Source organism: Brevibacillus sp. MCWH (genome assembly GCF_013096935.1).
GTDB classification, from domain to species: domain Bacteria; phylum Bacillota; class Bacilli; order Brevibacillales; family Brevibacillaceae; genus Brevibacillus; species Brevibacillus aydinogluensis.
Map to the genome: position 1 here is coordinate 288,357 of NZ_SDLF01000001.1, position 57,222 is coordinate 345,578.

The window sequence follows — 57,222 nt, forward strand, 5'->3', positions numbered from 1 at the left end:
TGTTGTAGGTGCTGATAGTAAAGCAAACTACAAAATCACAGATAAAGACGGTAAACTGGTTACTGGCTACAGCATTTCCTACCAAGATAAAGTAGCTACCATTGACTTTACCTCTGCCCTGAAAGAAGGAGCTACTTATAACATCGAGGTAACAGGCATTAAGGACAAGGCGGTTGTGCCGAATGAAATGGATAAATTCACAACCTCCTTTACGGTAGCGGATAAAACTGCTCCTACTGTAAATGAAGAAGGTCTCTATGATAAAGAGGCTCACAAGATCACCATTTTCTTTAGCGAGCCGATGAATGGTACTGATTTGCTTGACAAGAGCAAGTACACTTTGGTAACTGACAAAGTACAAGTAGGGTTGCCGAGCGATGCCGTAGTAGCTGTGGGTCCGAACAATACGTCTGTGAATATTACTCTGCCGTCCGTTGTTGAAGATGACGAGGGCAATGATATTACTAACAACATCAAGAAGGTAATTGTCGGCCAACTGCGTGACCTTGCAGGCAATAAAACGGCAAAAGTATTTACTGAGGTGATCGTTTCTACATCTGCAGGAACCATTGACGGAGTGGTTGCAGACAGCGCGAAGACCATTGATACTCGTACCGTCCAATTCTCCATCAATAAGCCCATGAAGACCATTGTAGCTGATGACTTCACGGTTAATGGTGAAGATGTTGTATTTGCACAGTATGAAAATAAAACACTGAACGATGGTACTTACGGTGCGGTTATTACGCTCCGAGTAGCAAAAGCATGGGCAACGGATGCAAAACCTGTAATCAAAACTAAGAATACAACCATGAAGTCTGTTTCCATGTATGGAGACAAATTTGCTGCGGATAAAACACTTGCTACAGCTGCTGACGGTCTTGCACCTGAACTTGCAGATGTGACCGGGGACGGTAAAGTTGACGGTAAAGACCTGACTTACGCCTACGATGCTAAAGGGAATGTTACGAAAGTAACTGTAAGCTTCACTGAAGCTCTGAAGAAATCTACACTTAGTGTGGATGACTTTGAGGTTCCAGGCTACACAGTAGCTGATCTTGAACTTGTTGGTAACGGAAAACAAGTCGAGATCACTCTTGATCCTGTTGTAGAAAATGGAACAAGCTTCAAAGTTAACTTTGTAGGTAGCGTATCTGATGAAAACGGCAATGTGCTTAATGTAGCTAAAGAAATTACAGTTCTTGCAGATGATTATGCTGTGGGATCTGAAGTTTCTCAAGCAAAAGCTGCAGTAGCTGGACTGTTTGCAGATGAAACTAAAGCTGCTCTTGCTGCGGGTGTTGACCAAGCAGCAATCGATGCAGCAAAAGCAAAAGTGGATGCTTTGGATAATTCCGTAACGGAAAAGGCAGATCTGCTGGATGATATCCAAGCTGCTCAAGACCTGCTCGATACCGCTGATGTAGCAGCAGAAAAAGCAAAGTATGAAACAACTGCAACTATCGAAGCTGCTGTTGCCGTAGGTGATGACGTTACTGCTGATGTAGTAAAGCTGAAAAATGGTGAAACAGCAAATGACGATGTAACTGTAAAAGTAACTGCAGTCTCCGGTCAAAATGATGCAGGTGAGGATCTTTTGGCTGTAGACGCTGATGGTAAAGTTACATTGGCAAAACAGGTTGGAAGCAGTGAGAACAATAATACAGCAACTGTAACTATTACTTTTACTAAAGGTAATATTACAGATACAGTTGAAGTAGATGTAACAATTGAAAAACAACCGTAATTGAATGTTTGCAACAGGTTGTTGAAAGTTGAAACCAGAGGGGCCTACCTTAAGGTAGGCCCTTTCTATTACCATTTTTAAATAGGCTCTTTCAGGCCATTATCCCCCATACCTCTCCAAAAACTCCTCCACCGCCTTATTCACCACATCCTTCACCGTGTAACCGGTACTGTTTACAAACCCTGTTAATCGTTCCGATAGCTGCGCCTGGATTTGCACGGTTTTGGTCACAGCCGGCCCTCTATATCGTTTCATATGTAGCGGTTGCGGTCGATCAGTGACCAAGTTCAGCAGCTTGTCCTTGTTTCGTAGAATCTCCTGTAATTCTCGCACTAGTTCCGGCGCTAAGATAGGACCGGGTGCTGTAGTGGAATTTTGCCCCGACTGATTCGGGAACGCGACGACGTTGATATCGTCATTTTCTTGCAAAGGATTACTGGTTTCTGTAAAGACATTGCCATTATCAAGTTGCTGTTCTTTGCTGATCTGCAAATCATTGCTTGCCGGCAAAGTCTGGCTATCTATTACACTTTTTTGCAAATTGCTTTTAGACGGGTTAAAAAGTAAGGTGGATTCGTCCACATTCTCGGATGGTTCGCGCTTCGCCAAAGGATCAGGGACGTAGTTTTTGATCGTCCAATCCCAGCGGTAGCCATGCCGGCGCATGTAGCCGCTGACACCACCTTTTCCTTTGTATCCGAGCAAATCGGCGATTTCTTCTGCCGAATGGCCTTCCCGAAACAGTTCGATGATCACTTCCACGCGTTCATTGGTCTCCATAGCTGTTCCCTCCTCATCCTACGATAATTTCTCCAATGCTTCCCGGAGATGTTCCGGGGTGGTGTGGGTGTAGATCGAGGTCGCCCGCGGCGAAGCATGGCCGAGCAGCTTCCCGATCCGTAGTAAGTCCACGCCGTGATCTTTGTAAAGGGAAGTCGCAAAGGAATGGCGAAGGACGTGCGGCGTCACGTTCTTGGTAATCCCGGCTTCTGCGGCGATCTTATGAATCGTCAGGCGAATATAGCCGGGAGTCATTTTTGTCCCCGTCTTCTTGGTGACAAAGAAGTAAGGGGAGCTGACCTTCGGCCGCACATTCTCCAGGTAATCTTGAAGAATCGGCGCCAGCTCCGGATGCAGCGGAATGATCCGGTATTTGTCTCCCTTACCATGCCATACGGTGATCGACGCTTCTTCAAAGTTGACATCTTCTATCTTGAGGTTGGTCAGTTCGGAAATGCGCAGGCCGGAATATCTAAGGGTTTGGATGATGGTGTAGATTCGCTTCCCTTTGTCTTTGTTTTGATCAACGACAGACAGTAGCCGTTCGATTTCTTCTTTGGTCAGGTATTTGGGAATGCTCTCCGGCTTCTTGGGTGCCTGGAGGCGGTTGCTCGGGTTTTTCTGAATGTACTCCTCCCGTTCGAGGAAACGGAAGAAGGAGCGAAACGTCGCGATCATCCGAATGATGCTGTTGGTCTTGTAGTTTTTCTCTTCCGACAAGTAGCGAAGAAACGTACGCAAATGATGCGTCTCGATTTCATCGACGAAAGGTTCTACCTTCCATTGGGAAAGGTAGTAGCGATGGTGTCACCGCCGGGATATAATTGACCCAGGTTCGCCGGAAAGAAAATGACCCACCCATAGCGAATATATCCCCTTCGTAATTAACGGCCAAGTTAATCTTCGGAGGGAGACACATGCTAAGGAGTGGGATAGTGATATCGTTACATACCATGAGGGCAGAAGGCAAGAGTATTCGTGAAATTGCCCGTCTAACGGGGCATTCTCGAAATACAGTTCGCCGATATCTCCGGGGTGAATTCTCCCCCGAAAAGGGAACCCGTAAATCTCGTGGTTCCAAGCTTGATCCGTATAAACCGTTCCTGCAGGAACGTCTTCAAGAAGGTATCTATAACTGCGAGGTTTTATTCGATCTTCTACGAGAAAAGGGGTATACCGGGGGACGTACCATCTTGAAAGACTATGTGAAGGACTTCCGTCCTCCCAAACAAGTTCCCGCTGTTCTTCGTTACGAGACGAAACCTGGTGAATATGCACAGGTCGACTGGGGACTGTGTGATTACGTAGATTTGGACGGTACAGTCCGAAAAGTGCCGGTATTTGTCATGGTATTGGGGTACTCTCGTTCCACCTATATAGAGTTCACTAAGCGTTGTGACATTCACAGCTTTCTTCGTTGCTTGATTCATGCTTTTGAATATTTTGGGGGCATCCCAAAGGTAATGCTGACCGACCAGATGAAAACCGTCGTACTGGGCATGGGAGATGATCGAAAACCTCGCTGGCATCCGCTTTTTGCCGACTTTGCTGCAGCGATTGGGCTTGTTCCAAAAGTATGCAAAGTTCGACGCCCCGAAACAAAGGGAAAAGTGGAACGAGGCGTTCAATACGTAAAAAACAACTTTCTTCCTGGCAAACGCTTCGTTGATTTACAGGATCTCAATCAACAAGCCCTACACTGGTGCGAGCGGATTAACCGCCGTATTCATGGAACAACCGGCGAACGTCCCATCGACCGACTCCGTGAGGAAAATCTGTCGCCTATCCCTTCAGCTGAACGATGGGAAAAATACTTGCATGAACCGAGACAGGTCAGCCGAGACGGATTTGTTAGCTACGATGGTGTACGATATGGGGTTCCATGGAGGTACAGTGGACGTGAGGGTACCGTGCGAGAAGTGAATGGGTGGGTGTGTCAAGATCAAAAGAAAGCTCCTCAAAAAAATCAATCGAAAATTCCCCAGTAAGAGTTATTTTATACGCCCCTTAGGGGGCGGAAACAAGGACTACTCCTTTGGGTGTTCTTCATGCCCTTCTGGTCGGAAGAAACCCGCCTTTTTCTTTTCTTTGATGCGGTAACTTTCCCCCTTGATATTGATTGTGGTGGAATGATGCAGCAAACGATCCAGGATGGCTGTGGCCAGTATAGAGTCTCCAAAGATTTCTCCCCATGAACCATACGACTTGTTGGAAGTCAGGATGATAGAGCCGGTCTCGTATCGTTCGGAGATGATTTGGAAGAAGAAATGGGCTGCCGGTTCGTCCATCTTGCGATAGCCGATCTCATCGATGATCAACAGACGCGGCTTGGTGTACATGCGAATTTTTTGTTTGATCGTATGGTTCTGATCGGCCTGCTGAAGCGTTTGCACGAGATCATGGGCGGTTGTAAAATACACCGTATACCGCTGCTTAATCGCCTCCAAAGCCAGTGCAACGGCCAAATGTGTTTTCCCCACACCGGGCGGGCCGAGGAAAATGAGATTCTCCTGGTGCTCGATAAACCGAAGGGTCGCCAGATCCCGGATTCGCCGTTCATCGATGGATGGTTGGAAACGAAAGTCGAATTGATCCAGGGTCTTGTGAAAGGGCAAGTTGGCTAGACGTGTCCGGGTCCGGATATACCGATCCCATTTTGCCGCCAACTCCTCCTGCAGCAGCTTGTCCAGAAATTCCAGATACGATATATTGTGTTTGGAAGCTTCTTCGGCGTGGTGGTGAAGCACCTCGGGAATGCGAGTCCATCCGAATTGGTGGAAGGCATCCTCAAGACGTTCTTGCAGCCCAATCATTGGAGCCTCACCGCCTCGTCGAGGAATTGTTCATACACGGATAAGTTTCGTTCCAGCACTTCAGGGGCTGGTCGGTCAACAAGTTTGGGCATTGGGGCAGGAACTCGATGTTGACCGGTTGGGCGCAGTCCTTCGAAGTGCTTTTTGTTGATGACCAGCTGCCCTTTTTGGACGGCCTTGGGATGTTCAGCGATGAGTGTGTCTCCACTGTAAATCCGGATGCGTCCGTTCTTGTCGTCCTGGACATGCACGATTTGCCCCATAAAACGGAAGGGAACGGAGTAACGGTTGGCCTCAAACGATACCAGGCAGTCGGCTGATACCTTCCGAGCATGACGGTCGACGACCGCAAACGGCGTTGGGTTCATGGGTTTCAGCTTTTCCTCATGCCAGCGGTCAACCGGCCTGACGTGCGTGGTTCCATGAATCCTCACGTTGGCCACTTGATTTAGCCACTCACGAGCTTGACGATTCAGATCGTCTACTCCCTTGAATTCCCGAACTCGCGGCCAAAAGTTCTTGCGAACATAGCCAATTCCGTTTTCGACCTTTCCTTTAGTGCGAGCGCGATAGGGCCGGCAGCTCGTAAGAAGGAAGCCGTGGTGGCTGGCAAATCGGGAAAAACGCTCATTCCAGACGGGATGGCCCTGTTCATCTCTGTCTTTCACAACGGTCTTCATGTTGTCGTACAGCATCACCTCCGTACCCCCTCCAAAATACTCAAAAGCCCGATGGTGACAACTGATGAGCGTATCCAACTTCTCATCTTCAGTGAACTCCAGATACATCATGCGAGAATAGCTGAGGACCATGACAAACGCATAGAGCCGTTTTGGTTTGCCGTGCCAGTCCACCGTAAACCGTCCCCAATCGACTTGGGCTTGGTATCCGGGATCTGTTTCAAATCGGACGGTGGTTTTGCTGATGACGGTGGGCCGGAACGGTTTCATGAAGACTCGCAGAGTGGTAATCCCACCGGTATACCCTTTTGCCTTGATTTCTTCCAGGATAACTCTCGCATTCAGGCAACCTTCCTCCATTCGGCGGCGAACGTAATCCTTGAACGGATCCAGCTTGCCGAGACGAGTGACCTTTCGCTGATAGGATTCAGGTTCCTTCTTGTTTAGCCACTTACGAATGGTTTTTCGATCCCTCCCCATTTCCTGCGCGATCCGAGTAATACTCATGCCACGTTTCCTCATCTCGTGAATCATGTAAAACTCCCCATTCTTTACCATAATTTCTCTCTCCTCCAAGGAGAGAGTCTGCGATGAAAATGGGGAATTTTCAACCGATTCTATTGGGGATTTTATCGCTGATCTTCACAGGTGGAAATCTGGGCCGACGGCACATGTATTGCTCGACACCAAAAGGTCTATCGATCCCGTGCAACTGTTTTTTGTGAAAACCAGTATGCAGGTCTTACGACTGCTCAAGGATATGCCTATCCACGTCCGCAAGCCCGACAGATTTCATCGCAGCAAGTGGAAGTGCGTTCGCTGGATGTCTATGAGCAGCTGACGGGGGTGGGAGCATGATTGAACTGGAACAGGCACGGCTACGTCTTGAGGAACTTGGGCTTCAGCAAGCGGCTCTACTCTTGGATGCCCATTTGGAAGCGGCAAGTCATGGACAGCCCACCTATCTGTCCTTTCTCAACATGCTTCTAGATGCAGAGATAGCGGAACGTCAAAAACGGAATATGGAGGTACGCACCAAACTCGCACACTTGCCTTACCGAAAAACGCTGGAGGAGTTCGATTTTGCTTTCCAACCCAGCATTGACGAACGGTTGATTCGAGAGCTGGCCACGATGACTTTTGTAACCCGACACGAGAATGTCTTGTTCTTAGGGCCTCCCGGAGTAGGAAAAAGTCATCTGGCGGTGGCGTTGGCTGTAGAAGCCATCTCGCAAGGGATATCCGTTTACTTTGTCAGTCTCTCGCAACTCATCGAAGATCTGCGAAAAGCTTACACGGAAAACAGGCTGGATAAACGCCTACGCATCTATATTCGACCAAAGCTCCTGATTATTGACGAAATTGGTTACTTACCGTTTGACAGTTTGGCAGCTAACCTCTTTTTCCAGGTAGTAAGTGCAAGATACGAGAGAGGGAGTATTCTGTTGACCAGCAACAAGAGTTTCGGTGAATGGGGGGAACTGATGGGCGATCCGATACTTGCTACGGCTATCCTGGATCGGCTCTTACACCATTCCCACATCGTCAATATTAGGGGGAATAGTTACCGACTTCGTGAGAAGATGAGGACTGGAGCCTACGGCTCCCCCTCTACCACCTAACCAACAAAAAATCGCCGGGTGGGTCAATTCTAAACCGGCGATGGTGGGTCAAAATAAAGTCGGCGTTGACACCTGGAATCTATGATCACGATATTGCCAAGCAATTCTGAGTTTCGGATGGAAAGCGAATATCGGTTGGAGAAATTACAGGAGTTAAACAGCGCAGTAAAGTTGATAGAGCAAATGAAGTCAAAACTGCTGATGCAAGAAGAATCTCATGAGATTGTGAACTTGTATAAAAAAGCACAAACGCTATTGAACAACTGTAGTGCTGGTCCACTTAAAGTACAATTGGAACAGTTTCTTTCTTCTATTGAGCTAAGTATCGAGGATTTTCCCACAGAAGACCCAACAAATGAGTACACTGCTGAAGATATTGACAATATGGCAATTGAGCTGATGCATCCGCCATATATAGACCTAGAGACAAATACGAGAAAATTGGTTGCTGAAAGACTGTTATCTACAGATATCATACAACTGAATACTGCTGAAGATAAAATTCGTAAGCTTGATGAAATTATTAAAGAAGTACAGGCTGAAATTGAATTGGCCAGGAAATGTGATAACGAACGGCAAATTGGTTCACTTTTGGAAGGAATACTTCCTCAGAAAATGAGGCGTATGTCACCTGATGTAAAGGAAAGGATCGTTAGAACACTCATAAATGCCGACCGGAGCACTTGGGCCAACGTGGGAATAATTGAAAAAACTGTAGACAGACTGATAGAAGATTTTGATCCCCAAAGAAGTAACAAACCCCTAATCATTGATGTTAATAGTCCTGAGATTGAAGAGTTTGACGGGATCATACCATTAAAAGATAGAGGCTGTTGTTTGTCGCCAGCTAGCTTCGTTGATTGAGCCTATCGCAGAAATGTGCTAGGCCTTTTCTTTATCCTTGGCCAAAAACAAAGAGACCATACGGACTCCTCCTCTCCTCTATCACCTTTTTCCATATCTCCCGTCGAGATTATAAATACCTTCCCCCTACTTGGATATGAAATGCTTCGTTTATCTTTCCGCGTTGATGGTAAGCAGCGATGGTCGTCCGAATTCTTTTCTTGCCGCATTCGGTACTGCACTCCCCAGTCCGTAGGTGAAAAAACAATCGGCCACCCCAAAGACTAGGGTAGCCTTCTTGAGCATCTTTATACATGGGCAGGTTCGGGCGTTTGCTGATGAAGTGGGGGAGGAACCAACCATCCCTTTTCCTTGTTAATGCGCAACAGGCGGGCGCCGTATGTGGCTTTCGTCATATGGAATTGACCAAACATCAACGCGATATCTTCACGAATTGCCTGCCCGATAATTTGGCTGCAAGATACCAACCCGGCAGCCAAGTCCAACGATACGCTGGCGGCAATTTCCGGATCGTTGAACCTTGCTCCCACCGGGATGCTTTCCAACGTAGCAGTTGGCCGTTCTGGTGGAGCGGGTGGCAGCCCAATTCCGTTGACCTTGAGCAGCTCTTCAATCTGCTCGATCTCCTGCTTCATATTTTTCGTCAGGTCTTCAAGAAATGTTCGCAAATCCTTGTCGCCCGTATGGTTGATGAACGTTTGATAACCAGCCAACATCCCTTTGGTTACGGTAAGGTAACTCCAAACACCAAAGACTTCCCCGTAATGCATTGGTTCGTTCTTTGGATTTCCGCTTAAAATACCCATAATCGTCCTCCCAGCATTGATTTGCGTTGTAACATTCAAATGGGTTCTCCTGACAGCATAGGTAACCCACTGTTATTGTTACCGGGAGTTTGAGGTTTATCATGGAAATGTTTGGCGGATTTGCCCATCGTGTATGATGTTACGCAGAGGTTGTTCGGCGTCGCACTAGCCAGCCTGTGACAAGCAGCAGCAGGGCGACTACATCATATGAAAGATCGAACAGGAATTGTTGCGCCCCTGGCTTGACGTGGTGAATCTGCAAGAGGTGGTGATTTACGATACCCTCCAGCAAATTAAATGTGCCGGCACCCAGTAAAAAGCTGCCCCAGAATGTACGTGGCGTGTCTTGGGGATTCCCTTTCCATAACAAGATGCCTGCGACAAAGATGATCAAGGTCACGAATAAATGAAAAACGCCGTCGCTGATGATTTGGTGTACGCGATCGGTATGCATGTTTACACTGTGCCACTGCAAAATTTGATGAAAGACAATGCCATCCAGCATTCCGATCATACCGACACCAAACAAAAACGATCCCATTGCTGTCGTCTTCATGTTTTGCTGCCGACCTCCTTTTCCTCCACTAGCATTATGGCCAGTTCAAGTAAAAAAAAGCCCTGCTTTGTCTACAAACTGAAACCACTCGGCAATTCGAGTGGTTTTTTTATGCCTAACTTTACCTATTTGGGTAGAGGAGAGTTGTTCATGCACATCGACTGCCTCACATCTGCATGGTCAGTCTTAATCAAAACATTTCAGAAAGGGAGCAGAGAACATGGGAAGACAAGTGATGAATCTGGTGTTGCTATTTGTTCTGGGTCTTACTGTACTGATTTCACCTGGAGCCACAATGGCCAATTCACCCCCGGCAACTGCCCGTGAAAAACCGCCAGTTATGGGTGAAGAGCAACGAGACATTGTGCGGGCGGCGCCTGACACTCCGTCAGGTAACCAGACGAGTGAGCCGTTCACCTCAGATGGTATCGTGTCTTCTTCTGCAGCTTCTCGAAATTTCACGTACACGTATAATGCCAGAAACCAACTGCAGTACCTGTACGAAAACGGTGTATTGAAAATTGAATTCATCTATGACAACAACGGCAACCTGATCCGGAAAAAAGTATATAAATCCTGATGCATATCAATAAGGAGGTAGCAATGAGTATGAAAAAATGGATGCGCGGGTTTCTCTCTTCTGTTCTTGCCATATCCCTGCTGGTGCCTTCTGTTACATTTGCCCGGGTGGATGAACGTTTATCAGCGACACCCGTATCTGACGACAGCAACGAACAACCAGCAGACACAAAAGCATGGTTGTCTGCATACAAAGAAGTCTTACAGGCTGCGAAAAAGCTGCAACAAAAAAAATCGGACGAAATCCCTTCCTTTACAAAAGATGAAGTGATGGCGATGACATGGGATTCGTTGCCGGCAGATGTCGTCTGGGGCATGTATCAATCGTTTGATCGGAAAACCTTGCAGATTGCTGCCTATTTTTATCCGCTGTTGGACCGCTTCTTGTCCCAGGACGAAAAAGTGAAAAAATACCAGTGGACGGACGAGGCGGTCATGTCCGAAATTGGTCGGCTTGGACAGGAGCAGTACACATTGCTCAAACAGGCGCTGCCAGTCATCGAGCAGCATTACCAGCGCTGGAAGGAAACCAAGGGAAACAAGGCAAAAGCGCCGCTTTCGTCTCTCGCCGATTCAGGTCTCACTTCCAGCCCGCCAGATGAAGAGTACGAACCTGAAGGGCTAACCTACCGGTATAAGCGCAATACCGAGAACCTTGTCGATGAACTGTACCGCACAGCCAATATTAAAGAGACGGATGTGCATCTGGAAGGAAAACACGGGATGGATCTCAAGCTGGAACGGCAGTATTCCTCTCTGGATGCGATGTTAGGGCGGATTTACTACAAGAGCAAGTGGGGTGAAAACATATGGGTAGGGAATGGAGGATACCACGAAAAGTATCACCTGCCTGTGGGATGGAAATGGAATATCCCCATGATTGAGGAGATCGACAGAGAGAACATCCGCTGCACCTACGATGAAGATTTATCCAAGTATTTTTGCAACCGTACTCATGAAAAGGATAGTAAGCGTTATGTGTTTACGCTGGACGACGGCACAGTGCTTGAGTCTAAATCCAAAGAAGGAGACTGGGTAAACTATCCCTATCTCGGCGCCTCTATGGAGTACAAAAGGTGGGAAATCAATGGCGTGGAACACATTGCCTGGTTGAGGTACAACGGCTACTTGTACAATTTTTCCGTAGAAAAGTCATACAATAGTGATGGTGATACGTATGTGGTCACCAAAACCAATGCGTATGGAGATGAAATCGTCTACCGCATTCCGGAAAAGAAGGAGAAACCGATAGAAATCATCGACAGCGTCGGCCGCTGCATCGTTATGGAAAAACGCTTGTACAACGTGGTTAGCGATCTCAAGGTGTATGCCGATGCGTCCAAAAGCCGCTTGTTAAAGCATATAAAGTACGACTGGAATGAGACCCCTAGCAGGGTCATTGAATACGACGTCAATGGCAATGGCAGCAAGATAATCGCGGAGTATACCTATCACGATTCAGGGGTATTCGGCGAGGCAGAGTTTAACCTGAAACCCGTGTATTCCTTTCCGGCGAACATTCCACTGGACTACAACGGTATGGAATCGACGGTCTACACCACCGATGACTTTCAGAGACGCGGCACCACCAAGTACAATTTGCTGCGTGAGGTGTCGTACCCGGTGGAAGGCCTGCAGATTACCTATACGTACAGCCCGTATCAGCCGGACGAACCTGATTTTCTCAGCCGCGGCGTGGTCCGGTTGTACCACGATGACGAAAAGCTGACCTATACGTCGTATCATCCGGTGACAGCAGTTGACATTCGCTTTGCCAAGACGCCCCACCCGGAGCGTCAGAAGCAGGGATGGTACTCGCATACAATTTACTATCCGCTGACGAATAAGGAAATCTGGAAGTCGTCCAAGGATTTGTCTGTCCGGCTGAAAAATCAGACCCTGCGGGAAGGGTCGATCGTCAAAACGCAAATTGTACAGTACGGGAGCCCGAACCAGGAAAAAGTCTTCACACCCAATCCGGACAAAACATTTTTGCCGCAATCAGTCAAGACGTACATCGGCACTGGAGCGGATACAGACACCATTCTTCTTCCTCTGACGTTAACGGAAGGTGAAAAAGAATACCGCTACCATCCCGTCAGCTATGTAAGCTATCTGTACAGCGGCCGAGAGACGAAGCCACGGTACGAGTACCGCTTTTTGGGGCGTCCCGCTTCGTTTACCGACGATGCGGATGTGTACCAATTTTTGTTGGCACCCGACATCAATCGTTTGGACAGTGTTGCAAGCAGGCTGAGCAAGTACGCCCAGGTCACGGCGTACAGCTACAACAGCTACGGTGATTTGACCAAATTGGTGGACCCGCAAGGAAACGAAACGACGTGGACCTACACAGCGACGACCTATTACCTGCGGTTGCTAACGAAGATGAAGCGGACAGCAGCCGGAAATCCCAATCATTTTCACGAGGAATCGTATACCTATAATGCTGACAAATTGCTGGAAACGGAGCACATCGTCGATTCGTATCCGGATGGAACGACGACGAAACGGGAAGAAATTGGCCGCGCGTACCAGTACAACAGCCAGAAGCTGGTTTCCACTATCGTGGAAGCGACGAAAGGATCGGACGAGAAATTTTTTGATAAAAAAATTGAATCTTACGACCGCTATGGCTTGTATCCGACGGTCATCAAAATGAAAGTAGAGACGTCTCCGGAAACGAAGGAGACCCTTACGTACCAGTTTGACTACGACGAATTGGGCAGGGTGGTAAAACGAATCTACCCCGACCAAAGCCAGGCTATGTATCAATACGATTTGCTTGGACGGCTTACCATTGAACTATTTGCGAATGAGGGCCAGTTCCGGACGATTTTCTACGACTATGATGACACACAGCGCAAAGTGACGATGACGTTGCCGGACGGCACGGAGGAATTTACTCATTTCACGCCATTTGGCGAGGTGGAATACAAGGGACAGCGGGGGACCAATGGAGAAGTAAGACCGCTTCTGTACAACACGTACACCTCGGACGGCCGGTTGGAATCCAGTGCTCCGTATGCCGACGACAGCCGGGCAACAAGTTACTTCTATAATGAAGACGGCAGTCTGCTGGGCAAGCAAGATCCCAAAGGGTACACCATGTACTACCGCGCCAATGCCTATCGCGACAAAGACAGCTATTTGCCGGTCGAGACTGTTCGGAGCGTTGAGTCCAATGGCCTCACCGTCACGCACTTTGCCAACCGGCACGGCCAACTGCAAGAGGAAATTCGCGAGACTGGTGACGCGGCACAACGACTGGCGATACGTTACGAGTACAATCCCTTTGATCAAATGACGCGAAAAATGGAACGTGACCAGATGGGCAAGACACGCTCCTGGACCTATCATTACAACATAAACGGCAACCTGGTACGTCTCGTTGATCCGGAACAAAATGTCTACGGATACAGCTATGATGCCTACGGCAACCTGGTATCCGTACAGGAGAATAATACGCTGACGACAGAGTATCACTACAATCCGCTGTCCTGGAAGATCAGCGAAAAAGATGTACCGTCCGGGGCGACAGAATCGTTTCACTACTATCCGAACGGAAAGACGCGCATCTTTACCGATAAGGCAGGAAACCGCCATGAGTATGCGTATACGCCGTTTTATGAGGTGTCCAGCATCACGACAAAAGATGCAGCGGGTGTTGTGAAAAACAAGGAAACCTGGGAGTATTACCCGAATACTTCACTCGTGAAGAAAGAGACCAACAGCAATGGTCCCGACACCCGTCCGACCAGCAGCAATTATCGGGAGGTCCAGTACAGCTACGATCCGTTCCATCGGTTGAATCGCCAGACGGTATTTGACCGTGTCTATCAGATTCGCTATACAGACCATGACGATTTGATGGACCAACTGGTGTATCCGGATAACACGGTGGTATCGTATCGCTACGACGATGCGGAGCGCCTGCTGGAAGTATCCAGCAATGTGACGGGGACAATCCGCTATGCGTATCATACGACAAACACGGGAGAAACGTATACGCTCACGTACCCGAACGGCCTGGAGATGGAGCGGAAGCTGGATTCTTTTGGTCAGGTGAAGGAGCTGACGCACAGGAAGCGTACTACGCCGATCTGGACGGAGACGAATCAGTATTCGTTTGGAAACGTGGTCTCCATCACCCGCAATGGAACGACGTTTGCCTATGAGTATGACAAGATTGACCGTCTGACAAAAGAAACACTGCCGAGTGGCACGAATCGTTATGCGTATGACACCCGTGGGAACAGGAAATCCTTTGAGGGCGTCTTGCCGATCGACACCGACACGGTGACGTACACCTTTGACGAGCGGAACCGCCTGCGCAGCTATGCCAATGAACGGACAGGCAATGCGGGAAGCTACACCTACTACGGGAACGGACTGCGTGCGACAAAGGCAGAGAACGGGAACCAGACAAAGTACGTCTACCTGAACGGAAGGGTCATCGAAGAGCTGGACAACGCCGGAAACGTGAAGGCCCGCAACATCTGGGGGAACGAACTGTTGTTCCGCAAAGATGTGGGGGCGAACAAACAAGGGTACTATCTGTACAACAGCCACGGCGATGTCGTATCGATCACGGACAGCAGCGGTGTGGAGCTAAACCGGTACGACTACGATTCGTGGGGCAACCTTGTTGCGCAAACGGAAACCATGTCCAACCCGTTCAAGTACAGCGGTGAGGTCTTCGACGAGAAAACCGGTTACTACTACCTGCGTGCCCGCTACTACGACCCGAAAATCGGACGGTTTATCTCGGAGGATACGTATAAGGGGCAAGTGGATAATCCGCTAAGCCTCAACCGGTATACGTATGTGCATAATAATCCGTTGAGGTTTGTTGACCCGACTGGGCATTGGTGCGAATCGGCCGATGGTAAATGGGCACATGCAGGTTCATGCAACGACAGAAGTAATATGAGTAGATATGAACCTGATTACAAGCATGATAACGATTTCATTGTGGAAAATGGTGTAATTAAAGGAGTTTATGAGCATGTAGAAGGCGCAAGAGAAGATATAGCATTAGAGGTTAATACTTTCATGTTGTTTGCCCCAATTCCAAAATTCTTATGGGGAGCTAAGGCGGCAGGAGCAGGAAAAACGGCAGTAACTGTCTGGGATACTATAAAGGTTACACAAGCAGCAGTCAAAGGAACAAACATCCCTAAATCATTTGTACTGAGCGGTTTAAAAGCAGGTGGACACGAGATATGGGTACATCCTAATGCTACAAAACATATGATTGATTACATGTTGAAAAATGAGAGAGTAATCAATTTAAGTACGCAGAGTAAACAGATGATTGAACAGGCAATGCTAACCAGTTTTAGGTCTGCAGTTGAGAAAGCCATGCCCAATCTTAAACCGGGTAGGAACTTCATGACTGTAGGACAATGGGAAATAGGGATTAATATAACTGAGGCTGAGGCAGTTATTTACCATGCATTGTTCAGGTAAATTGGAGGAATACATTATGAAATTACTTTGTAAGTCTGCCACTGAAAATTTTATATCGGTTTCACGTAGTATCGAATATATGGGTGATAAATTTGTGCTTGTAACAGTTTCTGTAGATGTACCTGCACCTGCGAAGCCTTACTTATTTCAGGGCGGCGTTCAATGGAGGCTGTATGGTGAAGCAGAACCATTAACGGTATCCTTGGATGTCAGGGATGATATCTCTCCTAACGATGGTATTCTGAGAGAAATAAGATTCTTTATAAGTGAAACAGTTACTCAGGAGTCTAATTCATTTTGCAACCATGAAAAGTTAAGAGGTTTACCTGTATTTAGTTTCGATCGTAAGGAAACTACGGATGGGTTTTACCATGACGTAAAAGGAAAATTCAACTTCCAACTTGTTGACAACACCTTGTATTGTTTATTTGATGGTTTTGAAGTAGCAGCTATGGTGGAAGTAAGTAACCAGTTAAGTTGCTTACTTGACAACCAAAGGATACTTGCAGGTCTGGCTTTACAAGACCTTAGCGATGATGAGATTGATGTACTGAAGGAAGCAAACCTAATGTGATTCAATAGCACACTTACCCCAAACGAGTAATCAATTACTCGTCTGGGGTTTCTTTTTGTTTTTCGGGACTTTCCCCGCTTGTAAGGGACAATGCCAAACGCAACACGCACCGCAAAAATTTATGCTCCTGATGAAGTGATGCTAGGTTTCTGAAAATATGGGAGACGTGGGATACAAGAATTCTTCCCGTTCCCGCCGCAAACAAGCGTGTTAAGGTGCAGTAGAGAGGCAGGTATGACGCTAGTATTGCATAAGGATTTGCAGAATTGCGGTTCACGCTTGCATAGCCGTGATGTGACAAAACCAAGAATGATTTACTGTATGCTCTCAGGATGGTGGTGGGTTTACATATGTGTTAGCTTTTGGCGATAGGATCAAGTCCATATTTGTGTGTAAATTCTCTTCCGTTAGAGAAATGAATTAGCCAATGCGGGACACTTTAGACACCGCCTTCGTTTTCTGAGTTTCTCGCCATTCCAAATAATCTGAGAGCTCGCTGACCTGGAAGTATTGCTGGAGCTGGGTCTGCGGGAAGCTGTTTCGTCTGTATTTGTTTTTGAAAAGATGCAGGTATGTATCTGGTCAAATTATGAGTTGAACATGCCGATGTTCATCGGAAATCCAGAAAGTATGGAGCTGCTTGGAACCATCGTAACAACAGAAGGTTTGTACCTGCGCGATTCGCATGGAGAATCGCGCTGGACTGTCAGCAAATGAACCGGCGTCCGCGGCCGCATGTGGTCCCATACGCCGGTTTTCCTTTTGCGGACATGCTTTTTTCGGCTGAGATGCCGGCTCCGACGAACAGGACGCGTTCAAAGAAATGACAAGGAATGCATGGTGAGATGTGCGCCATATAAGTGGACAATCATGTATAATGATCGTAAAAAATTTCCGTTTTTTGGAGTTTTGTAACTTCGATTCGTGGGTGAGAACAGATGAAAACGTTGACTGACCATCAACTGGAGTACCTTCTGTCTAAAACAGACGAGAAGCTGACACGTGTTGTCAAAGAGCTGGCAGATATCAAATATGCGTTGGACCAATCTTCCATTTTGGCCATTACCGATCATCGCGGCATCATTATGCACGCCAATGATCAGTTTTGTACCATCTCGAAATATACACGGGAAGAACTGATCGGCCAGGATCATCGCATTTTGAATTCGGGGTACCATTCGAAAGAGTTCTTCAAGGAGATGTGGGCGACCATTGGAGCGGGGCAAGTCTGGCGCGGCGAAATACGCAATCGGGCAAAGGACGGTTCCTTTTACTGGGTGGACACCACCATTGTGCCGTTTGGAGACGAACAGGGGAAACCGTATCAGTACGTCTCGATCCGAAATGATATCAGTCTGCGCAAGAAAGCCGAAGAAGAGGCGAGGCAAAGTGAAGAAAAGTATCGCGTGATTGCGGAAAACTGCTCCGATTTAATTGCCATCATTGATTGCGAAGGCACGTTTGTGTACCTTTCTCCATCGCATCAGACCTTTTTCGGCGATGATGCAGGCGAGCTGGGGACAAGTCATTTGCTGCAATGGGTGCATGAAGAAGATCGCGAACTGGTGACGAATTATCTCAAGGAAATCTGTGCAGCGCGAAAAGCGTCATCTCTACTGGAATTTCGTGTCCGCACCAACAGCGGACGGGTCCTCTATCTGGAAACAAAAGGGAACCCGATCCTGGACTCGTGCGGCGATGTAAAGAACCTGGTGCTCGTCATGCGGGACGTAACGGAAAGAAAACAATGGGAACAAACCATTTTCCATTTGGCCTACCATGATACGTTGACGGATCTGCCCAACCGCAGGCTCTTTGTTGATCGCTTGCGAAAAGAAGTGTACCAGGCGAAGCGATTCCAGTCCCAATTGGCGGTCATGTTTCTCGACGTGGACCGGTTTAAGCAAATCAACGATTCGTGGGGACATGAAGTGGGCGATGTCATCCTCGCAGAGATTGCGAAAAGAATCAAGCAGTGCCTCGGGGAAAACGATGTGGTCGCTCGTTTGGGAGGAGACGAGTTTACCATCTTGCTGCCCCACATATCGGGCAGAGACCAGGTGGATCAAATCGCCCGAAGAATTCGCGAGCGGCTGGAAGAACCGCTGGAGGTCAATGGCCGACAGCACAATCTTTCCTGCAGCATGGGCATTGCTGTCTTTCCTGCAGATGGACGAGAGGCCGACGAGCTGCTGAAACGGGCGGATATGGCGCTGTATTTTGTGAAAGAACGCGGAAGGAATGGATTTGAATTTTTCCATCCGTCCATTGAAGAGAAATCGTTGGAACGCATCCTGTTGGAAAATGAACTGCGTAAAGCGATGGAGCACGAGCATTTTCACATTGATTATCAACCCAAATATGAGCTGCTGACCGGAAAGCTGGTGGGAGCGGAGGCGCTTGTCCGCTGGAATCATCCGGAATTGGGAAGAATCCCGCCCAACAAGTTTATTCCGATCGCAGAAGAGACAGGGCTGATCGTCCCGATCGGGGAATGGATTCTGCGCCGTGCTTGCGAGCAAAATCGAGCCTGGCAGGCAGAAGGGTACGCCCCTTTTCGCGTATCGGTCAATCTGTCCGTACGGCAGTTTTTTCAACCCGATCTGGTGGAGAGAGTCAGGGAGATTCTGGAGGATACCGGACTGGAACCGCAGTGGCTGGAGCTTGAGATTACGGAGAGCATCTTCGCGGAAACGGACAATGCGGTCCCGATCCTGCAATCGATTCGCGATCTGGGCGTCCATATTTCGATCGATGACTTTGGAACGGGCTACAGCTCGTTCAGCTACGTCAAACATCTCCCGGTCGACACGATAAAAATTGACGCTTCCTTTATTCGGGATGTGCACATGAACAAGGAAAGTCAGGCGATTGTCCGGGCGATCTTGACCATTGCCCAAACCCTGCACCTGAATGTGATTGCCGAGGGTGTGGAAAGGGAAGAGCAGTTGGCTTTCCTGCATGCAGAAGGCTGCCGCGAAGGACAAGGCTATCTGTTCAGCAAACCAATCCCGCGTCAGGAAATAGAAACCTTGCTGAAAGCGGCTGAGGCGTGACCACACACGTCGAACTCGTCAGGTTTATTTTCCGAACGATCAGGGTATCTGCAGGAGAGAGGTGAAATCATGGAACTGCATATACCCAATTTCAAGGCGCTGCAGAAGGAACGTGCCAAACAATTAATTGAAGAAGTCCTGGCGCTGAACAATTCAGCCGACAGAGTGACTGTGAAACAGTTCATTTTCATCCTGAACGAACTGTTGCGAATAAAGGGGATCGTCTCGCCGGTGTCGGAAGTGATGATTGTCGTTTCACAGAAAAAGCCCGATCTGTATCATGCGGCACGACTGTCGATCTCGCAAGCCAGCCATTTGAAAATGCTGTTTGAAATCAGAGGAGATGCAGCGTTGGCCGAAGAACGGTTGCTGGCATTTTGTTCAGGCATCGCAAAAGCGACATGACAGCAGTCACTCGGAAATCGAGTGGCTGTCAGCGTGTAGACAAAGTCCACGGCGCATGGGAGAGCGGGCCCGCTCGCTCGCTTTGCGCCCAGCAAAGAAGCGAATGATGTCCGCTCCAAAACGAGACGCGGGCAGGGGACAAACATCTGGGTATTTCGAGGAAGTGAGACTTGTGTCCCCTGTTGATTCCCGCGTCTAGCGTTTTTCCGCTGAGTCGGTCGTCAAAGGAGCTCGCTTGGCCCATCCCGCCATGCGATGCCCATTGTCTTCCGCTTTGGTTGATGAATGGGCAGGCCTTTCGGCCTGGAAATCATTTTTTGTGGACGCTAACTCAATGAACCGTTTGTCTTCAGTCTGGCAGTCACTCGGAAATCGAGTAGCTGTTTCTTTTGCAGCGGCCACGTACTCTCAATCACTTATCCACAGTTTGTGAATAACTCTGTTGGTAAATGTGTGAATACTTTTATTTCATGCACAATCAAGTCGTTGGAATCGAGCGGAACGGTTTTCTTGTGCCTGTTGTTGGTCTGTCACTGACCGAAAGCAGTCCAGAGCGTATGTGGTATAAATTGTTGATGGCCAATATAATTGACTGGTGCCATAATACGAGACAGCATGATATCAAAGTCATAGAATCGGGAAAAGAGTCATGAAACGAAGCATTGGTATTGCCGCATTAACGCTGATTCAAATCGCGCTGACAGTCTGGCTGGTCATGCAGGTGCCTGTGAGCGTCGCCTGGCTTGTATTGGTAGCCGCTGCCCTGCTGTACGGTCTGTTCCTGTACTTGTCCCCACTCGGCTCCTTCACCTTGCTGGTCGCCGTCATTTTGCTACACGCCTTTTTTGCTGTGGCACAGGGGTGGAAATTGGGGTGGGACATTGGTACGCAATCCCAATCCATCGTGTATCAGCTTGGGGTGTTGGTGCTGATGGCTGCGACATGGGCGCAGGCGACTGAGCTGCGCAGGTGGGCACGTCAATATGAGGAAGCGCAGCGGCAGATTGCCGCGCTGCGCAAAATGGACGAGGCGGTGTCTGTGCTCAGTGCAAATGAGTTTAAGGAACGCTTGAAAGCGATCATGGTCTCCCTGCGCCGGCGAAACGAACCGGGCATAATTGTGTTTGTGCCCGTTCCTTCATACGTTGACGGGTTTGGCGGTCAGCGCTACACGCCGGAAACGGTGCTGCAGGTGGTGGGAGAGGCGGCGCTTAAGTCCGTGCGCGATCAGTTTGACATTGTGGGACGCATTTCGCCCTCGACGATCGCGATTGTGCTGCAGCGCTGCGACCGGGAAGGGGCTCATCGCATGCTGCGGCGGTTTCACCGGCTGCTGCACCAGCAGCGCAGGATTCGCGCAGACCTGGTCATGTCGTGGGTGCGGCTTGAAGACTTGTTCGTGTTCCAGGACTGGTCTGCGGTGGAGGCCCTGCTGGAAGAATGGAGTGCGGATTATGACGCATCCGTGCAGCGGAGAGGAGTTCCTGAACCGTGTCAGTGATCCTGCCTGTTATTGCGGCCTTGTTTTGGCTGCTGCTTCTCTATTATTCGGTGCTGTGTGTCGCCGGTCTTGCGTTCCGGTCAAAAACGGCTCCATCCCCTCCGCTTGACGAATACCCCAGCGTCGCCATTCTCATCGCCGCCTACAATGAGGAAAAGGTCTTGGCCCAGACGCTGGATGCCATGGCGAGACTAAAGTATGACGGGCCGCTGACGGTGTATGTACTGAACGACAGTTCCTCCGACGCCACCGGGGACATCGCCGACTATTACGCGTCGATGTTTCCCCACATTCGTCATGTCAAAGTCCCCCCGGGAACGCCGAAGGGAAAGGGACGGGTGCTGAACTACGGTCTGACGCTGGCGCGGGAACAATACATCGCCGTGTATGACGCCGACAACCAGCCGGAGCCGGACGCCCTGCGGCTGTTGATCGAGGCGGCCGTGCAGACGCCGGGGGCGGCAGGGGCTGTCGGCTACGTGAAAACCCTGAACGCGGAGAAAAACGGGCTGACGCGAATGATCGCCCTGGAGTTTGCCGTCTTCCAACTGCTGATGCAATGCGGACGGTGGTATTTGTTTGGCTTGGGAACGCTGACCGGAACCAATCTGGTGGTGAAGCGCGAGGCGATTGTCGCCGCTGGCGGCTGGGATTCGTCCGCCCTGGCCGAGGATGCCGACCTGTCGATCTCGCTTGCCGCTTTGGGAGGGAAGCTGCCGATTGTACCGCAGGCGCGCTCATGGGAGCAGGAGCCTCAGACATTTGCCGTGTGGCTGAGACAGCGAACGAGATGGATGCAGGGCAACTTGCAGTTGATCGGTAAAATGTTTGAACAGCCGGCGTGGCGCGAGCGGCACGTTGTTTTGCACGCGGTTCACATTTTGTCCATCTACATCGTGTTTGCGGCTGTCTTGTTCATTTCCGATGCGTGGTTTCTGTTGGGCGTGCTGGGTATCGTCCACACGTCGTATACGGTCCCTCTGCTCCTGCTGTGGTTTGAGGCGTGGCTGATCTACGTGATCCAACTCTTGAGCGCGGAAGTGGCGGACGACATGGCAAGTCCCGTCAATCTGGCCGTCTCCTTTATCATGTATGTTACCTATTCGCAGTTGTGGCTGTTCCTGCTGGTGCGTGCCGCTGTCCTGGAGTACAAGCGTCGGCGCGTGAATGTGGAACCGGTATGGGACAAGACCCTCAGATTTTAGTCAGGCGATATTACTGGCCCTTCGTCGTTTACCGGCGAAGGGTATTTTTTTGAAAACAGTGGTGAGCCGGGCGAGCGCATGACAGGGGGCATTGACCATTACGCGTTCTCGTGGTAGTTTGATACTATCTTCTCTTTGGTATTTTTTCCTATCTGACAAGGTCGTGAGCGAACAGTCTGAGACGCAAGTCCCTATCAATCGGAGGAGTAGAGACATGAGATGGACGATTGGCAGAAAAGTAACCGCCGGATTTTTATCAGTCGTACTTCTTTTGGTAATGGTAAGCGGCCTGTCACTTTACTTCCTCAATAAAGTGGACAGTTCGTTCTCTGAAGTCATGAACCGAAGAGCTGTCATTCTCTTGAACGCGAAGAACATTCAAGTGAACGCGACCCAACTGAACAACAGTTTGCGAGACTATTTGCTGACCCACAATGCAGCATCGCTGCAGCGAGTGGAGGATACAAGCAAGACGTTGTCGGAATTGGTCTCAATCTCCATGGAACTGGCCGATACGCAGGAAACCAAAGTGTATCTCAGCCAGATTGAACAACTGAACAAGCAGTTTCAAAAATCGAAAAGTCTGATCGTTTCAGTAGGGAACGAGCAGGCTCTGGCCTTTGCCACGACCTCATTGTTTCCGATTTCACGGGATATGCAAACCATCGCGGAACAGATCAGTGAACGACAGCAGAAGCTCATGACCCAGGCCACTCAGGAAAACGCCGCGATGGTAAACAGCGTGGAGATAACGGTATGGGTGATCAGCGGGATCGCGGTCATCCTGGCGATTGGCATTGGCTACGTGGTATCCCGACTGATTTCGCGGCCCGTTGTGCGGCTCAAGTCCTCGGTCGAAACGATTGCGTCCGGCGACCTGACGGCAGACGATCTTTCTGTAACCAACAAAGACGAGATCGGGGAACTGGTTCATTCCTTTACGGTCATGAAAAACAATTTGCGCGGCTTGATTCAGCAGGTGCGCATCAGCGCCGAGCAGGTGGCTGCTTCCGCTGAAGAGCTGACAGCCAGTGCGGAGCAAACAAGTAAAGCTACGGAGCAAATCGCCTCCACTGTGCAGGAAGTCGCCTCAGGCTCCGAGCAGCAGGCCGTCAGTGTGGGGCAAAGCGCCCAGATTGTTCAAGAGATGGCGCAGGGAATCCAACAAATTGCGGCAAACGCCCAGCAGGTATCCGCCTCGTCCATACAGGCAGCCCAGGTGGCAGAGGAAGGGAATCGGGCGATCCAAACCGCCGGCGAACAGATGGGATCGATTCACGACAAGGTGAACGATCTGGCAGCAGTCATCAAGGAATTGGGCGAACGTTCCGCAGAAATCGGCCAGATTGTTCAGGTGATCTCCGACATCGCCTCTCAAACCAATCTGTTGGCGCTGAACGCAGCCATCGAAGCGGCAAGAGCGGGTGAGCACGGGCGGGGATTTGCGGTCGTTGCCGATGAAGTGCGCAAACTTGCGGAGCAGTCGGCGGCGTCTGCAAATCAAATCCACGACGTCATTTCGTTGATCCACGGGCAGATGGAGAAGGCGGTCACTTCCATGGATCAGGTAAAAGATGAAGTGAACGAAGGAATGGACGTCGTGACCCAGGCAGGGACGTCTTTCGCGCACATCCAGCGCTCCGTGAATGATGTAGCCGTGCAGATTCAGGAGGTTTCCGCCAGCGCGCAGCAGATGTCGGCGTCTGTGGAAGAAATCGTGCGTTCCATCACCTTGATCCGGGAAGTGGCGAATGAAACAGCCGCTGGAACGCAGAATGTGTCTGCCGCTGCGGAAGAGCAGTTGGCCTCGATGGAAGAAATCTCGTCTTCCGCCCTGGCGCTGGCAAAAATGTCTGAGGACTTGCAGCAACATATTTCGCGTTTTCGGGTATAGAAAAACGTGTTGGAAAAGAACCTCATCGTTATTGATGGGGGTCTTTCTGTTGAGTCTGCCTCTTGACATCTTGAAGCACTCGGACAGCTTCGTGATAAAATTGAGAAAGAGTCGCATTAGCTACCCGCTTTCGAATACTTTCTCGGGAGGGAACGAAGATGAATTACCGTCGTCTCGGAAACTCGGGATTGAAAGTGAGCGAAATCAGCCTGGGAAGCTGGCTGACGTACGGAGGCTATGTCGGCAGGGAGGAGGCGATCTCCACCATCGACAAGGCCTATGAACTGGGAATCAACTTCTTCGACACAGCCAACATTTACATGAAGGGGGAAGCGGAGAAGGTGGTCGGTGAGGCCCTGCGGAAGTATCCCCGCGAGTCGTACGTGTTGGCGACCAAAGTCTGGGGACCGATGGGCGATCGACCCAACGACCGGGGATTGTCCCGCAAGCACATCATGGAACAGTGCGAAGCGAGCCTGAAGCGGCTCGGTCTCGATTACATCGACGTGTACTACTGCCACGCCTTCGACAACGACACCCCCATGGAAGAGACGCTGCGGGCGATGGACGATCTCGTCCGGCAGGGCAAGGTGCTGTATGTCGGTATCAGCAACTGGACAGCGGCGCAAATCGCCGAAGCATTATCGATCATGGACAAATACCTGCTGCACCGGATCGTGGCGAATCAACCGCTGTACAACATGTTTGCAAGAGAGATTGAGAAGGAAATCATTCCGCTGTGCGAGCGAAACGGCATCGGACAGGTCGTCTATTCGCCGCTGGCGCAGGGCGTGCTTGCCGGCAAGTACCGAACGGTGAATGAGGCGCCTGCGGGCAGCCGGGCGGCCGACAAACGCGGCAACCAGACAGTGAAATCGTGGTTGAAAGAAGAGAACCTGCACAAGGTGGAGCGTCTGCGTCCCATCGCCGAAGAACTGGGGCTTTCCTTGGCCCAGCTTGCGTTGGCCTGGACGCTGCGCCAACCGAACGTCTCCAGCGCGATCATCGGAGCGAGCGTGCCCGAGCAGGTGGAACACAACGTGAAAGCCTCCGGGATGACGATTCCGGACGAGACGCTGGCCACTATCGACAAGATTCTGGAACAGGCATGATGCCTTTACCCGGCGCCCCATTTCCGTGGGGCTTGCTGTTTTTTAGCCGGCCCTCTTTCCCCTATCAAGTTCCCGCCGATTTGCCGATATGGTAAACAGAGCACGTATTACTTCTGGTGCAAGCGGGAGGGAAATTTTTGATGAAGAAATGGCTGTCTGCAAGTTTGGTGCTCACCCTGCTGGCCTGTACGCCGCTGGCCGCGGTCCATGCGGAAAAACCGGTAAAAGAAGCCCAAAAAGGGAACGGTGGCGGTCAAGTGGACAAAGACGCCAAGGGAAAGGGCAAGGACAAGGGAAAACCGGATAAGGACAAGCCTTCCGGTTCGACCGCAGGAGGCGTGTCTCCAAAAGAAGCCGTCCAGCAAGCTGTCAAGACCAAGAAGGAACTGATCGAACTGCGTCAGCAGTTGAAGCAAGTCAAAGAGGCAACGGAAGAACTGAAAGCGAAATACGAAGAGCTGACCAGGATGCTGGAGCAGCAGTCCGAACTGAAGCAGGCGCTGGACGTTCAAAAAGAACTGCTCAACCGCTTCTATAAACCAGGCGATCAGAAACTGTTCGACAAGCTGGGCGAACTGTACGAGAAAACGGGCGACACGTCGCTGAAGACGTTTGTCAATGGAAAAGAAGTCGTGATGGACACCGCCCCGTTCGTGGAAAAGGGACGCGCCCTGGTGCCTGTGCGTGCCATCGGCGCTGCGCTGAAGGCCGAGGTGAAGTGGAACGGGGAGACCCGCACCGTCGAAGTGGTGCGCGGCGACAACAAGATCACGCTGTATCTCGATTCCGGCGAAGCGGAAGTGAACGGGGAGAAGATCAAGCTGGAGACCCCGCCGGTGATCAAAAAAGGCCGCCTCTTTTTGCCGCTCCGTTTTATCGGGGAAACGCTGAAGGCAAAAGTCGGTTATCAGGAGAAAGGGGATCTGATCATCATCGAGGATGGCAGCCTGACGGGAACCGACGATATTGACACCACACCGGAGACACCGGCACCAAGCGGAGAAGGGGAAGAACCAGCGCCCTCACCGGCAGCAGACGCGAGCGAAGCGTCAAACACATCGGAATCCGCTGCCTCAGAAACGGCACCAACCGGCGAGGCTTCCGAATCGGCCGGCTCCGGCACACAGACGGTGACGACGCCGTAAAGACAACACTCTGAGTCAAAACGAGAGGGCGAACCATACGCAGGTTTTGCCCTCTCAATTTGTTTTAGAAGGCACCGTGCCCGCATCCAACACGCGTTCCAACGGATACCAAGTTTTCGTTGTTGCATTAAGGGCTCACTGTGCTATAGTTGAGTACGAACAGCATCTCTATAAACCTTTACATATAGATGTAGAGAAAAGTTGGGAGAGACGTTATGTTATCCTTTTTGAAAAACATATTGGGGAAAACGCCGACGCCGGAAGATGTGAAAAAACAGGTGCAGGAGGAGTCGGTATTGCCGGCAGCGGATACCGACGTGTCCGAGAAGGCGCCGGAGCAAAAAGAGACGGAGTCCAAGGCGGCTGGCGTGACTACATCCCTGTCGCTGCACGAGTCGTGGGAAAAGCGGCTGACTACGCAGGAGAAATACGCGTTGTCGTTTATGGCACAGGAACTGCCGCCGCTGCAGGAGGGGAATATTTCCCTGGCCGGCATTTCGCTTGTCCCGCACGATGACGGTGTTCAGGTGACGGCTTTCCTGCGCAACGGCACCAACCGGCCTCTGCGCCTGGGGGAGATGCCGCTGGTCGTGTTGTTTGGGGATCAGCAGTTGTTCACCCGACAGACGTTTGACCTGGGAGAGCTGGGCGAAATTCCGCCGTTCGCGGCCAGACCGTGGACGTTTGTGTTTAAGCGGGAGTACTTCCTGCAGGTAAACGTTTTGCTCACCAACTGGAAGATTGCGTTTGAGCTGGCACAGAAAAAATTGGTGCTGCCTCAGCAGTTGGAACTGGAAGAGTCGTGGATCAAGGCGCTGACGGACGAGCAGAAACAGTCCCTGATTGAACTGGCCAAACGGCTGCCGCCGCTAAAGGAAGGGGAAGTCAACATTCAGAGTGTACAGCTTCGCCGGGCGGAGGATGGTGCACTGCACGCGATGCTTTTGATCCGCAATGGGTCGACGCAATCGCTGTCCATCGAAAAGCTGCCGCTCGCCCTTTACGACGCGGCAGGAGACAAGGTGGCGGAAGGGCTGTTTGAACTGGGGGGGTTGACCGTCAACGCCAATACCAGCAAACCGTGGATGTTTATCTACCCCAAAGAAAGTGTGTTGAAGGATGACGCGGACTTCTCTCGCTGGAAGGTGGGCGTGCCGCAGGGGTAAAGCGGGCGTTTAATCGCTTGCGGCCATTTGACCCCGCCCGCCGAAAAGTCTTATCATAGAGAGAAGCTTCATTTGTGCTGCGGTCAGGAGAGGAGGATGCAGATGTTTTCCTTTTTTAAGAATTGGTTGAACAAGGAGCAGGGAAAAACGCGCTCCATGGAAGAGTTGAAACAAGAGATTCAGGAAGATGCGGCTGTCGATTTTGCCGAACTGAGCGAACAGGAGGCGGAGGTTGAAGCAGGGGAGTCCGTGCCGGCTGCGGAGGCCGGGAACCAGAAAGTGAGGACGGACCTGTCCCTTCACCCGGCCTGGGAGCAGCAGTTGGACAACGAGAAAAAGTACACCCTCCGTTTTCTGCAGGCACAACTGCCGGATGTGCCGGCCGGAAGCATCAGCGTGACCGGATTCAGCCTGATTCCGAATCCGGAGGGCCTTACTGTGGCAATGTTTGTCCGCAATGGTCTGGATCAACCAGTGCGGTTTAAAGACATTACCCTGGCGATCTATCTGGATGACAAGCCGTTTGCTCGTCAGCGGGTTGACCTGAGCGGAATGGGATCGATCCCGCCGCGCAGCAGCCGTCCGTGGGAAGTATTCTTTCCGGAGGGCACGTACCTGCATGAGAATTTCAGATTCTCACGCTGGAAAGTGATGATGAAGGCGCAGGCCAACCCTTACGTCTGGCCCAAACATCTCGACCTTGACCCGCAGATGGAAGCACGCATGACCGAACGGCAAAAAGACCGCCTGGAGCTCTTGAGCCATTCGCTACCGCCGATTGAAGCCGAAACCGTTGAGGCTACCGGCTTTGACATCGGCTGGACGAAAAGGGGAGAGCTGGTGGTGGCTGTACTGTTCCGCAATGGCTTGCCGGTAGACTATCGCCCGGGTAAATTGACGATCACCGTATCCGACACGGAGGGCGATGTGGTCGCAACCGGGATCATCGACGGCAGCAGCATTCGGGTCCGTCCGCGGACAAGTCGACCGTGGCTGTTTGTCTTCCCGGAAAATGCGGTGAAAAAGAAAAACGCCAGCCTGAAACGATGGATGCTGGAGGTTACCTGACCGCCCCTGCATTTGTTACCTGTATCCGCTGGTCGGGAAATGAGGAGGTTTTGACATGAGTTGGTTGCTGGAAAACTGGTTTGGCTCCAAAGAGAGCCTGGAGCAAGTGCGCGAAGATGTGCACAATCACCTGCAAAAGGAGTCTTATCTGGGCGTGTCCGGGATCGACAATCCGGAGCAGTCGTCCAATCGCATCCCGTCCAAGGAAATGGTCTTGAACCTGCACGGCCCCTGGGGCGATAAGCTGGATGAGCAGGAAGCCGAGCTGATGCAGTACATTCACGACGAGCTGCCGCCCGTGGTGCGGGACGAAGTGGGGATCTTCCCGTTCTTTACTCAGGTGACGCAGGAAGGGTACCTGGTGCTTACCTTTATCCGCAATGCCACCAGCCGCAACATGCTGTTTCAACGGCTGCCGCTGAGACTGGTCACTCCGGATGGAAAAGTCGTCGCCCGCAAAACGTTCCATCTGCTGGAGTTTGGGCCGGTCGGCGACAAGTCGAGCCGTCCGTGTGAGTTCCTGTTCCCGTGGAGCGAGTTTGAGGAGCTGCCGGATAAGGAAGTGCCGCTCACACTGGAATACAAGAAACCTGAGAAAACAGCCGAGCACCCGGAAATGCTGGGCGGAGAGCTGACCGAAGAGGAGCAGCAGCAGTACCAGGACAAGGCAGCTGCTCTGCCGGTTGAAGATGACCTGGTGGACCTGCAGGTGCTGGACATTTTGGATGGAACCAACAACGGCCTGAAGGTGGTCGTGCTGTTCCGCAACGGGCTGAACAAGCGTCTGGAATTTACGGAAGTGCCGATTATCGTGCACGACAAGGCTGGAGATGCAGTGGCCCGCGTCCACTACACGCTGGAAAACCTGAAGGTGGAAGCCAAGGGCAGCCGGATGTGGGCGTTTGAAATCCCGGCAACGTCGATCAAGAAAGAAGGCGTGAAAGCCGCTGATTGCACCGCTTTCATCCCCAAAGCCAAGCAGCAGAAAAAAGGACCGGCTGCGCCTAAAACTTCGCAGCCAAATGGCTTATTGCAATAACGAAACGTTTTAGAACCACCCCCTTTTGCCGCAGTGGCAGAAGGGGGTATTGCTGTTTGGGTGGATGACGTTCCAGGTATTGGATCAACAGGGTTGCGTTTCATCTGTTTGTTCCGCTATGCTAGATAGATAGAAATGGTAGAAAGTACAGAGAAGGGCATGTGACCCGCCACTACCTGATTCCCTGTGTTTCGCCGTCATGGGAAAAACAGGGGAGGAAGGACTGTCATTTTCATGAGGAGAGTTATCATTTTGGGGCTTGTGGTCGCCATCGGATTGGCGGCGGTGATCGCGAATGTCAGAACCGTGTCAGCGGCCGGAATCACGTCGGACCGGTACATCAACAACCAGACCCATCTCAAGCAGATCAAGGCAGACCAGGCGTGGAAAACGGTCAACAGCAACAATTCCATCATCATCGCCGTCCTGGATACAGGGGTGGATGCCAACCATCCCGATTTGAAAGGAAATGTACTGCCGGGGATCAATCTGGTGAATCCGGGAAAGTCTGCGCATGACGACAGCGCAAACGGACACGGCACGGCGGTGGCAGGGATTATCGCGGCCAAGGGGAACAACGGCATCGGGGTGTCCGGGGTGTTGTGGAACGCCCACATCCTGCCGATCAAGGTGCTGGACAAATACGGCCAGCAGGACAATATTGACGTCATCGCCAAGGGGATAAACATGGCGCTGGACCGGGGGGCCAAGGTGATCCTCATGTCGGTCAGCAGCATGTCGTACTCCAAAGCCTTGACGGAGGCGGTCCAGCGGGCGGAAGCGAGCGGAGCGGTGCTGGTGGCGGCCAGCGGCAACGAGAGCGACCGGGTCGCCTATCCGGCTGCGTATCCGACCGTGATCGCTGTCGGGGCGGTCAAAAGCAACAACCAACCGCTGAGCGAGTCCAATTCGGGGCCGGAGTTGAATCTGGTGGCTCCCGGCATGAACGTGTACACCACCAAGCCCGGAGGCAAATACGGCACGTTGAGCGGCACGTCGGCCGCTGCTCCCCAGGTAGCGGGGGCCGCAGCGCTGGTGCTGGCCCGCCGTCCCAACATGTCGCCGTTCGATGTGCGACAACTTCTGTACCAGACCGCCACGGATCTGGGCGAGCGCGGCTGGGACCGGCAGACGGGCTACGGCCTGCTCAATGTCGACCGGGCCGTCCGAAGCAACCCTTCGACGGATTTTCACGAGCCGAACAACAGCATGGGACAAGCCAGTCCGTTTCCCATCGAGTCGCAGATTCGCGGACGGCTCAACCAGTCCGACACGATTGACTGGTACAAGATGGATATTCCCTACGATGGCAAAGTGACGCTGAGGGGTTCTATATCCACTTCGATATCGTCCCCCATGGCCGCCACGTTCTATTCGGAAAATCGTACGCCTGTCACGTATTACATGGGCAACGGCGATACCCTGACGGTTCCGGCCAAGGCCGGACGCATGCTGATCAAACTGGAGCGAACCGGCGGGGTCAACGCGTTTACCTACGTGCTGACCAGCTCGTTTTCGATCAACCCGGACCGCTACGAGCGAAACAACAACATGGATACGGCGCGACCCCTGGTCGGGAATCAGATCAGCGTGACCGGCAATTTTCACGAGGAAGGCGATCAGGACTGGTTTTCCTACTACGTGCGTGAGTATGGCCGGCTGAACATTACGGTTACCCCTGACACCAAGCGAATGGATCTGAACATGCGCATCGGCAAACAGGGGCAGGGATGGGAAGAGTACGACACCTGGGACCGGGACAACCCGGTCGAGCGGGCACAAAAAGATGTGTCGCCGGGCAAGTATTACATACGCATCAGCGAATACTGGGGCAATCAGGTAAACGGGGAGTACCGGCTGGATTTGTCCTTCACGCCGGTTCGCAAGGACGTCAATGAACCAAACGATACGTATCGCCAGGCCTCTCAACTGGCCAACGGCACATTGATGACCGGCACCTTGCCGACCCATACCGATTCAGATTGGTTCCAATTTACCGTGGATTCGGAATCCTACGTCAGCGTTCGTGCGCCGTTTGTCCCCGTGTCCAAGGGGATGCGCATCGAGATCTACGGGTCCCATACCTTTAACTATGCGCTGGCTGCTACCGATCAGGTGGCCCAGTTGTCCGATCAAGGCAAGGAAGTCATCGGATTAAAGCTCAAGCCTGGGAAGTACTACATCCGATTGAGCAGTACGGTCCCGTTCAAATACGATGCCTACCGCCTCACACTGCACAAGGAGAAGCTGGTGGACGGCTATCGGGACATTGCCGGTCACTGGGCTCGCGCCGAAATCGCCCGGCTGACTCGAAAAGGGGTCGTCAAGGGTTTTGACAATGCCACGTTTCAGCCGAATCAGCAGGTGACGCGGGCACAATTTGCCACCATGCTGATCCAAGCCATGCGGGCCAAAGGGCTGCCGGTGGGGGCGTATACGGGCCGCAATCCGTTTGGCGACCTGTCCAGCTCCCATTGGGCCTACCAGCCGCTTCTAATGGCGTATAAACTGGGGATTATGCAGGGGTACCCCAACCGGACGATCAAGCCGAACCAGCCCATCTCCCGGGCGGAGATGGCCCAGATGACCGCCCGCGCCCAGAACTTGCTTTTGACCAAGCACTCAAGGTCGTCATACCGTGACGTACCGATCAGCCACTGGGCGTCTCCGGCGATCGAGGCGCTCACCTCCAGAGGTTGGCTGAAGGGCTACGGGAATCTCTTCAAGCCGCAGGGACGCGCGACCCGAGCCGAAGTAGTCGTTCTGTTGGCCAGAGTCTACAAATTGTGATCAACAATTAAAGGAGAGGACATCGAGATGAACAAAGCGACAAAAGGATTGATTGCAGCTGCAGTTGTCGGCACGGCCATTTTTACTTCCCAAGCGATGGCTGACGGCGGAAGCGCCGGCGTGCCGGGTTCTGCAGACGACCCGGTTGTGACGAAAAGCTACGTCGATCAGCAGATTCAGCGAGCGCTGGGCAGCGCAGGCGGCGGGAACAGCGGATTGACCGTGGTGGAGCTGAATCCGGGCCAGACGCTGTACGGCTTTGAAGGGACGGAATTCATCGTCCGCACCGGACAGGTGCAAGCTGTCGCCGGCAACAATGGAGACGGTCTGACCGACATTACGCAGGGGGCGGATCTCCGTGCCGGTGCACCGGTTTCCCACAACCACCTGCTCCTGATCGCCCGCTCCGACAACCGCGGATTGCGGCTGGACCCGAACTACAGCGGCGTGGCCTACATCATGGTGCGCGGCAAATACGAAATCCGCTAAGTGCATATTGACACCGAAGAGAAAAACCAGTATTCTATTATGCGAATGGATACTCTTATCCAGAGTAGGCGGAGGGACTGGCCCTATGAAGCCCGGCAACCGACTTGAGCGGTGCTAACCAGCAGAACGGAAATCTGTTCTGGCCGATAAGAGGTAAGGAACGCATCAAAACAAGCACCTTTTCCTCAAACGGAAAAGGTTTTTTTTTGCATGTGCCTTCGACTGATAAGAACCTGTTTCGGCCACCACACTATTTGTATGAGTCTAAAGGAGGTCGTACACATGGCATTGCAAAAAGGTCGTCGCCTGTTCACTTCTGAATCTGTCACCGAAGGTCATCCGGATAAGATTTGTGACCAAATTTCCGACGCCATTCTGGATGCGATCCTGGCAAAGGATCCGAACGCTCGCGTTGCTTGCGAAACGTCCGTAACCACCGGTCTCGTGCTCGTGGCGGGTGAAATTACCACCAACACCTATGTGGACATTCAAAAGCTGGTGCGCGACACGATCCGCGAAATCGGTTATGATCGCGCCAAATTTGGCTTTGACGCGGACACCTGCGGCGTCATCACCGCAATCGGCGAGCAGTCTGCCGACATCGCCCTGGGTGTGGACCAGGCTCTGGAAGCGCGCGAAGGCAAAATGACCGACGAGGAAATCGAAGCGATTGGCGCTGGCGACCAAGGGTTGATGTTTGGGTTTGCCTGCAACGAAACGCCTGAACTGATGCCGCTGCCGATCAGCATGGCGCACAAGCTGGCCCGTCGTCTGACCGAGGTGCGCAAAAACGGCACGCTCAGCTATCTGCGTCCGGACGGCAAAACCCAGGTGACTGTGGAATACGACGGCGACAAGCCGGTTCGCATCGACACCATTGTCATTTCCACCCAACACGCTCCGGAAGTGACGTTGGAACAAATCAAAAAAGACCTGATGGAACACGTCATTAAGCCAATCGTTCCTGCAGAACTGCTGGATGACGAGACCAAGTATTTCATCAACCCGACCGGCCGTTTCGTGATCGGCGGTCCGCAGGGCGACGCCGGCTTGACCGGACGCAAAATCATCGTGGATACTTACGGCGGCTACGCTCGTCACGGCGGCGGCGCGTTTTCCGGCAAAGACCCGACCAAGGTGGACCGTTCCGGTGCATACGCTGCTCGTTACGTAGCGAAGAACATCGTCGCAGCAGGCCTGGCGGACAAGTGCGAAGTGCAGGTAGCGTACGCCATTGGTGTGGCACAGCCTGTGTCCATCAGCGTGGATACGTTTGGCACCGGCAAGATCGCCGAGGAGGAGCTGGTGAAGCTCATCCGCAAGCACTTTGACCTGCGCCCGGCAGGTATCATCAAACAGCTTGACCTGCGTCGTCCGATCTACAAACAGACTGCGGCATACGGTCACTTTGGGCGTAATGACCTGAATGTGCCGTGGGAGAAGACAGACAAGGCAGAAGCGCTGAAACAGGACGCTGCCGGTCTGTTGAAATAACAACCGAGTAGGGAGAGCCTAGTGCACGCACTAGGCTTTTTTTCTTGGATAGGAATGGTAATCTGGTCATAAAGGAATCCGTTCTCTGGTGTCGAATCACTATGTAGGCTTAAGGAGGGATTTTGTTGCCGAAAAGGTGGCCCTTCTTCCTTTTCATTCTGGTGTCGTTCGGTCTGGTCGTGACTGCCGGACTGCTCGGGGGTGTGCATCTTCCAAATACCTACATGCCGAAAGTGCAACATTTTCCCCCGGTTCCTACGTCTATAAGCACAAGCGGGGATGATACTGCTGCAGCGCGGGAACGAACGGTAGAAAAAGAGGATGCCGTCGTACCCAGGCAGTGGTATCGAAATCGGGTGGTGGTGCTGACTTACCACCATGTGTCGAATCAATCGAACCAACGCTATGTGATTGACCCGGACCAATTTGCCCGGCATATGGCGTTTTTGCGCGAGAATGACCTGCATCCGATTTCGTTGTCGGAGTTTTTGCGTTTTGTCGACACTGGCGTGCTGTCTACCGACAACGCCGTGCTGATTACGTTTGACGATGGATACGAGAGTTACTACACGCATGCGTTTCCCGTGCTGCGGCAGTACCAGTTTCCATCCGTCAATTTTGCTATTGCAGGTCGGCTGCGGGACACCGCGGAGCGCAAGCGAGAAAATATGACGACACCGTTGACTCGCCAACAGATAAACGAAATGCTCGTTTCCGGGCTGGTGGATATCGGCTCACACACATACAGTCTGCATGAACAAGCCGCCAGCAACGAATGGGGAGAATGGGGGCCCGAGACTGCTCCCGTTTACATGGAGGATCTGCAGCGCTTGGAAAACGAGCAGGAATACCGGAACCGATTGTACGTTGACTTTACCATGTCCCGTGTCGGCCTGAGCGATCTGGTGGGCCGACCGGTGGAAACCATATCCTTGCCGTTCGGCTTTTTTAATGACATCGTTCTGCAGACCGCCCAACAAGCAGGCTACCGTTACGTGTTCAACTCCAATCCGGGAGTGGTGACACCCGGCGTCAATCCGCTTAAGATCCCGCGTTTTGACGTCGGCTCGCGCGAGATGGATACTGCCCAACTCCACCAGCTGTTTACGAAAGCGAAAAACGGATTTGAAGGAGAGCAGGAATGAACCAGGCAATCAGCATCAGCATGTTGGATGGAGTAATTAAACGAACGATTGAGACGGTGGAGGCAAGCAAGGCGCAAATCTTTGAGATTTCCGAACATGCACGCCAGCAGGGTAACACGTTAAAGCTGGAATTGCATGAATTGCGACAAGAAATTTCCAAAGTGATTCAGAAGGTGGATGCGCTGGAGCTCGCCTACCGCAAGTCGCGCAACCGGCTGGTGCTGGTGAGCCGCAACTTCCACACCTATACGGAAGAAGACATCCGCATCGCGTACGAGGAAGCGAGCCGGATCCAGGTAGAGTTGTCCATATTTCGGGAACGGGAAAACAACCTGAAGCGCAGGCGCAATGATCTGGAGCGGCAGCTTCGCAACCTGGAGGAGACGATCGAGCGGGCAGAAAAGCTTGTCACGCAGATGGGCGTTGTGCTTGGATATCTGACTGGCGACTTGAGCAAGGTCGACGAAGCACTGGAGACGGCCAAACAGCATCAGATGATGGGATTGAAAATTATTCAGGCCCAAGAGGAAGAACGGAAGCGCGTCGCGCGTGAAATTCACGACGGTCCAGCCCAATCGATGGCAAACGTGGTGCTGCGCTCGGAAATTGTAGAGAAGATGCTGAAAAATGACCGCATTCTGGAAGCGCAGATGGAACTGCACGAACTGAAAGAAATGGTCCGCATGAGTTTGGCCGATGTGAGGCGGATCATTTTTGACTTGCGGCCAATGGCGCTGGACGATTTGGGGCTGGTGCCCACGCTGCAGAAATACATTCAAACTTACGAGGAGCGAACGCAGGTTACCGTCGACTTGGTTGTGTTTGGAGTAGAGCAGCCGCTCAAAAGCTCCGTCAAAGCCGCCATCTTCCGTCTGGTACAGGAATGCCTGAACAACGTGGAAAAGCATGCGGGGGCCAACAAGGTCCAGGTGAAACTGGAGTTTTTGGAGGATGCACTGGTTCTCGTTGTCAAAGATGACGGGATCGGCTTTGATGTAGACCAGCTCACAGCCAAAGGAGGGTCTTTTGGGCTGTTGGGCATGAAGGAGCGGGCGCAACTGCTCGAAGGTACGATGGAGCTGCAGTCGTCGCCTGGAGAAGGAACGAAAGTGATGTTTCAAATACCGGTTAAATATTGAGTGCGAAATCGTACATAGGGAGGATGAACATGGAGAAAAGGCAGCAAGAAATCCGGATTGTAATTGTGGACGATCACCAATTGTTCCGTGAAGGCGTCAAACGAATTTTGGAAATGGAGAGCGACTTTCGGGTAATCGGCGAAGGCTCCGACGGGGAAGAGGCGTATCGCCTCGCTGAGGAGCACAAGCCGGATGTGATCCTGATGGACATCAACATGCCCAATGTCAACGGTGTCTCCGCCGCGGAACACGTCATTTCCGTAAGCCCGGATACCCGTGTGATCATCCTGTCCATTCATGACGACGAAGGTTACGTGTACCGTACGCTGCGTTCCGGCGCGTCCGGCTATCTGTTGAAAGAGATGGGGACGAACGATCTGGTGGAAGCCGTTCGCGTGGTGGCCGGAGGCGGCGCATATATCCATCCGAAAGTAACAGGCAAGCTGATTGAAGAATTTCGCCGCTTAAGCGAACAGGAAGGAGTGGCGGAACGGACGTTTGCGGCAGAGGATTCGGAGCCGGTCGATCCGAAGGTGATCGAGTCGCTGACCCGCCGCGAGCGCGAGGTGCTGCAGCTGATGGCAGAAGGGAAAAGCAACCGGGCCATCGGGGAGTTTTTGTTTATCAGTGAGAAGACGGTGAAAAACCACGTCAGCAGCATTTTGCAAAAGCTGAGCGTGCAAGACAGGACACAGGCTGTAGTCATTTCCATTAAAAACGGCTGGGTGAAACTGTAAAGAGGGAAGGCGGCTGCACCATATACAAGCCATCTGGCATACCTTGATTGCAAGAGGAGGTATGACCGTGATGGAAGAGTTGGTGGTGTGGCTGTTGGCGGCATATGGCTGCTCCTCTCTGCTGGTGACACTTGCAAACCGCTGGATCAGCCGCATGGCAGTGCGAGCGGACCAATCATGCGTGCATTACCGGCTGCTGCTCGGCAACTCTGAGCAGGTGCTGGAATACGCAGTCCGGCGGCTGCATGCCCGTTCGTATTGGAGCGGTACACCGATTCGCATCTCGTATGTCGATTACGGATCGACTGATGATACATGTGGGATCACGGCTGTGTTGAAACGGGCCGGCTGCCTCTGCGCCGACGAGGAGGAAGAGGTGGCCGACGCCCCGGCCGTGATCGTAGACCTTCGCCATACAGACGAGTGGGAGCGCGTGATATAACGCGCTTTTTTCTTTTGTCGTGCTGCTTCACGGTCCCGAAATATTTGCAGACAGCTGCTGTCTTTTTGCACACTGGTCTTGCAGAGACAAGGGGGACGGAGGCGGTAGTGTGCGAGAGTACCTGCTCTATGTAAAAGTGGGCGACGAGGCGGCGCACGTGTATGTGACGCCGTGTTTTACGGTGGATCAGATGTATTGGCGGGAGCGGGACGGCTGCAGGCTCCACGTCATTGGCAAAAGCCCATCGCTGGCGCTGGCCTTTTACCTGAGAGGGATGCTGAACGCGCGACTGCAGGGTCGGGATGTCGGGGAAGAGGAGATTGCCGCCATGCGGGAATGGGCGCTGGCACACGTCAGGGAAACCAACGCCTTGTACGGCCGGGAAGCCGGGGACATGCAGCCGCTCAGGGGAGAGTGGTTTTCGATTGAGGTGACCGGGGAAGACACGGAGGATTCCGATGGCCGGCAAACTGATGAGCGAGCAGATGCCGAAGGAAAGGCTCCGCCAAGTCCTGGAGCATCTCTGTCCGCCGGTGCCCTTCCCGATCTGCGCGCAGACAGTGAGCGGCTGCATCTGCTCTTGCAGGGGCGCGCTTTGCTGTTGGAAGAGCTGGACGGCTTTCTGCATCGGCGCGGCTGGACGGGAAGTCTGCGCACGGAATGCTTGCAGTGGCTGGTACTCGACGGGAAAGCGGAGTGGCGGCCGGGCATTGAGCTGTTCGTGAGACGCGACATATGGCGCCGGCGTTTGGCGATGCGGTGCGGACGCTGCGGCAGCGAGCGGGGGATCGCGCTCACGCTCTGCCACTCCTGCGGGCAGGGCTGCGCATACTGCACGACATGTTTGGACATGGGCAAAAGCAAATGCTGCACGCCGTATCTCTGCGTTCCCGGCAGACGCACCCGCTTTCGCCAGGACGGCGCAGCGGCTGCTCTCCAGTGGGAGGGGCGGTATTCGCAGATGCAGGCGGCTGCGGCGGAACGGGCCAGACGCTTCGTAGCGGCCAGCAGACCGGGGCCCGCGGCGTTTTTGATGTGGGCGGTCTGCGGAGCGGGGAAAACCGAGCTGTTGTTTCCTGCCATCCGGGAGACGCTGGCGGATGGCGGACAGGTATTGATCGCCACGCCGCGCAAGGATGTGGTGCTGGAGTTGGCCCCCCGCCTGCAGCGCGTTTTCCCGGCAGCGCGCGTGATCGCCGTTCACGGGTCCAGCCGGGAAAAATGGGAGGACGCTGACATTACTGTTGCCACCACCCACCAGGTGATGCGCTACTATCAGCGCTTTCCCCTGGTCGTTTTGGATGAGGCAGACGCGTTTCCGTACCACAACAACCCTGTCTTGTACCGGGCAGTTTCCCGCGCCGTTCAGCCCGGCGGGAAAACTCTGTATTTGAGCGCCACGCCGCCCCGCTATCTGCGAAAGCGGCTGGTCCCATCCGCCTTTCGGTTCCCGACCCACTCCGCTACTCACGTGCTGCTGCCGGGGCGGTATCACGGATATCCCCTGCCGGTGCCCAGGGTGTGCACGGTAGCTGCCCTGGACAAGCGGATGCGGCTGGGGCGTGCTGTACCGCCGCTGCTCGATGGCGTCAAGGCTTCCCTCGCGGCCGGCCGTCAGGTGTTCGTCTTTGTCCCGCGGGTGGAGGACGTTCCCCGGGTCCTGCAGTATTTGCAGGCCCGGCTGCCGGATCACGCAAACGCGCTGGCGGGCGTCCATGCCGCCGATCCGGAGCGGGAGCAGAAGGTACGCCTCTTTCGGGACAGGCGTTTTGCGGTGATGGTGACCACTACCATTCTGGAACGGGGAGTCACCATTCCGCGCAGTGACGTGATTGTCGTCGGGGCGGATGCCCCCGTTTTTGACGAGGCTTCCCTCGTCCAGATTGCCGGACGCGTGGGCCGTTCCGCTGACGCGCCGGAGGGAACCATACTGTTTATCCAGTCTCATCGTTCCACCGCCCCCTATGCTGCCATCAGGCAGATTTGCAGGATGAACCGTTTGGCGGAGCGGCTGCGGGAAAAGGAGGCGCGTTCATGCTGCGAGAGCCGTGTGTAAGCTGCGGCGGCCGGGTGACCTCGCGGGAGGAGACAGTCCGGCGCTTGTCTCTGGCCATAGCGCGCAGCGGCCGCTACCCGGCGGTCTACCGGCTGCTGGACGGACTGGGTCTGTGTGCCGATTGTCTTCGGCTCCTGCCGATCGTGGGCGAGCAGATTTGCGTCCAGTGCGGACGGGACATGGGCGGCCCAACGCTTCCCCTGCTGTCAAATCAGCAGAAGTGCGGGGACTGCGCATCTGTCGAGGAAGAACCGTTGTCCGGCAACCGTGGGCTGCTGGTCTACAACGAGTGGGGAAAAGAGATGCTCAGCCGGTTCAAATACAGAGGAGACGAACGCATGGCCGGCTTGTTTGCCGCTTTGCTGGCGCTGGCCTTTTACCGCTACTACGGATCAATTCGATTCCGGTGTGCAGCCGCTGTTCCCCTCCATGACAACCGTTTGCGGGAGCGCGGCTTCAACCAGGTGGAGCTGATGGTGCGGGGGCTGAGCAACCACATTGGCGTAGATGCTGTCCCCCTGCTGGCGCGGACGAGGCATACCCCGAAACTGAGCAGGCAGGGCGGGCGTACCGCGCGGCAGGAGAGCATGCGGGGAGCGTTTGAGTGGGTGGGTCCTGTGTCCTGTCGCAGCCGCGAGATGGAGATCACTGCGGATGGCGGCGGATCAGGTGTCCGTGTACGCGGGGATGTGTCGTACTGGCGGCAAAGAGTTGGCCCGGCATTACTTGGGCGTCTGTTCAAGGCTTCCGACGCCATTCTGCTCGTGGACGATATTTACACCACCGGCACCACGCTGCGTGCCTGCGCAAAGACAATCAGGGATCAGGTGGGGCATGGCTGCCGCGTCTATTCACTGACGGTCTTTCGGTAGCATCGAGCCTGCCTGTTTGCGACTGCCATCAAGGGCGTAGACTTTAAAGGAGAAGATTTTCGTTACGGTTTTTCATATGGTTTTTCCATGCACCGCGCAGCCGGCAGCTCCGTTTTATTAATTTAAGAGACAGCCAACCCTCTCCATGTTTTTATTCTCTTCATAGCCATCTTGGAAAAAATGCGCTATGATGGAAGTACAACGGGTTGAACATCAAGAGCAAGTACGGGGAGATCAAAGGAGTTGTGCTTATGTCACTGGGCAAACTGTCTAACTGCTCACGCTGCGGTACCCTGTTTGTGCAGGTCGTTCGCGATATTTGCCCTTCATGTCATCAGGTGATAGAAAAAGAATATGAACGGTGCGCCTCTTTTCTGCGCAAGCGGGAGAACCGGGGGGCGACGATCTATCAGCTCAGTGAAGCAACCGGAGTTTCCATTAAACAGATTACCCGATTCATCAAAGAGAGACGAATTTCGATTGCCAACAACCCCAACATGGGCTATCCCTGCGATCGATGCGGGTTTTTGATTCGCAGCGGACAGTATTGTGCCGACTGCACCAAGCATCTGCAGCGGGACATCGTGCTGGATCTCGACGTCGAGCGGCGTCTGGAAGAAGAAAAGCGGGCTCGCTTGATAGAAGCTACATATCGAAGAAAGCAGAATCGTGACGAATAGTTTTCGCGGAAAAAACTAATCGTTTGCCGGTATTTTGCCGATGATACTACTAAAGAAGTATCATCGGTTTTCTTGTTATGATGAGGATGTGGAGCGATCCTGCTCCCCAGTCTTTTATGTCTGTTTGGATTGAGAGGATGGTTTTTCAGATGCGTATTCAGGAACCGAACCGCACGGGAATGATAAATGCCTACAATAAAACGGGGCAGACGCCGGTTGGCAAAGGGCGCAAGCTGTCCATGGGCAAGGATGAAGTGAACATTTCAGCGGAAGCCCTGGAGATGCTGAAGCAGGTGGAGGACCCCGACTCTCCCGCGCGACGGGAAAAGATACAGCGCTTGAAAAAACAGGTGGAGGAAGGGACGTATCGCGTTCCCAGCGACAAGCTCGCCGACAAAATCCTGTCCTTCTGGCGCAAGCTGTAAGGGACGCGTATGACGACCTCGAGGGGAAAGCTGAGGTGTCCTCATGACGAAGTGGCATGAACTCTACGAACTGCTCGACAACTTGATTCAACTGCACAAGGCGCTGTATACGCTTGCCGTACAAAAAAAGGACGTGCTGATCAAGGGTGACGTCGACGAACTGGTGGCCATCACCAAGCAGGAACAGAAACTGATCCAGGCTGTCGGCAGCGCCGAGGAAGCCCGCCAGGCTGTGGCGGCTCACTTGTTCGCTTCTCTGGGTTTCACCCGGGACAACGGCACGCTTTCTGACCTGATCAAGCTGACGACCAGCGCGGAAGAGAAGATGCGTCTGACCACGTACCGCGACGAACTGATGCGGATTGTCTCTGAACTGCGGGATGCCAACGAGCTCAATCAGCAGTTGTTGGAACAGTCCCTTTCTTTTGTCAACATGACGCTCAACCTGATCACAGATGCGCCGGAGGATGACTTTATCTACGGAAATCCGACGGCGGAGGCGTTCCGCGGAAGCCATCGCAGTTTTTTCAATACCAAAGCGTAAAAGAGGTGCAATCATGCGTTCAACATTTCATGGGTTGGAAGTGAGCAAGCGCGGGCTTATTGCCCAGCAAGCGGCATTGAATACCACCGGCCACAACATCGCCAACGCCAATACGGAAGGCTACACCCGGCAGCGCGTCAATATGGTTGCGACTACTGGCATTCCGTATGTCGGCCTGAACATGAGCAGAGAGGCCGGCTTGTTGGGTACTGGTGTGATGGTGTCAGATATCCAGCGTCTGCGTGAGGATTTTCTCGATCTCCAGTTTCGAAACGAAAACAAAATCCTTGGCTATTGGGACGAAAGGGTTGATGCCCTAGCCAAAATAGAGGCGATTTTGCAGGAGCCTTCCGAGACAGGGTTGCAAAAGGTCATGGACCAGATGTGGCAGGCGTGGCAAGATCTGTCCAAAGACCCGATCAACCCGTCTACCCGTGCTGTTGTGCGGGAGCGTTCCATTGCGGTAGCTGAAACTTTTGCCAATCTGTACAAGCAGCTTCAGCAAATTCAGCAGGACATGGATCATGTCATCGGCGTCAAAGCGCTTGAGGTCAATTCGCTGGCCCAGCAAATCGCCGCTGTTAACAAGATGATCAACGACGTCGTGCCGCACGGGTATGTGCCAAACGACCTGTATGACCAACGGGACGTGTTGATCGACAAGCTGTCCAAGCTGGTGCCGGTGAAAGTTAACTATGTGGAAAACGGTATGGTGGACATTGAGGTAGACGGCCGGGATTTGGTAAACGGGTATACCTCGGTTCCGGTGGCAGCGGTGAGAAATCCGCAGACCGGTCTCAATGAATTTACCATTGGCGGGGTCAGCTTCAAACCGACATCTGGCGCAATCACTGCCATATTGGAATCGCGGGACGTGCTGATTCCCGGCACGATGGAGCGTCTCGATCTCCTCGCCATCAATTTGACCAGGGAAATCAACAATGTGCACAAGTTGGGATACAGCATCAGCGACATTAACGCCGGAGGCGGTTCGTCCCAAATCCCGTTCTTTGTTGACAGGATAAGTGGCGGCACTGCGGATCCGACCGGAGCTGCCAACATCGCGATCAACCCGGCCATTTTGGCCAGTCTGGATGCCATCGCCGCAGCCAGACCGGAGCCGGACGGCAGCGTAGTGGCAGGCAATAACGAAAACGCCTTGGCCATCGCTCAGATCAAATTCAAGATCATCCCTGCAGGAGCAGGTCCCACTGACTTCAAAGAAGCGACAACACTGGACGATTATTACCGGTACACCATTGGCGAACTGGGCGTAAAAGGACAGGAAGCCATCCGCAATCAGAAAAACTCGGAAACCATTGTCAACATGGTGGCGGCACAACGCGAATCGGTGTCAGGCGTCTCCATCGACGAAGAGATGTCCAATCTGGTCAAGTACCAACACGCCTACAACGCCGCAGCGCGTTCCATCACAGCTGTTGACGAAATTTTGGACAGGATCATTAACGGCATGGGCCGAGTCGGTCTGTAACGTCGTTAGGGAGGGTAACACATGGCTGTTCGCGTAACGCAAAACATGCTTAACCGCAACATGCTGCGCAATCTGTACAATTCGATGGGCAACATGGATAAACTGCAGGAACAGTTGTCGTCGGGGAAAAAGGTCTCCAAACCTTCTGATGACCCGGTGATTGTGACGAGGGGAATGTTTTACCGCTCCTCGCTGATTGAAAACGACCAGTTCGCCAAAAATACGACGGAAGCGCTCAACTGGCTGGACGCCACAGACCAGGCACTGGATGAGGTGGGGAACGTGTACAAGCGCGTTCAGGAATTGGTGGTAGCCTCCGGCAACGGCACCTTGTCCAATGACGACTTGAAAATGATCGCCATGGAAATCACTGAACTGAAAAACCACCTGGGCAATATAGCCAACCAGACGGTGAACGGGCGGTATATTTTTGCCGGGACCGATTCCACCAGACCGCCTTACGATACCGCGTCAGGCCAGTTTACCAACACGAACAGCTCTCTGATTAGACTGGAAATCAGCGAGAATACGTATGTGCCGATCAACATCAACGCGCAGAATGTGTTTAACAATCCGGCCGGGAACAATATTTTTACCCTGCTGGACAACATCGTCACGGAGTTGAACAATGGCAACGCTGCGACGGCATACAGTGACCAATTGAAACAGCAGGCCGATTTTGTCTTGACCGAGCGGGCTGCGCTGGGGGCACGAGTCAACCGGCTGGAACTGGTGGAAGACAGGCTGTCCAAAAGCGAGGTCTCCATTACCGGGTTGATGTCCAAAAACGAGGATGCGGACATCGCCGAAGTAATCACCCAACTGAAGGCACAGGAGAATGTTCACCGGGCCGCGCTGTCTGCCGGGGCGAGGATCATCCAGCCGTCTTTGGTTGATTTTCTGCGATAATACCAAGGGGTAGACGCACATGCCCATTGCTTCCTTGCGAATGGAGAGCACGATGGCGCGGATCGGAATCTCCGTTCAAAAACCCGTGCAGGAAATTCAGCAGCCGCATGCTGACCTCCAGCTTCGACAAAGGCCGGCCATCCTGCAGATCAGACAGGACCCCGGCGAGATCACGATCGACTCCAGCCGCGCCCGATACAGTCTCGGGCTGCGAACACCGCTGCAGTTCAGCGACGACAACGCCGCTTTCGGCAAACAGCAGTGGCTGGAGGCGATCGCCCGCATCAGTCAGGAGGGGGACCAACTGCGGGCGATCGAAAACCCGCAGGACCCCATCCCTGAACAGGCGGCTGACAGGTTCGGCATTACCCCCACACCCTTGTCGACCCCGCTCTATCCCGACGAAGGGGTGGACATTGGGTTTCGTCATGGCATTACGTTGATCAATATCCAAAAACAAGGATTTGAGAACCATACCCAAATCCGACCACCCGTGTTAAAATACACGCCGGGAAAAGCGCAGATATACATGCAGCAGTACAATCGGCTGAAGATAGAAGTCGTCGGTCTGCAGGTTGATCGGTTGATGTGAAAAGGAGAAGGTTCCATGATGACTGGCGGTAAGTTTGAGATTGGAAAGGTATTTTTTGAAGAAGGACTCCCTGGTTTTTTGCAACTGCAGTTTTTTAAACTGGTTCAGGAAGAAGAGGGGACGCCCTTTTATTTACTTCAGTCAACAGAGGATGAAAAGGTTGGGTTTTGGCTTATCAATCCGTTTGTATTCTTTGCCGATTATCAGTTCAGACTTCCTGAGCAGAGCAGGGAACTTCTCCGCCTTTCGGATGAGGGTCAGGTCATGGTTTTCAATATCATAACCCCTAGTGAAAAAGGCATTACCGTAAACCTCAAGGCTCCCATCGTCATTAACAAAGAAAATCGAATGGCAAAACAGGTGATTTTGGAAGAAGATTACGATATACGCCATCCGCTGGTACTCAAACATACAGCGCCGGGAGGTGTGTGAAACGCATGCTGGTGCTCTCCCGGAAAAAAAACGAATCGATCATGATTGGTGAGGAAATAGAAGTCAAGGTAGTCAGTATTGAAGGCGATATCGTACGGATTGGGATTGAAGCCCCTCGTGAAGTGGGAGTATACCGCAAGGAGATTTACATCACGATTAAAGAGGAAAACGAACAGGCCTCTCAACATAAAGTTGATTGGGATGTGCTGAAACGCTTAGTTCATATGGATAAAACGGACGGTGTCTGATCGTCCGTTTTTTTCGAAAAAAAGATCGAAAAAGGTATAAAGTACGTGAGATTCTCTACCGATATTACTAGTGTAAGGGTTTCGACGCAAGCGCGCGATTGTGTCGGAACCTGAATGATTCAACCAAACGGTCACAAGGACGTGGCCGTCAAAATCAAGGAGGAATCACAGATGATTATCAACCACAACCTGTCTGCAATGAACACCCATCGCCAACTGGGTATCAACACCGGCAACCTGGCGAAAAACGTAGAAAAGCTGTCTTCCGGTTACCGCATCAACCGCGCTGCTGACGACGCTGCTGGTCTCTCCATCTCCGAGCGTATGCGCGCACAAATCCGCGGTATGGAGCAAGCGGCTCGCAACGCACAAGACGGTATCTCTCTGGTGCAAACTGCTGAAGGCGCTCTGCAAACGGTAAACAACATGCTGGTGCGCATCCAAGAGCTGACGACTCAAGCAGCAAACGGTACGTACGATCCAGGCGCTGACTTGGCTCGCATCAACGAAGAAATTCAAGAACTGGCAAACGAAATTACCAACATTGCTACAAACACCAAATTTAACGGAATTACCTTGCTGGATGGCAGCGGTACAGTAACCCTCCAAATCGGTATTGACAGCACTCAAACACTGGTGCTTGATGGTACGAAATTCGATATCGGCACGCTTGGTAATACAATCGGTAGCGATTTCCAATTTACTACTCAAGCAGATGCTAACGGCCAACTTGATAACATTAAGGACTATATCAACCTGGTAAGTGCTGCGCGTTCTTACCTCGGTGCTAACCAAAACCGTCTGGAAAACACCATTAACAACCTGAACATCACGGCAGAAAACCTGCAGGCTGCTGAATCCCGTATCCGTGACCTGGATATGGCGAAAGAACAAATGGCATTCACGAAAAACAGCATTCTTACGCAAGCTTCTCAAGCAATGCTGGCACAAGCCAACCAACTGCCGCAAGGTGTTCTGCAACTTCTGCGATAATCAAAGTCATGAAAAAGAGAGCAAGATCTTCTTGCTCTCTTTTTTCAGAGTAAAGGGGATTCGATACCATGAAGATTTCAGCGTGCGTGATCACCAAAAACGAAGAGAACAATCTCCCCCAATGCTTGAACAGCGTAATATCACTCGCCTCTGAAATTGTTGTGGTTGATACTGGTTCTACGGATCGAACAGTTGAAATTGCCAAAGAATATGGAGCGAAAGTGTTCCATTTTACCTGGATAGATGATTTTGCTGCAGCCAAAAATTATGCCATCTCCCAAGCTGCAGGCGATTGGATTGTATTTTTAGATGCAGATGAATATTTTTCGGAAGAATCGATTACGCGGCTTCCACACGTGATAGAAAAAGCCAATAAAGAAAACGCAGATCTGATTATTGGACTAATTTCTCATTATGACAAAGAGTCCAAAAAAATGTTTTTAACTTCCCCCCAAGCCAGGATTTTTCGTAATGACCCAAATATCCAATATGTCGGGGCCATCCATGAAAGACTTGTAGGTAAGGAAAAAAAGGTAATCTCGTACGATGCATCGACGGAGATAACCATTATTCATACAGGATATTCGCCAGACGTACTTCGGGATAAAAGGAAGAGCGAGCGAAATCTGGAATTGTTGTTTAAGGAATGGGAAAAGAGTCCAAATCGCAGCGATTTGGCATTTTATATATCAGAGGCTTATCTGGTGGGAGACAAACTCGAGGAAGGTCTTACATATGCCAAGAAGGTTTTGCAATTTAAAAATGCAACACTTCAAGGCCTTTACGAAAAGAACTATCTGAATATCATACGCTGCATGATTAAACTGGAATATAGCCCCAGTGATATTTTGAAAACCATTGATGAAGCGATCCTTGCTTGCCCTACTGTACCCGACTACCATTTCTTTCAAGGGGATATATTTCGCCAGCAGCATCGGTTCCATGATGCCATTTACGCTTTCCAGAAAGGGTTAGGCAAGGTATCGCAAAATCTTTCTTCGCCCACAATTGCCTTTTTTAGCATTGGAACGGTATATGTCTTGCTGGGCCAATTGTACTATTACCTGCTGGAAGTCCCCACAAGTGTTGAATGTTTTGTGAATGCATTACGAATAAATAAATACGACTATGCTGCTTTGAAAAACTTGATAGATCTATTCACCAGATATGAAACAACGGAACATACAATCCAATTTTTAACCAAATTATATGATGAAGAAAATTGGAAAGACGTATTGATGTTGGTCAGTGTTTCAGCAGATGCCAGAAATACAGAGCTCATGGAGTATTACATGAAAAAACTGCCTGACAGTGTTGAATTACAGGACAAACATGCACATTTATCTTACCTAAAGGGAGACTACCAGGCCGCGGCCAACTCCTATTTGCAACTCTACAAACAAACAGGGGATGAAGACTGTGCGATAAAGGCACTTGCGGCAGCGCAGTATAGTGACAGTCCTGAACTTCAGGAGTGTATTTATTCCCAATTACCCCAAACATATAGGCAAATGGTTAGCACTGCTGCTGAAGACGAAATTAATACCCCGGTATTTTTACAAGTAATCTACGAGCATATCAAGATGAAGCAATGGGAGAAATTATTGGATTGCGCAGACGTCATTGAGAAAAACGGGTTATTGGGGGAAGTGGCTGAGCTGCTGTATCAGAATGAAGAGTACCGTTTCGCATTGGATTTTTATGATATATACCTGCAGAACGCCACAGAACTCCAAAATGAACAATTGGCGAAAATACTCGTAAAAGTTGCGAAATGTCTCTATATGAATAATGAAACAAACACTGCTTTGAAGGTACTCGAAGACGCGCAGGAACTTAACCCGTATAACTATGCTGTTTACGAACATCAACTCGTGATCCAACGAAAACTGCAAGACAGTATCGGAGCCCAGCAAACAGCCAGATCTGCTCTCGCCATATTTCCCGACTCGGAATTCTTAAAGATGACGTGCAGAATGGTTTATCACTAAGAATCAAAATTCTATCAATTCTTTTTGGAAATTAGCCGATATTTACAGTAAAGATAGCGTTGGGAAGGAGTAAGGGAATGGATATTAACGCTATATCGGCTAGGAAAATTCCAGAAACAGCAAAGTTTGATTTTTCTGTTGGACAAGGAAGCGCTGAAAGCAAACATATCGGCCAGCATCATGACGTGAAACTGTCGAAAGAACAACTCCAAAAAGAGCTTGATAACTTGAACAAGTTCGTGCAATCGGGAAACACGCACCTTAAGTTTACATTTCATGAGAAGCTAAACGAGTATTACGTCCAAATTATTGATGACCAAACAAATGAAGTTATTCGTGAAGTACCGTCCAAAAAGATCTTGGACATGGTAGCAAAGATTCATGAGATGATCGGTCTGTTGGTGGATGAAAAGCGGTAAGGAGGGATTACATTGGTGAATACGATACGATTTGGAGGAATAGCCTCCGGCATTGATACGGAAAAACTGGTTAGAGATTTAATGAAAGTGGAGCGAGAACCTGTTAACAATTTGAAGCGAAAAAAACAGTTGGAAGAGTGGAGACGAGACAGCTATCGGGAAATCAATGCACTTTTGTATGAATTCCAAAAGTCTTTAGACGCGTTGCGCTTTGCGTCTAGTCTTAACAAGAAGAAGGTTGTTTCGGATAACGATGGGATTGTTTCCGTAGTCGCCAAGGGTACACCATCGCTGTCCAATTACTCAATCAAAGTAAATCAATTGGCACAACCGGCCGTTCCTGCTTCAGCAAAATTTGCAGTGAGCTCTTCCATCCCAGATGCTAATACGGAAATTGGAAGTTCGTTCACTTTTGAAATCATTACCGACTCGGGAACGAAACAGATCGAAGTGGAAGCGACCGATACCATAAGCAAGGTAATCGAAAAAGTAAATAAATCGGCATCTGGTGTGAAGGCCACTTATTTTAACAACCAGCTTGTCTTCACATCAGAAACAGAGGGAGTATTTAAGGTAAAAGTCGTCGATGGCGACGGCAGCAGTTTGGATATGGGGCCAGTGGGAACTGAAAGAAATTCGAGCAGTGGCGAACCAGGCATTCCCGCTATTGTAGAAATTAACGGTGTAACGCACACTCTTTCCAGCAATACGTTTACGTATGACGGGATTGAGTTTAATTTAAAGCAAATTTCCACGACTCCGCTCAATGTCGCTGTCAAAGCAGATGAGGACGCGATATTTGAGACCATTAAAAATTTTGTCGACAAGTACAACGAACTCATTAAAACAATCGACGCAAAAATATCGGAGCCAAAGTACAAGGGATACGAACCGCTGCTGGATGAAGAGAAAGAGCAGCTCCCCGAAAAAACAGCTGAAAAACTTGAGAAAATGGCGAAGAGCGGAATCCTCTCAAGAGACCCGATCCTTTATAACGCTCTGAATTCACTTCGTACCGCTTTGGCGACAAAATTGGATGGTGCCGATCCTGCCTTTGATACCTTAAGTGAGATTGGCATCACGGGTGCACCCTTTGGGAAGAATGCATATATGGAAAAAGGGAAGTTATATATAGACGAAGCCAAACTTCGCCGGGCGATCAGTGAAAACGCAGACAAGGTGATTCAACTGTTTTCACAATATAGCCCATCAAAAAATTATGGCGAAACTGGCTTGGCCCAGCGGTTGTATAATGTATTAGGCAACACAATCGAAGAATTGAGTGCAAAAGCGGGAAGTACATCCCTTCCTGTTGACGACAGTTATATTGGAAAAAGCATAAAGAACATCGACCAGAGCATAAAAGTTTGGGAAGACAGACTAAAACAAATCGAGGATAGGTACTGGAAAAAGTTTACCGAGATGGAGAAAGCCATGGCTAAATATCAATCTCAAAGTACGTGGTTTGTGAATTTGCTAGGTGGTCAACAGTAGGAGGAGATGCCTGTGTTACAAAATGCTGCTCAGACCTATCAGACAAACCAGGTAACAACTGCAACACCGGCTGAATTAACCCTCATGCTTTACAACGGTGCACTCAAGTTTCTAAAACAGGCACGCATTGGATTACAGAAAAAGGATTATGAATCTGCCAATCACTATTGTTTGCGTGTACAAGATATTCTTAAGGAATTAATGGCAACACTAAACGATTCGTATCCTATTTCCAAGCAGTTTTTTGGTATGTATGAATATATGCTCCGCAGGCTGATCGAGGGTAATATTCGCAAGGATATACAGGTCATCGAAGAGGTGGAAGACTTATTTACCCAGTTTCGTGACACTTGGAAAGAAGCAATGCTCTTGGCAAAACAACAAGGGTAGGATGAACGTGTTGCAAAAACATACTGTTAAACTGTTACAATTGACATATCAATTGGAAAAAGAGTTGCTGTTGGAAGAACCTGATCTCGAGAAAATCCTGGATCTTATAGATCAGCGGGAAATCTTGATGGGAGAAATAGACGCTTTAATCGTTCAAGGGAATAAGATAGATGAGAGTTCAAAAAAATCTTTAGAAGAAGCATATATGTTGCACGAGAAGCAGCTCATCTTATTGGAAAAGCTTCAACAAGAAATCAAACAAAAGATGGGGCAACTCCAACAAAGAAAGACTGTGTCGAATGTATACAATTTTCCCCAAGGCGCTGCTGGATATGGGGCGTTTTTTGACAAAAAACAGTAACTCGGTTTCGGAGCCTATTTCGATAGGCTTCTTTTGTTTTGCAAAAAGGGAGTAAACTAATGCTCAATAACCTCCGATATTAGTAATAAAGTATGCATGTTATTAGCATTTGAGCATGAATATTTTGGAAATTAGCTGAAAAGCAACGGCACTAGCTGTTGTTTTTCATATAAAAAAAGGAGGATGACCATGGGGAGCATAAGAAGGAGCTTACTCTTATTATTGTCTCTGCTTCTTGCATTTGTCGGAGTCCCGCTTCCATCCTTACAGGCTGCCGTCAGTGACTATATGACGGTAACTAAAAGCGTGAATCCAACATCTATTTCGACGGAGGAAGAAGCGGAAGTAACTTTGAACGTCAAAGGAACCCCTCCAGTGAATGTAGTGGAGCCGAACGACGTCATTCTGATTATTGACAAGTCGGGCAGCATGTTGCCGGAATATAACAACGGCGAAGACAAAATAACGGCTGCCAAGGAAGCAGCAAAAGGCTTTATTGACTTGATGGATTTTTCTAAGCATCGGGTCGGGGTTGTTGATTTTAGCTCTGAAAATTTAACGAAAACGTTCCCGCTGACCACAGATGCTGCTGCAGCAAAGAGCTACATTGATACGATCAAGGCAAATGGAGGAACCGCGACCGGATATGCTATTGATCAGGCAATTGCTGAACTGACTAATCATCGTCCGGAAGCACGTCCTGTCATTGTAATATTAACAGATGGTGATGCAACAGAACCGAAAGGAAATGCATATGAGTACGCCAAGGAGCGAGCTCAAGCTGCAAAAGAACAAGGTATAATTTTTTACACGATTGCCCTGCTGAAATCTACGGACAATCCGGATACAAGTGGACCTAACCTTCTTCTCAAAGAAATGGCTACAACAGCACATCATCACCATTTTGTGCTGGGATCCCAAGGATTGCAAGAAATCTATGCAGCAATCGTAAAAGAGATTGGAATGGCTTCGGCATATGACGTAACTGTTACCGATGTTGTGTCGCCGGAATTTGAAATTGTACCAGGCTCTTATGACAATAATATTCCGAAGCCTGAAGTAATTGGAAATACATTAACTTGGAAGTTTGCTGAACTGAAGAACGACACGCTTTCTTTTGTCTACAAAATCAAACCCAAAGATCCTGAAAAGACAGGAATTTTCCCGATATCAAAACCTCAATCAGTGATTACGTATAAAGATTATGCAGGCGCTAATAGATCAAAAGGGATTCCCAGTGTAAACCTCACTGTCAAATATCCTGCGCCGATTGTTACTTCGATCGAGAAAGATTATGGTCACCCTAACGGGGGAGAAACAGTTACGATTCGGGGAGACAAGTTTAGACCAGGGGCAACAGTATACTTTGGATTATATAAAGCCACAAACGTACAATATATCAGCAAAAATGAATTAACAGCAGTTACACCTGCTGGCACGCAAGGCACTGTTACGGTTAAAGTGACGAACCCGGATGGCCAACAAGGAACGGGGACATATCAATATAAAGCTGATCCCGAGATTACATCGGTTGAGCCGAACAACGGGCCACTGGCCGGGGGGACCATCGTCCTGATTAAAGGAAACTATGTAATGAAAGACGCGACGATAAAGTTTGGAGAAAAAATTGCACAGATGTACAATTATGCTTCTCCTTCCTATTTTCGCGTGATTGCCCCTGAAGGAGTGCAGCCTGGTCCAGTAGATCTAACGGTAACAAACCCTGATGGCACAACTGTTACTGTTCCGGGGGCGTATACGTACAATGCCCCACCAGTAGAGAAATTAACAGTAACAAATATCACCCCAACTGAGGGGCCACTGGAAGGCGGGGGAGCTGTTTATATTGACGGAACCCGTATACACCAAAATGTAAAAGTGTATATTGGAGAGAAAGAAGCACCGCTTGTCCAGTACTACTCTGACAAGCGAATAAAAGTACAAGCTCCTGCCGGGGACACGGCTGGGCCAGTAGATGTCAAGGTGCTGAATCCGGATGGAGAAAGCGTAACTATTCCAGCAGGGTATACTTACCTACCACCAGTCCAACTGCCGAAACCGGAAATTACTGTAGTCGACCCGGCTAGCGGTTTAATTGCAGGCGGAACTTCTGTGGTTGTGAAGGGATTAAACTTTGTTAAAGGAGTGAAAGTTTATTTCGGAGATTATGAAGGTGTAGATATTCAGTTTTATTCATCTAGCTTCCTGACGGTAAAAACCCCAGCTGTTCCAGCGCCAGGAAAAGTAAATGTAAAAGTAGTAAACCCAGACGGACAGGAAGCTGTAAAAGCTGAAGGATTTGAGTATCTGGCTTCTCTTCCGCCGGTCGCTCCGGCTGTGACGAGTATCACCCCGACAAGTGGTCCAATGGAAGGGGGAACGGTAGTTTATATCGATGGCAGTAATTTCGAAGAAGGTTTAAAGGTATTCTTTGGAAGCAAAGAAGCAATTGTGGAGAGGTATTATTCTCCTAACCGGGTAAAGGTAACAGCTCCGGCTAGTGATGTAGATGGGGCAGTCGATGTCCGTGTTGTAAATCCGAGTGGACTGGAAGGTGTATTGAGTCAAGGGTATACGTATATTGCACCTCCTCCTCCTGAACCGCCTTCGATTACCCAAATAACCCCGACAAGCGGTCCGATGGAAGGGGGAACGGTGGTATACATTGATGGAACAAATTTGGACAAAAATGCGAAGGTTTACTTTGGGAGTCTTGAAACTTCTGTAGGCTATTACTATTCGGCTAATCGAATTAAAGTAACGGCGCCTCCCAGTACCGTTGACGGTATTGTGGATGTAAAAGTAGTGAACCCAGATGGTGCTGAAGCTGTTTTGCCAAATGCCTACACGTATCTTGCGCCTCCACCGATTCCGGCCCCCGTTATCACCAATATAACTCCTAGCAGTGGGCCCTTGGCCGGCAATACTGTTGTTTACATTGACGGCTCGAATTTTATGAATGGTATTAAAGTTTACTTTGGAAATAAAGAAGGTACTGTTAATACAGTATATTCAAGTAACAAACTGAAGGCTGTGGCTCCGGCTGGTGATGCAGGAGGCCCGGTTGATGTGAAGTTGGTAAACCCGGATGGGAAGGAAGGAATTGCACCTTCTGCATATACCTATATTGCACCGTTGCCAGAACCGGTTGAGGTCACCCAAATAACCCCGAATAAGGGGCTCACCATGGGTGGAGAGATGATTATCATTGAAGGTAAGAATTTCAAAGCGGGGACAACTGTTACGTTTGGTTCAACCAATGTGAAGTTGGATTACTATTACAATAGCAGCAAGGTAAGGGTAAAGGCACCGCCTTCTAATGGCTATGTCGGGCCAGTTGATGTGACAGTGATCAATCCAGACGGAGAGAGCTTCACAGTTCCACAGGGATACACGTACGAAGAGCCTGTGATGGAAATTACAAACGTGTCTCCCAATCATGGGCCTATGTCCGGAAAAACAGTTGTGTATGTAGACGGAAAAAATTTTGACCCAGCCATGACTGTAACCATTGGTGGAAAGAACGTGTCCATTTACTACTACAACACAACTCGTTTCAAATTCGAAACACCGGCAAGCACAGTTTCCGGAGAGGTTCCCATTGTTGTAACCTTACCTTCGGGAAAAACTGCGACAGCGACATTCACCTATGATGCACCGCCGCCAACGCCAGCACCTACGATCACAAAAATCTCGCCTGCTTCCGGACCTGTGACGGGGAAAACGGTCGTATATCTCGATGGAACCGGGCTGTTGAATGGGTTGAAAGTTTATATGGATGGTAAGGAAGTGCAACAACCTTACTACTACAACACCACCCGAATTAAGTTTGAAACACCACCGGCAGATGGACCAGGGATTGTTCAGATCAAGATCGTCAACCCTGACGGTCAGGAAAGCAATACAATCGAATTTGAATACAAATAAACGAGGTGCGGAAACAGAAAGAAGGCGCTAATGCAGCGCCTTTTTTCTTATACAAATGATAAAAATCATTTATAGTAATTTTCACCCTCGGTAACTCTCTGGAGTTCGAGTCCAGATAATTGTGTAAAACAGAGTCTTTATAAAACTCCCGGTTAGTCCATTGGAACAAATTTCTATGTGAGAAGCAGCTGAGTTGAGTCAGCTGCTTCTTTTTTGGTGCGCCCGGCATGGGCGGTAGCTATAGGGTGAAAGTCCCGAACGGGGGTTGGCTGTACCAACCGTTAGCTTAAGGCAAGGGTGTCCGCCGTGAGGCGGAATCTGAAGGAAGCCGGCGGCAAAGTCCTGACCTGAGGTACACGAACCCAATTTGAGGCTGTTGTACTCGGGCGAGCCTGCCGAACAAGGTGAAGCCCCATACAGCCAAGGAGTGCAGCAGTAAATTGGGCAAGTACATGGGACGAAAGTTACCGCCCTTACCCGGGGAGGTCTGCATGATACGCTTACTACCGTTGGCAACCGTCTCCGCGAGGGGGCGCTGAACATGCAGAAGTCAGCAGAGGCCATAGTACTCCGATAGAGGACGCTCGAAGGAGGAAGGGCCGAACATCAAGTCAACACATGTTCTAATCCCTTTCGATACGGTGCGTCGAAGCAGAATTCCGAAATGGAACTTCCTCTGAATAGTAGGGGTGAAGCCCCGAGGGTACAGAGAAGGGCTGAGCATCGTACGGCAAGCTTAGCAACATGTGTGCGAAGAGAGGAGTATCGTCAGGGGCATGCTGGAGAAAGTGCTGTCACGGGACAACCTCATGGCCGCTCTCAAACGAGTGGAGGCCAACAGAGGTGCTGCGGGAATCGACGGTGTTTCAACCGAACAACTGCGCGACTACCTTCGTCAGCACTGGGCGACCATCCGGTCGCAAATCGAGAAGGGAACCTACAAGCCGTCTCCTGTCCGCAGGGTCGAAATCCCGAAACCTGACGGGGGAATACGATTGCTAGGCATCCCTACCGTGGTAGATCGCTTCATCCAGCAGGCCATCCTGCAGGTATTGACTCCCATATTCGACCCAGAGT

47 protein-coding genes, 2 pseudogenes and 1 riboswitch (1 of these 50 cut by a window edge) are annotated in these 57,222 nt (G+C 50.9%); of the genes and pseudogenes, 43 read left to right on the top strand and 6 right to left on the bottom strand.

The window, feature by feature from the left end:
- Positions 1 to 1,747, top strand: partial view of an Ig-like domain-containing protein gene (locus tag ETC00_RS01290; protein ID WP_171564148.1) — the 3' portion only. The gene continues 1,349 nt to the left of window position 1, outside the view; the window shows 1,747 of its 3,096 coding nt (coding positions 1,350-3,096); the start codon falls outside the window, past its left edge; the stop codon is at positions 1,745 to 1,747.
- A gap of 99 nt (positions 1,748 to 1,846) precedes the next feature.
- Here ETC00_RS01290 and ETC00_RS01295 read toward each other — a convergent pair whose 3' ends face one another.
- Positions 1,847 to 2,527, bottom strand: coding sequence for a helix-turn-helix domain-containing protein (locus ETC00_RS01295; RefSeq protein WP_171564149.1), 681 nt, complete (start codon positions 2,525 to 2,527; stop codon positions 1,847 to 1,849).
- A gap of 18 nt (positions 2,528 to 2,545) precedes the next feature.
- Positions 2,546 to 3,283 carry a tyrosine-type recombinase/integrase gene (locus ETC00_RS01300; RefSeq protein WP_371808864.1) on the bottom strand — a complete coding sequence of 246 codons (738 nt, stop codon included), beginning with the start codon at positions 3,281 to 3,283 and terminating at the stop codon, positions 2,546 to 2,548.
- A 161-nt stretch (positions 3,284 to 3,444) separates the two neighbouring features.
- Between ETC00_RS01300 and istA (ETC00_RS01305) the strand changes: the two are divergent.
- A pseudogene (gene istA, locus ETC00_RS01305) lies at positions 3,445 to 4,455 on the top strand (IS21 family transposase); the annotation flags it as partial.
- Positions 4,456 to 4,554: 99 nt separating this feature from the next.
- Here the strand turns inward: istA (ETC00_RS01305) and istB (ETC00_RS01310) are convergent.
- The gene (gene istB, locus ETC00_RS01310; RefSeq protein ID WP_029099487.1) at positions 4,555 to 5,340 is read right to left on the bottom strand and encodes an IS21-like element helper ATPase IstB; all 786 of its coding nucleotides are present in this window, start codon (positions 5,338 to 5,340) and stop codon (positions 4,555 to 4,557) included.
- On the bottom strand, positions 5,337 to 6,578 hold the full coding sequence (istA, locus tag ETC00_RS01315; RefSeq protein ID WP_029099486.1) for an IS21 family transposase: 1,242 nt from the start codon (positions 6,576 to 6,578) through the stop codon (positions 5,337 to 5,339). The genes istB (ETC00_RS01310) and istA (ETC00_RS01315) overlap by 4 nt, the downstream gene beginning before the upstream one ends.
- Before the next feature lie 296 nt (positions 6,579 to 6,874).
- Here istA (ETC00_RS01315) and istB (ETC00_RS01320) point away from each other — a divergent pair, with 296 nt between their 5' ends.
- Positions 6,875 to 7,642 carry an IS21-like element helper ATPase IstB gene (gene istB, locus ETC00_RS01320; protein WP_008409491.1) on the top strand — a complete coding sequence of 256 codons (768 nt, stop codon included), beginning with the start codon at positions 6,875 to 6,877 and terminating at the stop codon, positions 7,640 to 7,642.
- A 117-nt stretch (positions 7,643 to 7,759) separates the two neighbouring features.
- Positions 7,760 to 8,506 (top strand): hypothetical protein, encoded by a 747-nt coding sequence (locus ETC00_RS01325; protein WP_171564151.1) that lies wholly within the window; start codon positions 7,760 to 7,762, stop codon positions 8,504 to 8,506.
- Positions 8,507 to 8,793: 287 nt separating this feature from the next.
- On the opposite strand, the gene ETC00_RS01330 is transcribed toward ETC00_RS01325, so the two are convergent.
- The gene (locus tag ETC00_RS01330) at positions 8,794 to 9,312 is read right to left on the bottom strand and encodes a DUF3231 family protein (protein ID WP_171564152.1); all 519 of its coding nucleotides are present in this window, start codon (positions 9,310 to 9,312) and stop codon (positions 8,794 to 8,796) included.
- 139 nt (positions 9,313 to 9,451) lie between these two features.
- Entirely contained in the window at positions 9,452 to 9,868 is a 417-nt protein-coding gene (locus ETC00_RS01335; protein WP_171564153.1) for a DUF2243 domain-containing protein, read from the bottom strand.
- Positions 9,869 to 10,103: 235 nt separating this feature from the next.
- Here ETC00_RS01335 and ETC00_RS01340 point away from each other — a divergent pair, with 235 nt between their 5' ends.
- The 39 genes and pseudogenes from ETC00_RS01340 to ETC00_RS01530 form a co-directional block, all read left to right on the top strand.
- Positions 10,104 to 10,448, top strand: coding sequence for a hypothetical protein (locus ETC00_RS01340; RefSeq protein ID WP_171564154.1), 345 nt, complete (start codon positions 10,104 to 10,106; stop codon positions 10,446 to 10,448).
- 23 nt (positions 10,449 to 10,471) lie between these two features.
- On the top strand, positions 10,472 to 15,919 hold the full coding sequence (locus ETC00_RS01345; protein WP_171564155.1) for an RHS repeat domain-containing protein: 5,448 nt from the start codon (positions 10,472 to 10,474) through the stop codon (positions 15,917 to 15,919).
- A 16-nt stretch (positions 15,920 to 15,935) separates the two neighbouring features.
- Positions 15,936 to 16,493 carry a hypothetical protein gene (locus ETC00_RS01350; protein WP_171564156.1) on the top strand — a complete coding sequence of 186 codons (558 nt, stop codon included), beginning with the start codon at positions 15,936 to 15,938 and terminating at the stop codon, positions 16,491 to 16,493.
- A gap of 510 nt (positions 16,494 to 17,003) precedes the next feature.
- On the top strand, positions 17,004 to 17,210 hold the full coding sequence (locus ETC00_RS01355; RefSeq protein ID WP_171564157.1) for a hypothetical protein: 207 nt from the start codon (positions 17,004 to 17,006) through the stop codon (positions 17,208 to 17,210).
- Positions 17,211 to 17,431: 221 nt separating this feature from the next.
- On the top strand, positions 17,432 to 19,549 hold the full coding sequence (locus tag ETC00_RS01360) for a bifunctional diguanylate cyclase/phosphodiesterase (RefSeq protein WP_171564158.1): 2,118 nt from the start codon (positions 17,432 to 17,434) through the stop codon (positions 19,547 to 19,549).
- A 69-nt stretch (positions 19,550 to 19,618) separates the two neighbouring features.
- Positions 19,619 to 19,954 (top strand): hypothetical protein, encoded by a 336-nt coding sequence (locus ETC00_RS01365; RefSeq protein ID WP_171564159.1) that lies wholly within the window; start codon positions 19,619 to 19,621, stop codon positions 19,952 to 19,954.
- 649 nt (positions 19,955 to 20,603) lie between these two features.
- Positions 20,604 to 21,455 carry a GGDEF domain-containing protein gene (locus ETC00_RS01370; RefSeq protein ID WP_171564160.1) on the top strand — a complete coding sequence of 284 codons (852 nt, stop codon included), beginning with the start codon at positions 20,604 to 20,606 and terminating at the stop codon, positions 21,453 to 21,455.
- Positions 21,446 to 22,660, top strand: a complete 1,215-nt coding sequence (locus tag ETC00_RS01375; protein ID WP_171564161.1) for a glycosyltransferase family 2 protein — start codon at positions 21,446 to 21,448, stop codon at positions 22,658 to 22,660. The genes ETC00_RS01370 and ETC00_RS01375 overlap by 10 nt, the downstream gene beginning before the upstream one ends.
- A 214-nt stretch (positions 22,661 to 22,874) precedes the next feature.
- Entirely contained in the window at positions 22,875 to 24,554 is a 1,680-nt protein-coding gene (locus tag ETC00_RS01380; protein ID WP_171564162.1) for a methyl-accepting chemotaxis protein, read from the top strand.
- A gap of 158 nt (positions 24,555 to 24,712) precedes the next feature.
- A complete protein-coding gene (locus ETC00_RS01385) occupies positions 24,713 to 25,666 on the top strand; it encodes an aldo/keto reductase family protein (protein WP_171564163.1) in 954 nt (317 codons plus the stop codon).
- A gap of 140 nt (positions 25,667 to 25,806) precedes the next feature.
- Positions 25,807 to 26,811, top strand: a complete 1,005-nt coding sequence (locus ETC00_RS01390) for a copper amine oxidase N-terminal domain-containing protein (RefSeq protein WP_171564164.1) — start codon at positions 25,807 to 25,809, stop codon at positions 26,809 to 26,811.
- Between the two features lie 215 nt (positions 26,812 to 27,026).
- A complete protein-coding gene (locus tag ETC00_RS01395; protein WP_171564165.1) occupies positions 27,027 to 27,977 on the top strand; it encodes an accessory Sec system S-layer assembly protein in 951 nt (316 codons plus the stop codon).
- A 102-nt stretch (positions 27,978 to 28,079) separates the two neighbouring features.
- Positions 28,080 to 29,045, top strand: a complete 966-nt coding sequence (locus ETC00_RS01400) for an SLAP domain-containing protein (RefSeq protein WP_171564166.1) — start codon at positions 28,080 to 28,082, stop codon at positions 29,043 to 29,045.
- A gap of 55 nt (positions 29,046 to 29,100) precedes the next feature.
- Positions 29,101 to 30,084: an SLAP domain-containing protein gene (locus ETC00_RS01405; protein ID WP_171564167.1), complete on the top strand. Its 984-nt coding sequence runs from the start codon at positions 29,101 to 29,103 to the stop codon at positions 30,082 to 30,084.
- A gap of 234 nt (positions 30,085 to 30,318) precedes the next feature.
- A complete protein-coding gene (locus ETC00_RS01410) occupies positions 30,319 to 32,874 on the top strand; it encodes a S8 family peptidase (RefSeq protein ID WP_171564168.1) in 2,556 nt (851 codons plus the stop codon).
- A gap of 27 nt (positions 32,875 to 32,901) precedes the next feature.
- Complete coding sequence (locus ETC00_RS01415) at positions 32,902 to 33,363, top strand: hypothetical protein (protein WP_171564169.1); 462 nt, start codon at positions 32,902 to 32,904, stop codon at positions 33,361 to 33,363.
- Positions 33,364 to 33,415: 52 nt separating this feature from the next.
- Positions 33,416 to 33,516, top strand: a riboswitch (SAM riboswitch).
- 135 nt (positions 33,517 to 33,651) lie between these two features.
- A complete protein-coding gene (gene metK / locus ETC00_RS01420) occupies positions 33,652 to 34,857 on the top strand; it encodes a methionine adenosyltransferase (RefSeq protein WP_171564204.1) in 1,206 nt (401 codons plus the stop codon).
- A 125-nt stretch (positions 34,858 to 34,982) separates the two neighbouring features.
- Positions 34,983 to 36,002: a polysaccharide deacetylase family protein gene (locus ETC00_RS01425; RefSeq protein WP_249179184.1), complete on the top strand. Its 1,020-nt coding sequence runs from the start codon at positions 34,983 to 34,985 to the stop codon at positions 36,000 to 36,002.
- Positions 35,999 to 37,141 (top strand): sensor histidine kinase, encoded by a 1,143-nt coding sequence (locus ETC00_RS01430; protein ID WP_171564170.1) that lies wholly within the window; start codon positions 35,999 to 36,001, stop codon positions 37,139 to 37,141. The genes ETC00_RS01425 and ETC00_RS01430 overlap by 4 nt, the downstream gene beginning before the upstream one ends.
- Positions 37,142 to 37,170: 29 nt before the next feature.
- Entirely contained in the window at positions 37,171 to 37,878 is a 708-nt protein-coding gene (locus ETC00_RS01435) for a response regulator (protein WP_171564171.1), read from the top strand.
- A gap of 70 nt (positions 37,879 to 37,948) precedes the next feature.
- Positions 37,949 to 38,320, top strand: coding sequence for a glycosyltransferase family 2 protein (locus tag ETC00_RS01440; protein WP_171564206.1), 372 nt, complete (start codon positions 37,949 to 37,951; stop codon positions 38,318 to 38,320).
- A gap of 109 nt (positions 38,321 to 38,429) precedes the next feature.
- Positions 38,430 to 40,376 carry a DEAD/DEAH box helicase gene (locus tag ETC00_RS01445; protein ID WP_230077477.1) on the top strand — a complete coding sequence of 649 codons (1,947 nt, stop codon included), beginning with the start codon at positions 38,430 to 38,432 and terminating at the stop codon, positions 40,374 to 40,376.
- Positions 40,355 to 41,248, top strand: coding sequence for a ComF family protein (locus tag ETC00_RS01450; protein ID WP_171564172.1), 894 nt, complete (start codon positions 40,355 to 40,357; stop codon positions 41,246 to 41,248). The genes ETC00_RS01445 and ETC00_RS01450 overlap by 22 nt, the downstream gene beginning before the upstream one ends.
- Positions 41,249 to 41,499: 251 nt before the next feature.
- On the top strand, positions 41,500 to 41,928 hold the full coding sequence (locus ETC00_RS01455) for a TIGR03826 family flagellar region protein (protein WP_171564173.1): 429 nt from the start codon (positions 41,500 to 41,502) through the stop codon (positions 41,926 to 41,928).
- A 149-nt stretch (positions 41,929 to 42,077) separates the two neighbouring features.
- Positions 42,078 to 42,353 (top strand): flagellar biosynthesis anti-sigma factor FlgM, encoded by a 276-nt coding sequence (gene flgM / locus ETC00_RS01460; protein ID WP_171564174.1) that lies wholly within the window; start codon positions 42,078 to 42,080, stop codon positions 42,351 to 42,353.
- A gap of 43 nt (positions 42,354 to 42,396) precedes the next feature.
- Positions 42,397 to 42,897 (top strand): flagellar protein FlgN, encoded by a 501-nt coding sequence (locus ETC00_RS01465; RefSeq protein ID WP_171564175.1) that lies wholly within the window; start codon positions 42,397 to 42,399, stop codon positions 42,895 to 42,897.
- A gap of 13 nt (positions 42,898 to 42,910) precedes the next feature.
- A complete protein-coding gene (gene flgK, locus ETC00_RS01470) occupies positions 42,911 to 44,389 on the top strand; it encodes a flagellar hook-associated protein FlgK (RefSeq protein ID WP_171564176.1) in 1,479 nt (492 codons plus the stop codon).
- Positions 44,390 to 44,410: 21 nt separating this feature from the next.
- Positions 44,411 to 45,298, top strand: coding sequence for a flagellar hook-associated protein FlgL (gene flgL, locus ETC00_RS01475; RefSeq protein WP_171564177.1), 888 nt, complete (start codon positions 44,411 to 44,413; stop codon positions 45,296 to 45,298).
- 19 nt (positions 45,299 to 45,317) lie between these two features.
- Positions 45,318 to 45,890, top strand: a complete 573-nt coding sequence (locus tag ETC00_RS01480) for a DUF6470 family protein (protein WP_171564178.1) — start codon at positions 45,318 to 45,320, stop codon at positions 45,888 to 45,890.
- A gap of 15 nt (positions 45,891 to 45,905) precedes the next feature.
- Entirely contained in the window at positions 45,906 to 46,322 is a 417-nt protein-coding gene (locus ETC00_RS01485) for a flagellar assembly protein FliW (RefSeq protein ID WP_171564179.1), read from the top strand.
- Between the two features lie 5 nt (positions 46,323 to 46,327).
- On the top strand, positions 46,328 to 46,570 hold the full coding sequence (gene csrA, locus ETC00_RS01490; RefSeq protein ID WP_171564180.1) for a carbon storage regulator CsrA: 243 nt from the start codon (positions 46,328 to 46,330) through the stop codon (positions 46,568 to 46,570).
- 171 nt (positions 46,571 to 46,741) lie between these two features.
- Entirely contained in the window at positions 46,742 to 47,563 is an 822-nt protein-coding gene (locus ETC00_RS01495; protein WP_171564181.1) for a flagellin N-terminal helical domain-containing protein, read from the top strand.
- Positions 47,564 to 47,631: 68 nt separating this feature from the next.
- Entirely contained in the window at positions 47,632 to 49,554 is a 1,923-nt protein-coding gene (locus tag ETC00_RS01500; protein WP_171564182.1) for a tetratricopeptide repeat-containing glycosyltransferase family 2 protein, read from the top strand.
- A gap of 77 nt (positions 49,555 to 49,631) precedes the next feature.
- Positions 49,632 to 49,973 (top strand): flagellar protein FlaG, encoded by a 342-nt coding sequence (flaG, locus tag ETC00_RS01505; RefSeq protein WP_171564183.1) that lies wholly within the window; start codon positions 49,632 to 49,634, stop codon positions 49,971 to 49,973.
- Positions 49,974 to 49,988: 15 nt separating this feature from the next.
- Positions 49,989 to 51,467, top strand: coding sequence for a flagellar filament capping protein FliD (gene fliD, locus ETC00_RS01510; RefSeq protein ID WP_171564184.1), 1,479 nt, complete (start codon positions 49,989 to 49,991; stop codon positions 51,465 to 51,467).
- Positions 51,468 to 51,479: 12 nt separating this feature from the next.
- A complete protein-coding gene (gene fliS / locus ETC00_RS01515) occupies positions 51,480 to 51,857 on the top strand; it encodes a flagellar export chaperone FliS (protein WP_171564185.1) in 378 nt (125 codons plus the stop codon).
- A 7-nt stretch (positions 51,858 to 51,864) separates the two neighbouring features.
- Positions 51,865 to 52,218 carry a hypothetical protein gene (locus tag ETC00_RS01520; RefSeq protein ID WP_171564186.1) on the top strand — a complete coding sequence of 118 codons (354 nt, stop codon included), beginning with the start codon at positions 51,865 to 51,867 and terminating at the stop codon, positions 52,216 to 52,218.
- A gap of 189 nt (positions 52,219 to 52,407) precedes the next feature.
- Positions 52,408 to 56,145 (top strand): IPT/TIG domain-containing protein, encoded by a 3,738-nt coding sequence (locus ETC00_RS01525; RefSeq protein ID WP_171564187.1) that lies wholly within the window; start codon positions 52,408 to 52,410, stop codon positions 56,143 to 56,145.
- A gap of 776 nt (positions 56,146 to 56,921) precedes the next feature.
- A pseudogene (locus ETC00_RS01530) lies at positions 56,922 to 57,222 on the top strand (group II intron reverse transcriptase/maturase); the annotation flags it as partial.

Coding starts and splice junctions, on each gene's coding strand:
- ETC00_RS01405 (WP_171564167.1), top strand. CDS start 29,101: ATGAGTTGGTTGCTGGAAAACTGGTTTGGCTCCAAAGAGAGCCTGGAG.
- ETC00_RS01480 (WP_171564178.1), top strand. CDS start 45,318: ATGCCCATTGCTTCCTTGCGAATGGAGAGCACGATGGCGCGGATCGGA.
- ETC00_RS01350 (WP_171564156.1), top strand. CDS start 15,936: ATGAAATTACTTTGTAAGTCTGCCACTGAAAATTTTATATCGGTTTCA.
- ETC00_RS01365 (WP_171564159.1), top strand. CDS start 19,619: ATGGAACTGCATATACCCAATTTCAAGGCGCTGCAGAAGGAACGTGCC.
- ETC00_RS01360 (WP_171564158.1), top strand. CDS start 17,432: ATGAAAACGTTGACTGACCATCAACTGGAGTACCTTCTGTCTAAAACA.
- ETC00_RS01495 (WP_171564181.1), top strand. CDS start 46,742: ATGATTATCAACCACAACCTGTCTGCAATGAACACCCATCGCCAACTG.
- flgK (WP_171564176.1), top strand. CDS start 42,911: ATGCGTTCAACATTTCATGGGTTGGAAGTGAGCAAGCGCGGGCTTATT.
- ETC00_RS01485 (WP_171564179.1), top strand. CDS start 45,906: ATGATGACTGGCGGTAAGTTTGAGATTGGAAAGGTATTTTTTGAAGAA.
- ETC00_RS01525 (WP_171564187.1), top strand. CDS start 52,408: ATGGGGAGCATAAGAAGGAGCTTACTCTTATTATTGTCTCTGCTTCTT.
- ETC00_RS01395 (WP_171564165.1), top strand. CDS start 27,027: ATGTTATCCTTTTTGAAAAACATATTGGGGAAAACGCCGACGCCGGAA.
- ETC00_RS01330 (WP_171564152.1), bottom strand. CDS start 9,312: ATGGGTATTTTAAGCGGAAATCCAAAGAACGAACCAATGCATTACGGG.
- ETC00_RS01440 (WP_171564206.1), top strand. CDS start 37,949: ATGGAAGAGTTGGTGGTGTGGCTGTTGGCGGCATATGGCTGCTCCTCT.
- csrA (WP_171564180.1), top strand. CDS start 46,328: ATGCTGGTGCTCTCCCGGAAAAAAAACGAATCGATCATGATTGGTGAG.
- ETC00_RS01325 (WP_171564151.1), top strand. CDS start 7,760: ATGGAAAGCGAATATCGGTTGGAGAAATTACAGGAGTTAAACAGCGCA.
- ETC00_RS01450 (WP_171564172.1), top strand. CDS start 40,355: ATGCTGCGAGAGCCGTGTGTAAGCTGCGGCGGCCGGGTGACCTCGCGG.
- istB (WP_008409491.1), top strand. CDS start 6,875: ATGATTGAACTGGAACAGGCACGGCTACGTCTTGAGGAACTTGGGCTT.
- flgM (WP_171564174.1), top strand. CDS start 42,078: ATGCGTATTCAGGAACCGAACCGCACGGGAATGATAAATGCCTACAAT.
- ETC00_RS01380 (WP_171564162.1), top strand. CDS start 22,875: ATGAGATGGACGATTGGCAGAAAAGTAACCGCCGGATTTTTATCAGTC.
- ETC00_RS01415 (WP_171564169.1), top strand. CDS start 32,902: ATGAACAAAGCGACAAAAGGATTGATTGCAGCTGCAGTTGTCGGCACG.
- ETC00_RS01370 (WP_171564160.1), top strand. CDS start 20,604: ATGAAACGAAGCATTGGTATTGCCGCATTAACGCTGATTCAAATCGCG.
- ETC00_RS01335 (WP_171564153.1), bottom strand. CDS start 9,868: ATGAAGACGACAGCAATGGGATCGTTTTTGTTTGGTGTCGGTATGATC.
- ETC00_RS01345 (WP_171564155.1), top strand. CDS start 10,472: ATGAGTATGAAAAAATGGATGCGCGGGTTTCTCTCTTCTGTTCTTGCC.
- ETC00_RS01435 (WP_171564171.1), top strand. CDS start 37,171: ATGGAGAAAAGGCAGCAAGAAATCCGGATTGTAATTGTGGACGATCAC.
- flaG (WP_171564183.1), top strand. CDS start 49,632: ATGGATATTAACGCTATATCGGCTAGGAAAATTCCAGAAACAGCAAAG.
- istA (WP_029099486.1), bottom strand. CDS start 6,578: ATGGTAAAGAATGGGGAGTTTTACATGATTCACGAGATGAGGAAACGT.
- ETC00_RS01295 (WP_171564149.1), bottom strand. CDS start 2,527: ATGGAGACCAATGAACGCGTGGAAGTGATCATCGAACTGTTTCGGGAA.
- ETC00_RS01400 (WP_171564166.1), top strand. CDS start 28,080: ATGTTTTCCTTTTTTAAGAATTGGTTGAACAAGGAGCAGGGAAAAACG.
- ETC00_RS01340 (WP_171564154.1), top strand. CDS start 10,104: ATGAATCTGGTGTTGCTATTTGTTCTGGGTCTTACTGTACTGATTTCA.
- istB (WP_029099487.1), bottom strand. CDS start 5,340: ATGATTGGGCTGCAAGAACGTCTTGAGGATGCCTTCCACCAATTCGGA.
- ETC00_RS01390 (WP_171564164.1), top strand. CDS start 25,807: ATGAAGAAATGGCTGTCTGCAAGTTTGGTGCTCACCCTGCTGGCCTGT.
- ETC00_RS01430 (WP_171564170.1), top strand. CDS start 35,999: ATGAACCAGGCAATCAGCATCAGCATGTTGGATGGAGTAATTAAACGA.
- flgL (WP_171564177.1), top strand. CDS start 44,411: ATGGCTGTTCGCGTAACGCAAAACATGCTTAACCGCAACATGCTGCGC.
- ETC00_RS01500 (WP_171564182.1), top strand. CDS start 47,632: ATGAAGATTTCAGCGTGCGTGATCACCAAAAACGAAGAGAACAATCTC.
- ETC00_RS01455 (WP_171564173.1), top strand. CDS start 41,500: ATGTCACTGGGCAAACTGTCTAACTGCTCACGCTGCGGTACCCTGTTT.
- ETC00_RS01385 (WP_171564163.1), top strand. CDS start 24,713: ATGAATTACCGTCGTCTCGGAAACTCGGGATTGAAAGTGAGCGAAATC.
- ETC00_RS01410 (WP_171564168.1), top strand. CDS start 30,319: ATGAGGAGAGTTATCATTTTGGGGCTTGTGGTCGCCATCGGATTGGCG.
- ETC00_RS01465 (WP_171564175.1), top strand. CDS start 42,397: ATGACGAAGTGGCATGAACTCTACGAACTGCTCGACAACTTGATTCAA.